This window comes from Kocuria subflava, from assembly GCF_012163155.1.
GTDB lineage: Bacteria > Actinomycetota > Actinomycetes > Actinomycetales > Micrococcaceae > Kocuria > Kocuria subflava.
In genome coordinates, this window is record NZ_JAAVUN010000004.1 from 1 (window position 1) to 57671 (window position 57671).

At 64.0% G+C, this 57671-nt stretch carries 49 protein-coding genes, 2 tRNA genes and 3 pseudogenes (1 of these 54 running past the window's edge); 29 read left to right on the forward strand and 25 right to left on the reverse strand.

Annotation, left to right across the window (positions count from 1 at the left end; genetic code table 11):
* Positions 1-292 precede the first annotated feature (292 nt).
* The 3 genes from GTW58_RS03260 to GTW58_RS03270 form a co-directional block, all read right to left on the reverse strand.
* A complete protein-coding gene (locus GTW58_RS03260) occupies positions 293-2029 on the reverse strand; it encodes an FAD-binding oxidoreductase (RefSeq protein ID WP_119932383.1) in 1737 nt (578 codons plus the stop codon).
* 93 nt (positions 2030-2122) lie between these two features.
* The gene (locus GTW58_RS03265; protein WP_119932382.1) at positions 2123-3040 is read right to left on the reverse strand and encodes a lysophospholipid acyltransferase family protein; all 918 of its coding nucleotides are present in this window, start codon (positions 3038-3040) and stop codon (positions 2123-2125) included.
* A 3-nt stretch (positions 3041-3043) separates the two neighbouring features.
* Positions 3044-3826, reverse strand: a complete 783-nt coding sequence (locus GTW58_RS03270) for an SDR family NAD(P)-dependent oxidoreductase (protein ID WP_119932381.1) — start codon at positions 3824-3826, stop codon at positions 3044-3046.
* A gap of 152 nt (positions 3827-3978) precedes the next feature.
* On the opposite strand from GTW58_RS03270, the gene GTW58_RS03275 reads away from it, so the two are divergent.
* Together GTW58_RS03275 and GTW58_RS03280 are read left to right on the forward strand one after the other, a co-directional pair.
* Entirely contained in the window at positions 3979-6222 is a 2244-nt protein-coding gene (locus tag GTW58_RS03275) for an SDR family oxidoreductase (protein ID WP_119932380.1), read from the forward strand.
* A gap of 60 nt (positions 6223-6282) precedes the next feature.
* Positions 6283-6867, forward strand: coding sequence for a TetR/AcrR family transcriptional regulator (locus tag GTW58_RS03280; RefSeq protein ID WP_119932379.1), 585 nt, complete (start codon positions 6283-6285; stop codon positions 6865-6867).
* An 18-nt stretch (positions 6868-6885) separates the two neighbouring features.
* On the opposite strand, the pseudogene GTW58_RS15080 reads toward GTW58_RS03280, so the two are convergent.
* Positions 6886-7517 (reverse strand): annotated as a pseudogene (locus tag GTW58_RS15080) (YoaK family protein).
* Positions 7518-7564: 47 nt separating this feature from the next.
* Positions 7565-8911, reverse strand: a complete 1347-nt coding sequence (locus GTW58_RS03290) for a DUF4032 domain-containing protein (protein ID WP_119932397.1) — start codon at positions 8909-8911, stop codon at positions 7565-7567.
* Positions 8912-9167: 256 nt separating this feature from the next.
* Between GTW58_RS03290 and GTW58_RS03295 the strand changes: the two genes are divergently transcribed.
* The 5 genes from GTW58_RS03295 (at position 9168) to GTW58_RS03315 (ending at position 13785) form a co-directional block, all read left to right on the forward strand.
* Complete coding sequence (locus GTW58_RS03295; RefSeq protein WP_197052107.1) at positions 9168-9392, forward strand: FitA-like ribbon-helix-helix domain-containing protein; 225 nt, start codon at positions 9168-9170, stop codon at positions 9390-9392.
* Positions 9389-9772: a type II toxin-antitoxin system VapC family toxin gene (locus tag GTW58_RS03300; protein WP_119932378.1), complete on the forward strand. Its 384-nt coding sequence runs from the start codon at positions 9389-9391 to the stop codon at positions 9770-9772. The genes GTW58_RS03295 and GTW58_RS03300 overlap by 4 nt, the downstream gene beginning before the upstream one ends.
* A gap of 325 nt (positions 9773-10097) precedes the next feature.
* Positions 10098-11231: a sugar ABC transporter substrate-binding protein gene (locus GTW58_RS03305; RefSeq protein ID WP_342453290.1), complete on the forward strand. Its 1134-nt coding sequence runs from the start codon at positions 10098-10100 to the stop codon at positions 11229-11231.
* Positions 11231-12883, forward strand: coding sequence for an ABC transporter permease subunit (locus GTW58_RS03310; protein ID WP_119932376.1), 1653 nt, complete (start codon positions 11231-11233; stop codon positions 12881-12883). Before GTW58_RS03305 ends, GTW58_RS03310 begins: the two co-directional genes overlap by 1 nt.
* Entirely contained in the window at positions 12883-13785 is a 903-nt protein-coding gene (locus GTW58_RS03315; protein ID WP_047688358.1) for a sugar ABC transporter permease, read from the forward strand. The genes GTW58_RS03310 and GTW58_RS03315 overlap by 1 nt, the downstream gene beginning before the upstream one ends.
* 1 nt (position 13786) lies before the next feature.
* Here GTW58_RS03315 and otsB read toward each other — a convergent pair whose 3' ends face one another.
* Positions 13787-14605 carry a trehalose-phosphatase gene (gene otsB, locus GTW58_RS03320; protein WP_119932375.1) on the reverse strand — a complete coding sequence of 273 codons (819 nt, stop codon included), beginning with the start codon at positions 14603-14605 and terminating at the stop codon, positions 13787-13789.
* On the reverse strand, positions 14602-16065 hold the full coding sequence (locus GTW58_RS03325; RefSeq protein ID WP_119932374.1) for an alpha,alpha-trehalose-phosphate synthase (UDP-forming): 1464 nt from the start codon (positions 16063-16065) through the stop codon (positions 14602-14604). The genes otsB and GTW58_RS03325 overlap by 4 nt, the downstream gene beginning before the upstream one ends.
* Before the next feature lie 265 nt (positions 16066-16330).
* Here GTW58_RS03325 and GTW58_RS03330 point away from each other — a divergent pair, with 265 nt between their 5' ends.
* Entirely contained in the window at positions 16331-17263 is a 933-nt protein-coding gene (locus GTW58_RS03330; RefSeq protein ID WP_168023452.1) for a DsbA family protein, read from the forward strand.
* Between the two features lie 80 nt (positions 17264-17343).
* Positions 17344-17416, forward strand: a tRNA-Thr gene (locus GTW58_RS03335).
* A 24-nt stretch (positions 17417-17440) separates the two neighbouring features.
* Here the strand turns inward: GTW58_RS03335 and GTW58_RS03340 are convergent.
* The 6 genes from GTW58_RS03340 to GTW58_RS03365 form a co-directional block, all read right to left on the reverse strand.
* The gene (locus GTW58_RS03340; RefSeq protein WP_119932372.1) at positions 17441-18808 is read right to left on the reverse strand and encodes an NtaA/DmoA family FMN-dependent monooxygenase; all 1368 of its coding nucleotides are present in this window, start codon (positions 18806-18808) and stop codon (positions 17441-17443) included.
* Positions 18809-18975: 167 nt separating this feature from the next.
* Complete coding sequence (locus GTW58_RS03345; protein ID WP_157980435.1) at positions 18976-19578, reverse strand: hypothetical protein; 603 nt, start codon at positions 19576-19578, stop codon at positions 18976-18978.
* A 175-nt stretch (positions 19579-19753) separates the two neighbouring features.
* On the reverse strand, positions 19754-20716 hold the full coding sequence (locus GTW58_RS03350; protein WP_157980434.1) for a hypothetical protein: 963 nt from the start codon (positions 20714-20716) through the stop codon (positions 19754-19756).
* A gap of 90 nt (positions 20717-20806) precedes the next feature.
* Positions 20807-21409: a TIGR03085 family metal-binding protein gene (locus tag GTW58_RS03355; RefSeq protein WP_119932369.1), complete on the reverse strand. Its 603-nt coding sequence runs from the start codon at positions 21407-21409 to the stop codon at positions 20807-20809.
* 145 nt (positions 21410-21554) lie between these two features.
* Positions 21555-23519 (reverse strand): ABC transporter ATP-binding protein, encoded by a 1965-nt coding sequence (locus GTW58_RS03360; RefSeq protein WP_119932368.1) that lies wholly within the window; start codon positions 23517-23519, stop codon positions 21555-21557.
* A 2-nt stretch (positions 23520-23521) separates the two neighbouring features.
* Positions 23522-25252 carry an ABC transporter ATP-binding protein gene (locus GTW58_RS03365; protein WP_119932367.1) on the reverse strand — a complete coding sequence of 577 codons (1731 nt, stop codon included), beginning with the start codon at positions 25250-25252 and terminating at the stop codon, positions 23522-23524.
* A gap of 352 nt (positions 25253-25604) precedes the next feature.
* Here GTW58_RS03365 and GTW58_RS03370 point away from each other — a divergent pair, with 352 nt between their 5' ends.
* Positions 25605-26393: a DeoR/GlpR family DNA-binding transcription regulator gene (locus tag GTW58_RS03370; RefSeq protein ID WP_119932366.1), complete on the forward strand. Its 789-nt coding sequence runs from the start codon at positions 25605-25607 to the stop codon at positions 26391-26393.
* Here the strand turns inward: GTW58_RS03370 and GTW58_RS03375 are convergent.
* On the reverse strand, positions 26380-26901 hold the full coding sequence (locus GTW58_RS03375; RefSeq protein WP_156125444.1) for a hypothetical protein: 522 nt from the start codon (positions 26899-26901) through the stop codon (positions 26380-26382). The two genes, GTW58_RS03370 and GTW58_RS03375, sit on opposite strands and share 14 nt — an antisense overlap.
* 511 nt (positions 26902-27412) lie before the next feature.
* On the opposite strand from GTW58_RS03375, the gene GTW58_RS03380 reads away from it, so the two are divergent.
* The 3 genes from GTW58_RS03380 (at position 27413) to GTW58_RS03390 (ending at position 31815) form a co-directional block, all read left to right on the forward strand.
* On the forward strand, positions 27413-28645 hold the full coding sequence (locus GTW58_RS03380) for a lipid II:glycine glycyltransferase FemX (RefSeq protein ID WP_168023453.1): 1233 nt from the start codon (positions 27413-27415) through the stop codon (positions 28643-28645).
* A gap of 86 nt (positions 28646-28731) precedes the next feature.
* The gene (locus GTW58_RS03385; RefSeq protein ID WP_119932364.1) at positions 28732-29817 is read left to right on the forward strand and encodes a lipid II:glycine glycyltransferase FemX; all 1086 of its coding nucleotides are present in this window, start codon (positions 28732-28734) and stop codon (positions 29815-29817) included.
* 48 nt (positions 29818-29865) lie between these two features.
* The gene (locus tag GTW58_RS03390; protein WP_119932363.1) at positions 29866-31815 is read left to right on the forward strand and encodes a threonine/serine exporter family protein; all 1950 of its coding nucleotides are present in this window, start codon (positions 29866-29868) and stop codon (positions 31813-31815) included.
* Between the two features lie 39 nt (positions 31816-31854).
* Here GTW58_RS03390 and GTW58_RS03395 read toward each other — a convergent pair whose 3' ends face one another.
* Together GTW58_RS03395 and GTW58_RS03400 are read right to left on the reverse strand one after the other, a co-directional pair.
* A complete protein-coding gene (locus GTW58_RS03395; RefSeq protein ID WP_047690484.1) occupies positions 31855-32727 on the reverse strand; it encodes a siderophore-interacting protein in 873 nt (290 codons plus the stop codon).
* A gap of 5 nt (positions 32728-32732) precedes the next feature.
* Positions 32733-33410, reverse strand: a complete 678-nt coding sequence (locus GTW58_RS03400) for a uracil-DNA glycosylase (RefSeq protein WP_047690500.1) — start codon at positions 33408-33410, stop codon at positions 32733-32735.
* A gap of 74 nt (positions 33411-33484) precedes the next feature.
* On the opposite strand from GTW58_RS03400, the gene GTW58_RS03405 reads away from it, so the two are divergent.
* The 6 genes from GTW58_RS03405 to GTW58_RS03430 all read left to right on the forward strand — a co-directional run bounded on the left by GTW58_RS03405 (position 33485) and on the right by GTW58_RS03430 (position 39100).
* Entirely contained in the window at positions 33485-34240 is a 756-nt protein-coding gene (locus tag GTW58_RS03405; RefSeq protein WP_119932362.1) for an SDR family oxidoreductase, read from the forward strand.
* 5 nt (positions 34241-34245) lie between these two features.
* Positions 34246-34497, forward strand: coding sequence for a DUF3263 domain-containing protein (locus GTW58_RS03410; protein WP_342453291.1), 252 nt, complete (start codon positions 34246-34248; stop codon positions 34495-34497).
* A gap of 96 nt (positions 34498-34593) precedes the next feature.
* Positions 34594-35427, forward strand: a complete 834-nt coding sequence (locus GTW58_RS03415) for a LytR C-terminal domain-containing protein (RefSeq protein WP_168023454.1) — start codon at positions 34594-34596, stop codon at positions 35425-35427.
* 2 nt (positions 35428-35429) lie between these two features.
* Entirely contained in the window at positions 35430-36101 is a 672-nt protein-coding gene (locus GTW58_RS03420) for a GNAT family N-acetyltransferase (protein ID WP_232817956.1), read from the forward strand.
* Between the two features lie 279 nt (positions 36102-36380).
* Positions 36381-38009, forward strand: a complete 1629-nt coding sequence (groL, locus tag GTW58_RS03425; RefSeq protein ID WP_047692508.1) for a chaperonin GroEL — start codon at positions 36381-36383, stop codon at positions 38007-38009.
* Between the two features lie 134 nt (positions 38010-38143).
* Positions 38144-39100, forward strand: a complete 957-nt coding sequence (locus GTW58_RS03430) for a ribonuclease H family protein (RefSeq protein ID WP_119932395.1) — start codon at positions 38144-38146, stop codon at positions 39098-39100.
* A 99-nt stretch (positions 39101-39199) separates the two neighbouring features.
* Here GTW58_RS03430 and GTW58_RS03435 read toward each other — a convergent pair whose 3' ends face one another.
* The 6 genes from GTW58_RS03435 to GTW58_RS03460 all read right to left on the reverse strand — a co-directional run bounded on the left by GTW58_RS03435 (position 39200) and on the right by GTW58_RS03460 (position 46535).
* Entirely contained in the window at positions 39200-41008 is a 1809-nt protein-coding gene (locus tag GTW58_RS03435; RefSeq protein WP_119932360.1) for a sensor histidine kinase, read from the reverse strand.
* 65 nt (positions 41009-41073) lie between these two features.
* Complete coding sequence (locus GTW58_RS03440; RefSeq protein WP_119932394.1) at positions 41074-41784, reverse strand: response regulator transcription factor; 711 nt, start codon at positions 41782-41784, stop codon at positions 41074-41076.
* A 103-nt stretch (positions 41785-41887) separates the two neighbouring features.
* On the reverse strand, positions 41888-42508 hold the full coding sequence (locus GTW58_RS03445) for a thymidine kinase (protein WP_119932359.1): 621 nt from the start codon (positions 42506-42508) through the stop codon (positions 41888-41890).
* A gap of 4 nt (positions 42509-42512) precedes the next feature.
* Entirely contained in the window at positions 42513-44216 is a 1704-nt protein-coding gene (locus GTW58_RS03450; RefSeq protein WP_119932358.1) for a DNA repair helicase XPB, read from the reverse strand.
* A complete protein-coding gene (locus tag GTW58_RS03455; protein WP_157980432.1) occupies positions 44209-46251 on the reverse strand; it encodes a helicase-associated domain-containing protein in 2043 nt (680 codons plus the stop codon). The genes GTW58_RS03450 and GTW58_RS03455 overlap by 8 nt, the downstream gene beginning before the upstream one ends.
* A gap of 2 nt (positions 46252-46253) precedes the next feature.
* A complete protein-coding gene (locus tag GTW58_RS03460; protein ID WP_157980431.1) occupies positions 46254-46535 on the reverse strand; it encodes a hypothetical protein in 282 nt (93 codons plus the stop codon).
* A 127-nt stretch (positions 46536-46662) separates the two neighbouring features.
* On the opposite strand from GTW58_RS03460, the gene GTW58_RS03465 reads away from it, so the two are divergent.
* Entirely contained in the window at positions 46663-47046 is a 384-nt protein-coding gene (locus GTW58_RS03465; protein ID WP_119932355.1) for a cold-shock protein, read from the forward strand.
* A gap of 284 nt (positions 47047-47330) precedes the next feature.
* Positions 47331-47597 (forward strand): annotated as a pseudogene (locus GTW58_RS14845) (DUF3027 domain-containing protein); the annotation flags it as partial.
* 12 nt (positions 47598-47609) lie between these two features.
* On the opposite strand, the gene GTW58_RS03470 reads toward GTW58_RS14845, so the two are convergent.
* Together GTW58_RS03470 and serC are read right to left on the reverse strand one after the other, a co-directional pair.
* Complete coding sequence (locus tag GTW58_RS03470; protein WP_119932393.1) at positions 47610-48416, reverse strand: sulfite exporter TauE/SafE family protein; 807 nt, start codon at positions 48414-48416, stop codon at positions 47610-47612.
* A gap of 39 nt (positions 48417-48455) precedes the next feature.
* On the reverse strand, positions 48456-49565 hold the full coding sequence (gene serC, locus GTW58_RS03475; RefSeq protein ID WP_232817960.1) for a phosphoserine transaminase: 1110 nt from the start codon (positions 49563-49565) through the stop codon (positions 48456-48458).
* 314 nt (positions 49566-49879) lie between these two features.
* Here serC and GTW58_RS03480 point away from each other — a divergent pair, with 314 nt between their 5' ends.
* From GTW58_RS03480 to GTW58_RS03490, 3 genes are all read left to right on the forward strand, one after another.
* The gene (locus tag GTW58_RS03480; protein WP_119932392.1) at positions 49880-50638 is read left to right on the forward strand and encodes a metal-dependent transcriptional regulator; all 759 of its coding nucleotides are present in this window, start codon (positions 49880-49882) and stop codon (positions 50636-50638) included.
* Positions 50639-50875: 237 nt separating this feature from the next.
* The gene (locus GTW58_RS14520; protein ID WP_232817955.1) at positions 50876-51844 is read left to right on the forward strand and encodes a C40 family peptidase; all 969 of its coding nucleotides are present in this window, start codon (positions 50876-50878) and stop codon (positions 51842-51844) included.
* Between the two features lie 20 nt (positions 51845-51864).
* On the forward strand, positions 51865-52125 hold the full coding sequence (locus GTW58_RS03490; RefSeq protein WP_047692457.1) for a hypothetical protein: 261 nt from the start codon (positions 51865-51867) through the stop codon (positions 52123-52125).
* An 18-nt stretch (positions 52126-52143) separates the two neighbouring features.
* On the opposite strand, the gene GTW58_RS14970 is transcribed toward GTW58_RS03490, so the two are convergent.
* A complete protein-coding gene (locus tag GTW58_RS14970; RefSeq protein WP_157980430.1) occupies positions 52144-53568 on the reverse strand; it encodes a DUF4031 domain-containing protein in 1425 nt (474 codons plus the stop codon).
* 74 nt (positions 53569-53642) lie between these two features.
* Here GTW58_RS14970 and GTW58_RS03505 point away from each other — a divergent pair.
* From GTW58_RS03505 to GTW58_RS03525, 5 genes and pseudogenes are all read left to right on the forward strand, one after another.
* A tRNA-Arg gene (locus tag GTW58_RS03505) sits at positions 53643-53715 on the forward strand.
* 76 nt (positions 53716-53791) lie between these two features.
* Positions 53792-54242 (forward strand): annotated as a pseudogene (locus GTW58_RS14525) (transposase); the annotation flags it as partial.
* A 189-nt stretch (positions 54243-54431) separates the two neighbouring features.
* Positions 54432-55304, forward strand: a complete 873-nt coding sequence (locus tag GTW58_RS03515; protein WP_119932352.1) for a serine hydrolase domain-containing protein — start codon at positions 54432-54434, stop codon at positions 55302-55304.
* Between the two features lie 367 nt (positions 55305-55671).
* Positions 55672-56199: a hypothetical protein gene (locus GTW58_RS03520; RefSeq protein WP_119932351.1), complete on the forward strand. Its 528-nt coding sequence runs from the start codon at positions 55672-55674 to the stop codon at positions 56197-56199.
* A gap of 369 nt (positions 56200-56568) precedes the next feature.
* On the forward strand, positions 56569-57671 hold the 5' portion of the coding sequence (locus tag GTW58_RS03525; RefSeq protein WP_119932350.1) for an ABC transporter substrate-binding protein. The gene runs 481 nt beyond the window's last position; the window shows 1103 of its 1584 coding nt (coding positions 1-1103); its start codon is at positions 56569-56571; the stop codon falls past the right edge of the window.

Sequence of the window (57671 nt, forward strand, 5' to 3'; positions counted from 1 at the left end):
GAAGACCCGACCATGCCTCAGACCCCGTCGACAGTCGCCCTAGCGGCTTGACGAAAACCATAGAGGCACCCCCCTTGGGGGTGGGGGTTTGTGGTGGGGTGTGCTGGTGCTGGTTGAGTGGTCGGTTTCCTGGCCCATCAGCGCTGATCGGCCAGGAAACTGACCACCCAATGGGAGTGATTAGGAACTCTGGTCCCGTAAGCGCCTGGGGGTTGAGGGTACGAAGCGGCTGTGGGTTTCTCGTTGGCAGAGGGTGGTGACTACTTGGACGAGTCACCACCCATTCAAGGCCTCAGGATTGCGCACCTGGGGCCGGCGGCTGGTCCTGGCCAAGAGCCCGGTAGAGGGTGTCCGGGGAGTCCAGGATCTTGCCGGGGTTGAAGTTCTGGCCGGGATCAGCGGTGGCGAACAACCCGCGCATCAGATCTGCGCCGGCGGGGGAGACGTCCTGCTCCATCCACGGGCTGTGCTCTGCGCCCACCCCGTGGTGGTGAGACAGGGTTGCGCCGGAGTCGATGAAGGACTGCTGGATGCGGGTCTTCACCAAGGCGTATTCGTGGTCCACGTTGTCTGAGATCTCAAAGGCGAACGTGAAGTAGAGGCATGCCCCCGCGTGGTACGAGTGGGACATGTGGCTCATGATCCAGCCGGTCTTGCCCAGCTCCTCAAAGGCGGACTGGGCGGCCGCGTAAGCGTTTTTGTGAACCGTGGTCAGCTGTGACCACGGAGCAGCAGTCTCAGACACATCTCCGATCACGCCCTGCTCCAGCAGGAAATCGCGGAGGTAGGGGGTGTCGAACTTCTTCTGATCGTAGAGAGCGCCAGGGCCGGAGCCCAGAATCAGTGCACCCTGGCCCTTGGCAATGCCAGCCACGGTCTTCTTCTTGCGGGCGACGTCGTCCTTGCTGCCCTCGTAGCAGACATAAGCGATGCACATGGCCTTGGTGTCCCAGCCGCGCTTGCGCATGACCGCCCACAGTGCGTCCTGCCCCTTGGCGGAGATGGTCTTCTTGAGGGAAGTAGGAGCCTTCTGCGTGGCCAGAGAAAACTCAGTTTCGTGAGCATCTGAGATCCGGGCGAAAGTGGTGTGCACTTCCGCCTCATGGATCTTGCGCATGGCTGTGAGTCCCTGTTGCCAGGTGGGGAACATGTAGGCGATGACCTCGCGCTGCTCAGCCTCCCGGTGCACCTGCACCCAGAGCTCCGTGATGATGCCCAGGCGGCCCTCAGAACCGATGAACATCTCCCGCAGGGACGGGCCAGTGGAGGTGGAGGGCAGTGGGCGCAACGTGACCAGACCGCCTTGACGGACCACGTTCATGCCGCGGATGATGTCCGCGATGTCCCCGTACTTGTCCGACTGCATGCCGGAGGAGCGTGTGGCGGCCCAACCACCCAGAGTCGAGTGGTTGAAGGAGTCCGGGAAGTGCCCCAGGGTCCATCCGCGGGAGTTCAGCTGCTCTTCCATGTCCGGTCCGAGCACACCGGCCTGGATGCGGGCCAGTCCGGAGGTTTCGTCGATCTCCAGGACCTTGTTCAATCGGCCCAGATCCACGGACACAACGGTCCGCTCCTCTTCCGGGCGCGGTTGCAGGCTGCGAGAGATGCTGGAGCCTCCGCCAAAGGGAATGAGCACCAGATCCAGTTCCACGGCGGCATCCACCAGGGCCTGGACCTCGTCCTCAGAACCGGGGTAGACCACGACGTCGGGAATGCGGTCAAAGCGGTTCTGCAGCGTCTTGAGGATGTCCGTGACGGCCTTGCCTGCCCAGTGGACCACGCGCGTGTGGTCCTCGGTCACGGCGTTGTCCGCACCGACAATCCCATTCAAGATCTCCAACTGCTCCGTGGAGATGCGGGTCTCGGGTACCTGAGCGGTGGCAAAGTCCACGGTGTCGCGCTGACGGGGCCGCAGATCAATGCCGATGGCGCGTTTGACCATGGGTGCGAATGCCGGCTTGTTCTGCCAGGTGAAGAAGACGTTCTCCTCGCCCCAGCCCCACCACTTCTGATGCTTGACGTTTGGCACTACTACCTCATTTCCGTGCGGATTCAGTGTTCGACTCTACGCGCCAATCCATCCACCACCGGAAACCGTGGCCCCGGGTTGCGCCGAACGCGGTCACTGATCGATCAGCGGACGGTACTCCCGGTAGAGAGAGCGCACCGTGGCCTGGATGCGCTCGTTGAAAGCGACGGTTGACTCGTTCTCTCTGACGGTGAGGGGCTCACCAATGGCGACGACGACCGGCGGGCGACCGCGTCTGGGCCAGGAGGTGTCCCGGGGCATGGCCTCGTGTGCACCGATCAGGGCCACGGGCAGGACCGGCACCTTGATGGAGGAGGCAAGTGCTGCAGCTCCCACCTTGAATTCGCGCATGCGGCCGTCCTTGGAGCGAGTTCCTTCAGGGAACACCAGGACGGGGATTCCGGCACTGAGCAACTTGCGGGACAGCCCGCGGTTTTCGCCGGCTCCCTTGCGGTCAATGGGGAAGGCGTTGAACACCAGCTGGGTGAACAGCTTCTTGTACCAGGTGGTGAAGAAGTAGTCAGCGGCAACACCCGTGGCCACGTGCTGACGCAGGTTCACGGGGAGGGAACTCATGATCAGCGGGGCATCCAGGTGGCTGGAGTGATTGGCCACCACCACGCAGGCACCGCTGAGGACCTCAGCACCCGGCTTGCGCTCCACCCGACGCGTGATGGTCCGATCCACCAGGCCGTTGAAGAAGATCTTGCGGGCGATGGCGCGCATACGACGACGCCCCGGATCCGTGAAATGTTCAAGACCGATCTGAGCAGATTCCGCCGGAGGCGCCACTGGTGTGGGTCCGTGGTCCTCAGGGGGAGCCCCGTGGGCATCGATGCTGTCCAGGACGTAGGGCGCAGGCTCCGAGGGCTCCCACGGGCGCCACTGGGAGATGACTTTCAGACGGTCGGTTGCGGGGTTCTTCTGCTGCTCGGCGCCTGCGGCGTCGTCGTCGTGACGTGAATGCGGTTCACCGGAGTGGGCGGTGGGCTCGCGGTCCTGGTCAGTCATGGCTCATGCTTTCTTTTCCCGGGCGCGTGCGCCGTTGAGCAATCCGGAAGCAGTGTGGATGATGGGCCGCGGTGCAACCTTGACCAGCCCCATGAGCACTTTGTACCTCAGGGTCGGTACGGAAATGACCTTGCCGCGGATCAGGTCCTCCAAGGCTTCCTCCACGAGCTTGTCCGCCCGCAGCCACAGCCAGTTGGGAATGGACGAGCCGCTGATGCCGGCGCGGGCGTGGAACTCGGTACGCACCCATCCGGGCAGCAGTGCTGTGACTTTCACGCCGGTTCCCTTGAGCTCCACGGCCAAGGATTCCGTGAATGTGGTGGTCCAGGCCTTGATGGCGGAGTAAGGGCCCATGGACACAGCACCCGCCACGGAGGAAACGTTGAGGATCCAGCCCTCGCCGCGTGCGGCCATGGTCCGGGCAGCAGCCGAGGAGAGCACCAGGACGGCGCGGCACATGACGTCGAATCCGGCGTCCTGAAGATCGTGGTCCGGGCCGGCAATGGGGCCCTTGACAGAGAATCCGGCATTGTTGATCAGCAGATCAACCCGGTGGTCAGCATCCTCAAGACGGGCGGCAACGCGGTCGACGTCGTCGCGGTCCGCCAGATCTGCGGTGATGGTCTCCACGTTGACGCGGTACCGGTCATGGAGTTCATGGGCGAACTGCTCCATGCGGGCGGTGTCTCGGGCAACCAGAACGAGGTCCAATCCACGGCTGGCCAGGGCAGTGGCAAATGCGGCCCCGATGCCGGAGGTTCCCCCCGTGATCAATGCGGTGAACATAGCGCCCACGGTACACTACGGGGGGCGTAGCGTAAGGGTGTCACTGTGGTTCGCGCAGCCCCTGAGACCCTGGAACGTGGCTAGCATGATTGATCACGGCCGTGGCCGTACCGCACACAGAATCACCTGCCTGCAAGGCATGAGGAGAACCGTTGTCTGAGAACACCACCAAGCGAGTCCTGCTCACGGGAGCCACCGGCTTCCTGGGGCAAGCCGTGATGGAACGCTTGCTGTCCTCCGAGGACAACATCCACATCACCGCCGTCATTCGCCCCAAGGGTGAGATCACCGCCCAGACCCGGCTGGAACAGCTGTTCCGCAAGCCGGTGTTCAAGCCGTGGCGTGAGCGTGTGGGGGATGACGAAGCCAAGCGGATCTTCCAGGAGCGCACGGACGTGCTGGAAGGGGATCTGTCTGCGCTGAAGGGCATTGAGCAGCCCTTTGACGTGGTGGTGCATTCGGCCTCCACAGTCTCATTCGACCCTCCGATCGACGAGGCCTTCAACACCAACGTGGGCGGTGCCCTGAGTCTGTACGAGGCCCTGCTGGCCTCCGGTCAGGACCCGCACGTGGTCCACGTGTCCACCTGCTACGTGGGTGGAATTGCCAAGGGTCTGCGCCCTGAGGCACCGATTGATCACGACGTCGACTGGCGCCGTGAATTCGATTACGCCGTTGCCGCCCGTGAAGAAGCCGAACTGGCTTCCAGGACGCCCGAGCAGCTGCATTCCTTCATCGACTCCGCCACCAAGTCCACGGGCAAGCGTGGCCCCAAGTCCGTGGCCGCCTCCGCTGAGGCATCCCGGACGGGGTGGATCACCCAGCGACTGGTGGACCTGGGCCGCACCCGCGCACAGTCCCTGGGGTGGACGGACATCTACACGTTCACCAAGGCCATGGGTGAGCGTGTTGCCGAGGACCTGTGGGGCGGCAACGGACACCGGCTGTCCGTGGTGCGCCCCGCCATCATCGAATCCGCGCTGCGTCACCCGCAGCCCGGGTGGATTGACGGTTACAAGGTGGCGGACCCCCTGATCATGGCCTACGCCAAGGGCGCGCTGCCGGAGTTCCCGGGGCTTCCGGACTCCGTGCTGGACGTGATCCCCGTGGACTTTGTGGTCAACGCCATCACGGCTCTGGTGGTCAACGGACACCGGGGCGAATCACATGGGGATCGTGAGCAGGCCGGCTACTACCAAATCTGTTCGGGTGCCTCCAACCCGCTGCCGTTCCACGAGATGTACGGTTCCGTGCGCGAGTACTTCCTGGAGAATCCCGTGGAGGGTCCTGACGGCAAACCCGTGGTGGTCCCGGAGTGGAGGTTCCCCGCCAACAACGCCGTGGTTCGTTCCCTGGCAGGCAAGGAGAAGCTGGCAGCCTGGGGCGGGCGCCTCAACGCACTGCTGCCCTCCACCAAGCGCACCCTGGAGTGGACCAACTCTCTGCACAAGATGCAGTCCGGCCTGGGTTCCCTGCGCACCTACGTGGACCTGTACCAGAACTACACCCGTACGGAGATGGTGTTCGACGACACCAACACCCGCGCGCTCAGCGCCTCCCTGCCGGAGGGCACCCCTGAGGACCGCACCTTTGACCCCCGGGACATCAACTGGAAGACCTACTGGCAGGAGATTCACCTGCCGGCCCTGACGGAGATGACCCGCGCCTACTCCCGGGCGTCGTCGGCCCGGGCGCGGCGTGCCCAGCGGCCCCGCAAGGAACTGAAGCCCGGTACTGACGTGCTGGCGATCTTTGATCTGGAGGGCACAGTGCTGGATTCCACCGTGGTGGGTCAGTACTTTGCCGTGCAGCGTCGGGTACTGCCTGCCGCCAAGCGTCCCGCAGACCTGATCGACGCCGTTCGCACCACTCCCACTTACGTCAAGGCCGAGCGCCGGGACCGTGGCGAGTTCGTGCGGGCGTTCATGCGCCGATACGAAGGCATGGAGTCCGCCAAGATCCGGGAAGCCGTGGACGGCAAGCTCGGTGAGGACATGCTCAAGGTGCTCAAGCCCGGTGCCCTGGCCCGGATCGAGGAACACCGTGCAGCCGGTCACCGCACCGTGCTGGTGACCGGTTCCCTGGACCTGTTGGTCTCCCCGGTTGCCGATCTGTTTGATGAAGTGATCGCCGGTTCCATGGTGGAGCGCGACGGTGTGCTGACGGGTTACCTGGCCACCCCGCCGCTGGTGGACGAGGCCCGTGCGCAGTGGCTCAAGAAGTACGCCGATGACAACGGGTACGACCTCACGCGCTCCTTCGGCTACGGCGATTCCGTGGCGGACTCCTCCTGGCTGGGGCTGGTGGGCCACGCCTATGCGGTCAACCCGGACATCCCGCTGTACCGGTTGGCCAAGCGCAACCACTGGCCGATCGAGGACTGGAAGAAGCACTGACTCAAACCATGGTTCACCTGCGCGCCCACGCCATCACCGCAGTCGATGCGTGGGTGAACCATGGCTGAAAATCACTCCGCACCCGATCCACGCACCGTCACCACGGATCGCAAGATCATGGCAGCGGTACTGGGGATCCTGACCCGGGAGGGCCCGGGGCGGCTGTCCATCGAGGCAGTGGCGGCGGAATCCGGGGTGGCCAAGACCTCCATCTACCGGCGCTACGCGAACTCAGATGCCATGGTGGACGATGTCCTGTCCCGAGCCCAGAAGCACCTGGCGCCCAAACCACTGGCGTTGGACCGGCAGAACTGGTCACAGGACGACTGGGTTCACGCCCTGGACACCGCACTGCGGGTGTTGATCGAGGACCTCGGAACCGGTATAGCCGTCACCCTGCTGACAGAACCGCATTCGGAGACGTCACGGATCCTACGCAGACACCTGGTGCGCCCGCGCATGGAACAGCTGCTGGAACTGCTGCAGTTGCAGATTGATGCCGGAAAGATGGATGCGGACGTGGACCTGGGCGTCGTTGTCGATTCCCTGCTGGGATCGGCCTATGCCCAGGTGGCACGCGAAGGGAGCCTGCCGGATGACTGGGCGCGCCGTATGCGTGACACCCTGATGCGCTCCGTCGGGTGAACAGACCAGTTAATGGCTTCAGACGTCTCGGCCATAGACATGGCCCACGACGGCGCCGGCGGCCACGATGCTGCCGGCCACCATCAAGCCGAACCCCAGCCCCAACCACAACAGCAGACCGGCACCCACTGCGGCTCCGGCCAGGATCAGGGCCACGGCCGCCACGCGTCGGGAATTGCCCTGCCCCGTTCCACCCGCCAGCCGTGACTCTGCAGCCAAGCCCGTGATGGTGGAGGTCACCACCACCGTGATGATGTCCTGGAGACCGATTTTGCGGGCAGTGGCAGCTTGAGCACCCATGGCCAGCCCCAGGAGTCCGGGAATCGCCTGGCGATAGGCCGGGATGTTGCCAGGCTCCAGAGCCAACCCGAGCCCCAAGGTGGCGGTGATGGCTCCCACCAGCAACATGATCACCGTGGTGCGTGGCCCCAGCCCTTGGGGATTCGGCGCAAAATGCGACCCGCCATGCCTGCACCTGTGAGAAAACCACCCAGAGCCAGCAGCGGCCCCAGCACAGGTAAGCCCTCGGCGCCCATCAGGCCCATGCCAAGGATCACCACGTTGCCGGTCATGTTGGCGGTGAACACACGGTCCAGCCCCAGATAACCCAAGGCATCGATCATGCCCGTGCAGAACGTGAAGGCGAGCATCAGGGCCAGGTGAGTAGCGGAGCGATCCGGTGACTCGGGCCTTGCGCTCACAGCATCACTTGCTCGTCCGGGCGTGACCGCAGCTGCGACTCCACGTAGTCCTCCACCGCCTGACTGGTGGGGACGTCCTGTCGGAGTCGTTCGGACAGGAACCAGCGGTGTTCCAGGACCTCATGCACGATCTCTGCGGGCTCACGTTTGGTGCGCAGGTCCGCGGGAACGGCGGACATGATCTTGGAGTAGACCTCCTGCATCCACAACGCCCCGGTCAGGTCATCCGGCAGGCCGGGGTAGAGGGCGCGTCCGAACTGGGCGATGTCCGTGAGGATCCGGCGGGCCTGGTTCTCACGGGCGTTCATGCCCGTGATGTTGTGCAGCTGCCGGGAATGGTGTCCCGGTTCCACCACGCGGGGGACCAGCTGAACGTAACCGTCGTCGTCGGTGTCCAGGGAGGCTTCTTCGACGTCGAACCCGAGGTCGTTGAGACGTTTGATCCGTTCGGCCACGCGCCAACGCTGCTCGTGCGGGAAGCGCTCCGCGCCCGTGAGTTCAGCCCACAACTTCTGGTAGGTCTCCACGATTCGCTCGGAGGTGATGAACGGGTCCACCGGCACTGGGGCGGAGGAGACGATTTGTGTCAGGGCGGTGGTGGCGGCCGCCGGCTCGTAATGAGCCTTCTCCCCGGTGGTCATGGACGGATCCAGCGGGGGACCTTCGTGGGAGTCGTCATGGAACCCGGCCAGGAGGTCCATCAATTCCCCGGCCACGTTGGTGCGTGCCAACTCGAGGTCGTAACTGCGTTGTCCCTTGGTTAGCTGCGGGTGGAGTTCACCAGTTTCGGCATCCACCAGATAAGCAGCAAATCGACCGGCGTCACGCAGGAACAAGGTGTTGGACAGGGAGACGTCTCCCCAGTAGAAACCGGCAAGGTGAAGCTGCACCAGCAGCAGTGCCAGCGCATCCACCAGCTTGTCCGCGATGTTGGCATCGGGGTGTTCGGAGAACAGCACCCGGTAGGGCAGGGAGAAATTCAGGTGCTCGGTCAGCAAGACGGCCGGCAGTTCCTCGCCATCGCGGCTGTGGCGCTCCGTCACCACGGCAACCGGCACCACGCACGGGGTGCCGAGCTGACGCAGTCGCCGCAGGAGGTCGTATTCGCGGGCGGCATTGCGTGCCGTGGTCTCCTTGGCCGCCAGAACCCGGTCACCCACCTGGGCAAAGCGCACCACGTGTCGGGAGATCCCGCGGGGATAGGCCACCAGGACGTCATCCGGCCACTCCGCCAAGGGCGTCGACCAGGGCAGATCAAGCAGCTCGGGCTGGGGAAAACCCGTTTGGATCTTGACCCTCCTGGCCGACGGCTTCAGATAGCGGCCAGGAGGCGGTCCACTCATGGTGGTGTCCGGGGGGAGTTTTTCCTGCCCGGGGCCCCCTCCCAGGGAGGGAGTGGATGACGGGGAGCCCGCGGTGGCAGAGGTGTCCCAGGGGGCTTGTGGGGAGGAACCCGATGAGGAACTTTGCATGATCATCGAGCCTACACGGGGCACCCGCAGCCGATCAGGGTGCCGAGCCCTTGTCTGTGCCGGTGGGCGGAGCGTCTGAGTTCGTGAGTCCAAAGCATGCATACCGCATGTTGGATATGCTCTGTGCATGACCACTATTCAGGTGCGCAATGTTTCGGAGGCAACCAGCCGTGCCCTCAAGGCCAAGGCCGCGCTGGAAGGGAGATCTTTGAGCGATTATCTGCTGATCGAGTTGGAGCAACTGGCCGCCCGCCCCAGCCGGGCGGAGCTGCTGGCTCGCATTGCTGATCGACCGCCAAAAAACCTGCCCGCGGCTGAGGATGTCCTGGTAGGGGTGCGACCGGCGTCGTGACGCTGGTGGTTGATGCTTCGGCAATCGCCGAGCTGCTGCTTGGAACGCAACGCGGACGTCGAGTGGCCCAAGCCGTTTCCCAGGAGGATCTGGTTGCTCCCCAGCACTTGACGGTGGAGGTGGTCTCCGTTCTCCGGGGCTGGTATCTGGGAGGGCACATCACGGACCAGGAGGCGCGCCAAGCCCTTCAGGAGTTCACACTGCTGGGTGTCAGGGAGTTGCCGGGGGTGGATCTTCTGGATGCAGTGTGGGATCTGCGCAACAACGTCAGTGTGTATGACGCCATGTACGTTGCCCTGGCACGAGAACTTGAGTGCAGGCTCCTGAGCCTGGACGCCAGGCTGATCAAGGCGGTGCCCGGCACCGTGATAGCCCCCTGAAGCACCGTCCCTGCCGCACCGCGTTCCAGGGCTGATTGACCCGACACCCGTTCACGTTTCAACGCGGGTGCGAAAGATGTGCGACACACCACCTCAGATGATCTGCATCACGTGGCGAGGCCCGTAGGTTGGTTCTACTTGCCGCAAGAGCAGCGGTGTACCACTCTCCAACCACGAGGTTCCTCCTGTGACGCCACCACCAGCACCACCGCCACATTCTGCGAACGGGCGGTTGACCCGCCGTCGTCTACTGGGTGCCGCCTCAGGGTTCGGATTGATCGCTGTACTCAGTGCGTGTGGGTCGGGCGGCCAGGGCGGCCTGCCGGTGGGCCCCGGCCAGCTGAGGATCCAGGCCGGTGACGATGAAATACCTGGTCTGCAGCAGATCGCCGAACGTTTCACGGACGCCACGGGGGTCACAGTGGAGTTCATTCAGCGGGAGATCAACGCGCAGTCCATCTCTGACTTCATTGCCCAGGCGCCCATGGGGCAAGCGCCGGACATTTTGATCTCCCCGCATGACAACTTGGGGCAGTTGGCCGCCAACGGGGTAATCGCTTCCGTGGAAATGGGGGACCGGGGCGAGGATTTCACGCAGAACGCGCTGACGGCGGTGACCTACGACGGCGTGAGCTACGGCGTTCCGTATGCCGTGGAATGTGTGGCCATGGTCCGTAATGACGACCTCACGCAGGACGAACCTGAGACTTTCGACGATCTGCGTGCCGTGGGGCGCCGTCTGATGGACGAGCAGGGGCTGCAGTACCCGTTCACCATCTCCCAGTCACCCACCAACGGGGACCCGTACCACCTGTACGCCCTCCAGACATCCTTCGGTGCCGAGGTCTTTGCCCGGGATGAGGACGGCGAATACCTCCCGGAACTAACCATGGGTGGCTCGGAGGGTGAGCAGTTCGCCAACTACCTGGCCGATCTGGGGGAGACAGGAGACCTGCGGACTTCCATGACGCCTGACATCGCCAAGGAAGCGTTCATCAACGGTGAGTCCGGTTTCCACCTGTGCGGTCCGTGGGACCTGGTGGACCTGGAGGCAGCGGAGATGAACTGCACCGTGTTCCCCATCCCGCCGGCAGGCCCCGAGGAGGCGCGTCCTTTTGCCGGCGTGCAAGCCTTTTTTGTCAACGCCAACGGGCGCAATCCCGTGGCAGCCCAAGACTTTGTGACCAACTGGATCACTCAGCCCGAATCTCAATTGGCGCTTTACAAGTCCACTGGGCGGCCACCGGCGTCGTCCACGGCTGTGGAGCAGATGCAGGACGATCCTTGGCGTACGCAGTACGCCGTCATTGCCGAAACTGCTCTTCCCATGCCCGCCATTCCCGCCATGGGTGCGGTCTGGAGCTTCTGGGGAACGGCTCAAAACGCCATTGTGGATGGCCGAGGCGAGCCGCAACAGCTGTGGGAGAACATGATTTCCAACATCGAGGGACAGATCTGATGGCTTCCACCACCCGTTCATCTGCGCCTGAGCCCGCCGGAAACTCAGCGGAGACCACCCTGCCGTGGGGTGCGGGGGACTCCGCGCCCGCCACTGAACCCAAGCGCGCACACTCGCGCGGGTTCGGTGTGGGATTCGTGGTCAAGTTGATCCTGATGGCGTTGATCAACGCCTTTGGCATTTACGGAATCGTTGCCGCATTCGGTGTGGGCAGCTGGGCCATTGCGGTGTTCCTGATTCTGGCGTTGATTGCCGCCAACCTGATCTATTTTCTACCCGGTAGGCGGATCCTTCCGGCCAAGTATCTTTTCCCCGGGCTGATCTTCCTGCTGGTGTTCCAGGTGTTCGTGATCCTTTACACGGGATACACGGCGTTCACCAACTACGGTGACGGCCACAACGGCACCAAAGAAGATGCCATTGCCCAGCTGGAGCAAACCTACGAACAACGGGTGGAGGGCTCACCCCAGTACCCGGTAACAGTGCTGAGCAGCGACGACGACGGTGCGCTTGCCCTGGCCACCCTCCAGGACGGCCAGGTGCTGGTGGGTTCCCAGGACACTGCCTTGGCGCCGGCTGCGAACGCGGAATCCTCCGACGGTTCAGTGACCGCAGTGGATGGTTACGAGGTCCTGGACTACGCAGAAACCGTGAACTCACCGGAGCAGCTTGCTGAGCTGCGAGTTCCGGTGTCCGATGACCCCGCAGACGGTGCCTTGCGGACTGCTGATGGGTCCACAGCGTTTGCCTACACACCCACACTGACCTACGACGACGGTCAGGACGCCATGGTTGATGCCGATGGCACCGTGTGGGCGGATCAGGGAACGGGTGCCTTTGTTTCTCCTGATGGGGAAGAACTGCGACCCGGCTGGCAGGTGTTCGTTGGATTCGACAACTTTGCTGCGGTGTTTGATCCAGAGGTCATTGGCGGTCCGTTCCTGTCCGTGACGTTGTGGACCTTTGCATTCGCGCTGATTTCCGTGGCTTCCACGTTCCTGCTGGGGTTATTGCTGGCGATTCTGCTCAACGACAAGAACCTCAAGGGCCGCAACATCTACCGGGCCATCATTTTCATGCCGTACGCCTTCCCCATGTTCCTCTCCGCCTTGATCTGGGCCGGGTTGCTGAACACGGATTACGGGTGGGTCAACCAGGTTCTTCTGAGCGGGGCCGGTGTTCCGTGGCTGGAGGATCCGTGGATGGCGCGGCTCTCCGTGCTCTTGGTGAACCTGTGGCTCGGATTTCCCTACATGTTCTTGATTTCCACGGGTGCTCTGCAGTCCATCCCGGAGGAACTCTACGAATCAGCTGCCATGGACGGGGCCGGCCCCGTCCGCCGGTTCCGCTCCATCACCTTGCCCATGCTCATGGTGGCGGTGGGACCTCTGCTGATCGCGTCCTTTGCCATGAACTTCAACAACTTCAACGTCATTTACCTGGTGACACAGGGTGGTCCGCAGGATCTGGACTCCACCACCGGGGTTGGCGCCACGGACATCTTGATTTCTTTTGTCTACAAGATCGCATTCTCCGGTGGCACCAATGACTACGGTTTGGCGGCAGCGCTGTCCATCTTGATCTTTGTGATGGTGGCCGTGGTGTCCCTGCTGACCTTCCGCCGCTCCAAGGCTCTTGAGGAGATCAACTGATGTCCAGCGCAACCACTCAGCCGCAGACACAGCGCGGGCGTAAGCGCAGAACCAAGGCCGGGCGTTCCAACGCGTGGTGGCGTCACGTGGTGGCGCTGATCATGTGCGTGTTCGCGCTGTTCCCCTTGGTCTACGCGCTGTCATCTTCCCTGTCAGAGGCAGGATCTTTGATGGGTTCCAACCAGCTGTTCGCCACGGTGACAGGGGCCAATTACCAGCAGTTGTTCTCCGATCCGCAGACGCCGTTCATGCGGTGGTTTGTGAACTCACTGGTGATTGCCGGTGCCACTGCCCTTGGCACCACTCTGATGGGCGCGGCAGCGGCTTACGCGTTCTCCCGTTTCCGTTTCAACGGGCGCCGCAAGGGCCTGATGTCCTTGCTGGTGATCCAGATGTTCCCGCAGCTGTTGGCGTTTGTGGCCATCTTCTTGCTGCTGTTCGCCATCTCCGGGGTCTATCCGTTCCTGGGGCTGAACTCCCGGATGGGCTTGATCGCCGTGTATCTGGGTGGTGCCTTGGGTGCCAACACGTTCCTGATGTACGGGTTCTTCAACACGATCCCGCGTGACATTGATGAAGCTGCCACGATCGATGGCGCCTCGCATGCGCAGATCTACTGGACCATGATCCTGCCGTTGGTGCGCCCCATCCTGGTGGTGGTGGCCATGCTGTCCTTCATCATGGCGTTCTCAGACTTCCTGCTGGCACAGATTGTGCTGCAGGACCCCTCCCAGTACACGCTGGCGGTTGGCCTCTACGAATTCGTCTCCGTGCAGTTCGGTGAGGACTGGGGAGTGTTCAGCGCAGGGGCCATCATTGCCGCACTGCCCGTGATGCTGCTGTTCCTTTTCCTGCAGCGCTACATCGTGGCGGGCCTGACGGGTGGTGCCGTCAAGGGGTGAGTCAGCCCTGGCGCAGTTCAGCCAACTGCGCCAGGACCGCCCCCATGGCATCCGGATCAGCCACACGGTACGGGGCAACGGTGTCCTTGGGCCCCACCTTGATGCCCAGGTCATCGGGTCCCAGCACGGCAAGCCCGTGTTCATCGGTGACGTCGTCACCGGCGAACAGCGTCACATCAGGCTGCACGGCATTGATCAAAGCGGTGACGGCCTGGCCCTTGTCTGAGGTCAGCACGGAGCACTCCATGACCATCTCACCCGGGGTGATGCGCAGTCCCTCCAACGCAGAGAACTCTGCGTGCATGGTGGCCAGGGCCTCATCTGAGTCACCAGGGTTCTCCAGGGTGCGGGTGTGGAAGGCCACCCCGCCGGGTTTGTACTCGGCCACAGCACCGGGGTGGCGATCAACCAGGTCTCGGGTGGCGCTCACCGCCTGATCCAGCAGGGTCTGCTGTGTGGAGCCGAGTTCGATGCCGCTGCTGGTGGCCTCCGGACCCAGGATGCTGAGGTCGTACTCCCCGCCGTGGGAACCGGAGAGCAGCATCCTGCGGTGCGGGTCCACTGCGGAATGCAGGAAGTCCATGGTCCGCCCGGAGATCACAGCCACCCAGGTGTTGGGCAGCCCGGCCAAGGTCTCCAGGGCGGCTTCAGCTGAGTCAACTGCTCGGGAGGCCGCAATGTCCTCCGTGAAGTAGGCCAGGGTGCCGTCAAAGTCCAGGGCCACCAGAAGACGCTCGGCGCCGGCCGCGCGCCGCAAGTGCTCCAGCAGGGCGTCGTCTTCCACTCGGGGTGCGGGCAACTCGTCGGTCGGGTTGGTCATGACGTCTCCGGGGTCTTGAGGTCAGTCAGGTCTTGAAGGAACTTGTCCTGCCAGTGGTTGACGTCGTGAGTCAGCACCTGCCTGCGCATGGCGCGCATTCGACGTCGGGCTTGATCTGCGGGCATGTCCTTGGCCAGCAGGATCAGTTCCTTGAGTTCATCAATGTCATGCGGGTTGACCAGAATGGCCTGTTTGAGCTGTTCGGCGGCCCCCGTGAACTCGGAGAGCACCAGTCTCCCAGACCCGTCCGACTTGGCAGCCACGTACTCCTTGGCCACCAGATTCATGCCGTCCCGCAAGGAGGTGACCAGCATGACGTCCGTGGCCAGGTAGAGCGCCACCATCTCCTGGAACGGGTAGCCGTGGTGGAGGTACCGGATGGCGGTGTGCTCCATGGTGTCGTACTGACCGTTGAGCCGGCCCACCATGCCTTCCACCTGTTCACGCAGCAGCTTGTAGGACTCCACACGCTCGCGGGACGGGGAGGCAACCTGGATCAGCACGTCCTCACCCACGGTGAGAGCACCGTCCTCCAGGAGCTCGCCGTAAGCCTTGATGCGGTGGCGGATGCCCTTGGTGTAGTCCAGGCGGTCAACCCCCAGGAAGACCGTGGTGGGATCTCCCAACTCGCGCCGAATCTCCTGCGCACGCTCCTGAGTCTCCGGCTTGGCAGCCATCTCACGGATGGCTGCCACATCAATGGAGATGGGGTAGGAGGCCACCTTGAGCGTCCAGGCGTCGTCGTCGTTCTCCGCACCCTCCGGGCTGATCCGTGCCTGCCCGTGCCGGAAGGTGACACCCAGGTAGCGGCGTACGCAACGCATGAAGTTCTGAGCGTCCCCGGGGCGCTGGAAGCCGATCAGATCCGCACCGGTGAGCCCCTCCAACACGGCACGGCGCCAGGGCAGCTGGGCAAAAATCTCCAGGGGAGGGAAGGGGATGTGGTCAAAGAACCCGATGGTCAGATCAGGGCGCAGCTCGCGCAGCATCCGGGGCACCAACTGCAACTGGTAGTCCTGGATCCACACGGTGGCCCCCTGCGCGGCAGTGGCGGCCGTGGCCTCTGCAAAGCGGCGGTTGACCTTCTTGTAAGCGTTCCACCAGGTGCGGTGGAACTCAGGCGGTGCAATGACGTCGTGATAGAGCGGCCACAGGGTGGCGTTGGAGAACCCTTCGTAGAACTGCCCCACCTCATCTGCGGAAAGGCGAACGGGAACCAGGTGGAACACATCGTGGTCGAACGGATCCAGGGATTCATCCGCGCCACCGGACCAACCGACCCAGGCGCCGTCGTTGGTGGCCATCACCGGGGCCAGTGCGGAGACCAAGCCGCCGGGGGAGCGGCGCCAGGTTGAATCACCGGTGTCATCCACCACGCGGTCCACGGGAAGCCGGTTGGAGACCACCACAAAGTCGTACTGGGCGCCCTCCGAGTTCGGGGATTCGGACACTGGGCACATGGCAAAAACTCCTCAGGCAGCTGTGGGGTTGTTCACTGATCAGTCTACTGGCCATCTGGCCACCGTCCCTTGTCCGCGGGCAACAGTGGCCGATCAGTGCAATGCAGCCAGCAGTCATGACCAGCACACACGAATCTGGGAAACAGCTGGATAACGAAGACCGTTATCCTTGGCAGCGAAACACAAAGGCCTGGTGCTCGGTCGGCCCACCCACTGCAGTGGGTGGCTGCGGCCGAGGCCACCCCCGGACGTCAGAAGAGGACCCATGGCCGGCAAGACAGATCAAAAGGACTTCAGGGCCCAGGCCCGTCAGATTGCGGACAAGCACGCCAAGTCCGATGCCCGTCAGCGCAAACTGTTGATTGGCGGCATCGCGGCCCTGGTGGTGGCCATCCTGGTGATCATCGGCCTGGTGTTCTGGCAGGTGCGCTCGCAGCAGGTGGCCGATTCCGGCCCCGTGCCCGCATCCTCCAACCAGTACGGCGGCATTGTGCTGACCGCCGACGGCGTGACCAAGGACAGCTCCGAGACCGATCAAGTTGATGTCAACGACGTCCCCGCACCACCGGAGACCCCGGCTGCGGAACCAGATGCGGAAGGCATTGTGGAGCCGGGGACGGCCAAGGATTCAGGGGATCCCGTTCAGATCGTGATCTGGCAGGACTTTGACTGCGTGCACTGCGCCGAGCTGGAAACCCAGTACGGGGACGACATCGCTGAGCTGGTGGAGAACGGCGATGCCACCGTGGAGTACCGCACGGTGAACTTCCTGGACAACGCCACGTACTACTCCTCCCGCGCAGCCAACGCCTACTACGCGGTGGCCGATCAGGTGGGCACCAAGGAGGCGCTGGAGTTCCAGAAGGAGATGTACAGCCACCAGGGCACCGGTGGCCTGGACAACCAGGAGATCATCGACATTGCCGCCAACCACGGCGCCGACGTGAGCGATGCAGTCAACGACGGCGAATGGCGCACCATGGTCAACTACACCACTGCCTTGGCGCAGGACAACGGTGTGACCGGTACCCCCACCGTGATCATTGACGGCACCGTCTGGGATCAGAGTGAGGGCATCAAGGAGACGGTCGAGTCGGCCAAGGGCTGGCCCACGTTTCACGTCGGGGGGCCCCCCCGCCCCCGTTTCACGACGGCGCCCCGCAGCACATGTGTTGCGGGGCGCCGTCGTTGTTTCTGAGTCTGTCCGGGTGTGGGGCAGGCCGATGTGAACCGCAGGCGGGCAGCCGCTATCATGGGCGGGTTCCGTTTTTGGAACGCGCCTCCTTAGCTCAGTTGGTAGAGCAGCTGCCTTGTAAACAGCAGGTCATCGGTTCGAATCCGGTAGGGGGCTCTCTTCATGCCCGCTGACCGCCGGTTACCGGCGGAACGCCGCAGCAGGGTGCGAATCGGCGGGGTGATCGGCTCCCGTCAGCCGCCCGCGCAGGGTGGAGCCCGCGCGTTCGGCCAACAAGCCACGACGACGCAGCTCCGGGCTCACGTGTTCGGCAAAGGCTGCCATGTCCACGGCGCGCACAGCGTAATCCACGTTGAAACCGTCCACCCCGGCCTCCCGGCACCAGCGTTCAAGTTCATCCGCCACCGTGGCTGCCGAACCCACCACCACGGGACCGCGGGCGCCGATGGCCATGTGCGCCGCCAGCTCACCCACGGTCCATCGCCGGTCGGGATCCAGGGTGGTGAAGGACTGCAGGGCCGAGCGGTTGCCTTGGATCTGCCCGTCCGCAGTCAGGGTGTCCAGAACCTCCTCCAACGTGGCTTCCGCAGGGAATTGGGCAAGATCCAGGCCGGTCCAGCCCGCGAACAGCGCAAGGGCTGCCTCCTGATCCACGTGTTCCAGGTACTCCTGGTGGCGCTGGCGGGCCTGCTCATCCGTTTCTGCTGCGATCACCGTCATGGACATGATCATCTGGGCGGCATCCCGGGGACGCCCTGCTTCCTCCAAGAGGTCGCGGGCATTGTCCGTGAGCTTGCGGACGGTCTGCGTGGAGGTACCGGAGAAGAACATGGCTTCCGCGTGCCTGGCGCCAAAGGCCAGGCCCCGTGGGGATGAGCCTGCTTGGAACAGAAACGGCACCCGCTGTGGCCCAGGCAGGGTCAGCGCGGGACCCGGCACCATGAAGTGTTCCCCGGAGTGGTTGGCCCCGTGGACCTTGTCCGGGTCCAGGTACACGCCCGTGCTGGGGTTGGCCTGCAGGGCGTCGGATTCAAACGTCCCCTCCCAGAGCTTGTAGACCACGTCCATGAACTCATCCGCGCGGTTGTACCGGGCGTGATGGGGCACCTGATCCGTGGCACCCAGGTTGCGCATGGCGGAGGCCTGATACCCGGTCACGATGTTCCACGCAATCCGCCCGTCCGTCAGGTGATCCAGGGTGGAGAAGCGCCTGGCCAGCAGATACGGCTGTTCATAGCTGACAGAGGCGGTCACTCCGAATCCCAGGGTGGTGGTGGCCGAAGCCATGGCGCTCACCGCCAGCAGCGGATCCAACATGGGGTACTGCATGCCGGAGCAAATGGCGCTGCGCCCGGAACCGTCAAAGACGTCGTACACACCGGCAACGTCAGCAAAAAACACGACGTCGAACCCGGCGGACTCCAGCAATTTGGCGTGCCCGGTCCAGAACCCCAGGTCCCGGTACTGCTCCGCATCCGCCAGCGGATGCCGCCACATGCCGGTGCTCTGGTGGGTGGGGACCATCATGTCCAACGCGCACAGGATCATGTCTTGATGCTGCCACAGAGGGGCCGACCGTGATGGGGGTGGCCATCACCGCCAGTCATCGTCCATCCTGCACACCGGGATCGACCTGGTGAACCCGTGGGAGGGGCCGGGTATCACTGTTCGGTGATGGTCACCGTGTTGGCGTTAGAGGCCCTGGTTCCACGTGATCAAGGGACACTGGCGATGTGTTCTTCGATAAGGGCTGCCAAGCGAGGCCTGTTGATGTCCCCTGGCACCTGAAATCCAGTGTGGATCTTGGTGAGCGAATCGGCCAACGGTTGAAGGATCCGGGCGGTGTCCAGTCGGTGCCCCTTGAGCGGGCTGGAATCCAGTGCCCAGGGGGAAAGGCCGTGTTCTTGACGGATCTCGAGCAGCGAGTTGAGGTCTGCGAGGTCTTTGGCCATTCGTCGACCGTGCCAGGCGTGGGCTTTCAGGACGACGGCGGATTCCAGGTCCGGTATGCGTGTTCTGTAATGAATGGTTTGGTCAAGACCAATCTCGGCGGCCACATCGATCATCAGCCCGGGCCTGTTGAGGGCGAACGTGAGTTCAGGCAGAGTGTTGACCTGTCCCACACCTGCCACCGTGGTTGCGCGTAGACCGGCGGTGGCTCCGCTTCGGGCCAGCAGGATGTTGATTTCCAGACGTTGCAGGTCGCCCGTCTCCATGACGAAGGCATTGCCGGCGGTCTTGTTGAAGCCCGCATCCACGAAGGCCTGAGTGGCCGGTGCAATGACCGAAACTTCATCGACGGCGGCGTCTGCATCCAACGTGGACCGAGCCGTGACCCTGCTGCAGGGATACAACTCGAGCAGAAGACGAACCATGTGGCCCCCGATGAGCCGGTAATCGATGCTGTCGCCCATGGCCGCTGCGACCGCCTGCTGGGCTCGATAACCCAGGGAGTCGGCGTTACTGGTGGACACAACTTTCAGCTGGTGGACCTCATCCACGGTCCACTCCCAACAGAAGCTCTGCGATCTGCGCAGCTGCCTCGAGGCTGTCGGGGTCTGCGCCACGATGAACGTCCCAGAACACCAGTGCAGGATCGGCCAAGACATGTGATCCAAGAATTGACTGATCTGGGGGCGCAGCAAGCTTCCAGACGGTCGGGTCCTGCGGTGTGCAGACCACCAGTGTTGCTTGGTCAAGTGGCGCGGGGACGAACCCCTCTCCGGTGAGGTCCATTGGCGATCGGGTGTACACGATCCCTTGTGTCGGTATCTTCCAAGGGGCCAAGTGATCGGCCGCCACGTCCCCGCTCAGAAGTGCGTCCTCATCGAGCAGCCGAGCCAGATCAAGCGCTTTGGTTGCCTGTTCTCGAACCGGGGCAAGGCTGTACCAACCGAACAGTTGACCTCCCGGTCCGGGATAGTCGGAGGTCCATTGCGTCAAGAGGCCCGGCCGGTCCCAAGCCGTGAGCCCGTCGCCGAGATCCCGGGCATACTGTCCCAGTGACCGTGCCGCGTTGGACACCGACTGCTGCGAGGTCCCCAGGGCGGCCGCGATCTCCCGATGGCGGGAGGGGTGACGTGTGACCAGCAAGTAGCGCATGACACCCCACCGGATCCAGGCCGGGCGGCGTCTGGCCGTGTGGGGTACATCTTGTGGCGAATCAGCCTTGCCGTAAGTGTTTCCACCGATGATCAGACGTGGTGGTTCTGATGTCAGGACGTCGATTTCACCTTGGGACGCTCGGGTCGTGACCCCCTCTGTGGCCGTGGTTCCGATGTGCAGTGGGCGCGAGCCTGTTTTCTGTGAGGTGCGTACTGAGTGTGCGTTCAGGCGCTTGACGTATTGCTGGGGCATGACTTGTCGCCAGCGGCCATCCGGGGTGCGCAGGCGCCATTCCTCGGACGTGGTGCCGCCTGCGATTTCAACATTCAGGTCGCGCAGGATCGCGGCCACGTCCATGTGCCTCGCTGGTTCAACAAGCATGAGCCCAATATACGGGGTTTGACTTGTTGGACAGGAAAACGATTATCTGGTAAAGGGTAGTCACTCCTCGGTGATGACCACCTCTGCGGCGTCGTGACGACCAAAGGCCCACAGCAGCAGCTCGGAGGGGTTGGCCCGTACCAGCTGCACACGCTTGGACTTGCCCTTGCCAGCGCTGACGGAGCCGTAGCCGGATGCCACCAGCAGAATCGAGTCCGACTCATTACGCAGCAGGGGCTTGGCCATCAGCTGGAGGGAACCCCAGAGGTCCTTCTCCTCGTCATGCAGCAGCTGACGGCGGTGCCAGGTTTCCTGCGCGCGGCGGACGTCCTCGTGATGCACAAAGAACTCAGCGGTGTTGATGCGCTTGTCCACAGGGCCGATGCGGGCGGGGGAGAGCAGGGACGGCTTCTCCACCTTGGCCACCAGCTCGTTCCACGGGAGGTCGTACAGAGCCGCATCCCCGGCTTCCGCGCGTTTGCCCAACACAGGCAGTTTGGGTGCGAACTTGCCCATCAGAATGTCCGGACGGGAGTCACGCTCCACCAGGTGCACGGCCAGGTCCCGGGTGTTCCAGCCTTCACAGTGCGTGGGCGCGTCCGGGCCCACACGACGCAGCAGGGCTGCCAGATGGCGACGTTCGACGACGGCGAAGTTGGTCACGGTGACTCCTCTGCCCGATCCGGGCCGATGGTGTTCCCCACTGCATGGTGATCATGCAGCGGGCTGATGATTCCACCGTAGCGCGATGCCACCGGTCAGGGAACTTGGGGTTTCCTCAAGGTCTCAACGGAAAACCGCCGGTGGCTCAGACCGTGCCCCCCTTGAACTGGCTGCGGTAGAGCTCCCAGTACGGGCCGCGAGCAGCCAGGAGGGATTCGTGGTCGCCTTGTTCCACGATCCGGCCTTGCTCCATCACCAGGATGGTGTCTGCATCCCGGATGGTGGAGAGTCGGTGGGCAATCACAAACGAGGTGCGTCCCTCACGCAGTGCGGCCATGGCCTTCTGCACGGCAACCTCCGTGCGGGTGTCCACGGAAGATGTGGCCTCGTCCAGGATCAGCAGGGCAGGAGCTGCCAAGAACGCGCGAGCAATCGTGATGAGCTGGCGCTCGCCGGCGGAGACGTTGCCGCCGTCGTCTTCGATCACGGTGTCGTAGCCCTCTGGCAAGGAGCGCACGAACCGGTCCACGGAGGTGGCCACTGCGGCAGCCTCAACCTCCTGATCGGTGGCATCCAAGCGGCCGTAGCGGATGTTCTCCCGAATGGTGCCCTCGAACAGCCAGGCGTCCTGCAGCACCATACCCACCCGGGAACGCAGCTGACCGCGCGTCATGGTGGTGATGTCCGTGTCGTCCAGGGTGATGCGGCCCGAGTTCAGCTCGTAGAACCGCATGACCAGGTTGACCAGCGTGGTCTTCCCGGCGCCGGTGGGGCCCACGATGGCCACGGTGTGACCCGGGTGTGCCTCAAAGGAGAGGTTCTGGATCAGCGGCTCATCGGCAGCGTAGGAGAAGCTGACGTCCTGGAACTCCACACGCCCTTCCGTGCGTTCGGGCAGGGTGGCTGTGGCGGGGTCAGGGTTCTGCTCATCAGCATCCAACAACTCGAAAACCCGCTCGGCTGAGGCCACGCCGGACTGCAGTTGGGTGGCCATACCGGCCACCTGGGACAGCGGTTGGGTGAACTCACGTGAGTACTGGATGAACGCGGTGGCAGCACCCAGTGTCATCTGGCCGGAGACCACGCGCAGACCACCCACCACGGCGATCCCCACGTAGGACAACCAGCTGATGAACTGCATGATCGGCATGATGGTGCCGGAGACGAACTGCGCCTTGAAAGCGGCGTCGTAGAGCTCGGCGTTACGCTCGTCGAACTGCTCGGCCATGGCTTCCTGCCTGCCGAAGATGGTGACCAGGCGGTGCCCGGAGAAGTCCTCTTCAATCTGACCGTTCAGTGCGCCGGTGGCTGCCCACTGCTGTCCGAAGTGCTTTTGGGCACGTGAGCCAACCACACCGGCTGCGACAGCGGACAGCGGCAGCGCCACCAATGCCACCAGTGCCAACTGCCAGGAAAGGATGAACATCATGATCACAATGCCGATCACCCGCATGGTGGATTCCAGCAGGGTGGAAAAAGTCTGTTGCAGGGTGGTCTGGACGTTGTCGACGTCGTTGGTCACCCGGGACATGACCTCTCCGCGGCGGCGGGTGTCAAAGTAGCTCAGCGGCAGGCGGTGGATCTTGTCCTCCACCTGTTTGCGTAGGTCACGGATGATCACCACGGAAATCTTGTTCAGCAGGTAACCCTGCGCCCACTGCAGCACGGAGGATCCGGCATACATGGCCAGCACCAGCAGAATGATCATGCCCAGGCGCTGGAAGTCGATGCCCGCACCAGGCACCAGATCCATGGTGGAGAACACGTCCGCCAGAGAGTTCTGGCCCTGATCGCGGAGGTCATTGACCACCTGCTCCTGGGTGGAATCCGCGGGGAGGTCGCGTTGCAGGACTCCGGCAAAAACGACGTCGGTGGCCCGTCCCAGGTACTGAGGGGCCAGAACGGCCAGGACCACGGAACCGGTGATGAACGCGGTGACCAGAATCATCCGGGAGCGGTGACCGCGGAACAGCCCTGCGATCCGGCCCACCGTGGGCCAGAAGTGCCTGGCCTTCTTGCCCGGGGGCACCCCTTCACCCAGGACCTCGATGTCATCGCTGGGCTCGGCAGCCTCCGTGTTCAGCTCCGGAGAGTTTTCAGTGCTGCTCATGCTCAGGCCTCCTCTGCCGTCAGCTGGGACTCCACGATTTCGCGGTACGTGCTGGAGGTCTCCAGCAACTCCTGGTGGGTGCCACGGTCCTGGATGCGTCCGTGTTCCAGGACCAGGATCTGGTCCGCGTCCACCACCGTGGACACGCGTTGGGCCACCACCAGAACTGTTTTGTCTCGGGCGACGGGGGCCAGAGCCTTGCGCAGCCGCGCATCCGTGCTGACATCCAGCGCGGAGAAGGAATCGTCGAACAGGTAGATCAGCGGATCGGCCACCAGGGCGCGCGCAATGCACAGACGTTGGCGCTGACCACCGGAAACGGAGGTGCCGCCCTGGGCGGTGTTGGTGTTCAGGCCGTCCGGCATACGCTGCACAAAATCTGCAGCCTGCGCCACCTCCAAGGCTGCCCACAGTTGCTCGTCCGTGGCAGCGGGGTTGCCGAAACGCAGATTGGAGGCCACGGTTCCTGCAAACAAGTACGGGTTCTGGGGGACGGCAGCCACTCGACTGACAATCTGCTCGCGCGCCAGATCAGGCACCGCCACGCCGTCCAACAGCACAGCACCTCCCGTGGGGTCCACCAGACGTGGAATCAGCTTCAGCAACGTGGACTTGCCGGATCCGGTGGAGCCGATGATCGCCGTCGTTGTTCCCGGGGTGGCCGTGAAGGTGAGGTCCTGGAGGACCGGCTGTTCGGCACCCGGGTAGCAGAACGTGACGTCGCGGAATTCGACGACGCCGGACGCTGCCCCCGGGGTGATGGGGTTAGTGGGCGCGTGCAAGGTGGTGCGGGTCTCAAGAACCTCGCCGATGCGCTCGGCGGAGACCATGGCGCGCGGGGCCATCATGAGCATGAAAGTGCCCATCATGACCGCCATCAGAATCTGCAGCAGGTACTGGATGAAAGCGGTCATCCCGCCCACCTCCAGCTGCCCGGCGTCAATGCGTTGAGCGCCGAACCACACCACGGCGGCGGTGGCCACGTGCAGGATCATCATGATCAGCGGGAACATCAGCACAAAGAGCTCGCCGATACGCAGGGAAATGGCGGCCAAGGCGTTGTTGGTGGTGGCAAAACGGTCACGTTCGTAGTCCTCGCGGACAAAGGCACGGACCACACGCAGACCAACCACCTGCTCGCGCAGCACCCCGTTGATGTCATCGATCCGGGACTGCATGGTGCGGAACATGGGCATCAGGCGCACCACGATCACACCGATCACCGCACCCAACAGCGGCACCGAAACCCACACCAGCCAGGACAACCCGGGGTCCTCACGGACCGCCATGATGATCCCGCCAATGCTCATCAGAGGTGCTGCCACCATCATGTTCAGCCCCATGAGCACCAGCATCTGCACCTGCTGGACATCATTGGTCCCGCGGGTGATCAACGACGGCGCCCCGAAGCGCTCCACCTCCATGTCAGAGAACCCCGCCACGGCGCGCTGAACCGCTTGTCGCAGGTCCCGTCCGGTGCCCATGGCTGCCTTGGCCCCGCAGTACACCGCACTGATGGCGGCAATGGCCTGAACCAGGGTGACCGCCAGCATGATGGCGCCGTTGTTGGCTATCACCTGCGTGTCGCCCTGGGCGATGCCCTGGTCAATGATCCGGGCGTTGAGTGCTGGAAGCACCAGGATGGCCAGGGAAGTGATCAGTTGCAGCACTACCACGCCAACCACCCAGGGCAGGTAGCGGCCGGTGTAACGGCGAATCAAACGAAGGAGCACGGGGCCTCCGGGGACAGTTGCAACACCACGCTCAGATTGACGTGGTGGCGTGAAGGGCAAACGGAATCTCAGCGCAAAAGACTGCAAACGTGGCTGGTCCGGGCGCTGATTCTTAGGATGTTGAAGTGCTGCGCGGCATCGGGCAGCACGTGCACTCTACTCCGGCGTGTCAACCGTGAGGCTCTGCCGTTTCCACCGTGAGGCTCTGCCGTTTCCACCATGAGACTGCGCCGTGTCAACCAAGGAGGTGGGCTGTAGAGGCGGGGTGGCTGGAGCGATTCAGGTGACTGTGGCGCAGGTCCCCTGCAGTGGGTAGAGAATATGGACCATGCAAGAACGGGAACGAGGCTCAATGTTTGCCGAAGAACGTCAGGCGGAGATTGCAAGACTGGTGGGAGTCACCCGCCGAGTCAGTGGTGCGGACCTGGCACGGCGCTTTGCGGTCACCATGGAAACCATCCGGCGTGACCTGGCAGCACTGGAATCTGCTGGGGTGTTGCGCCGAGTACACGGTGGTGCGGTGTCCGTGGACCGCACCGATTCCGTGGAGCAGTCCCTGGACAGCCGCGAGACCTTGAAGACCCCTGCCAAACGGCGTATGGCCGCAGCGGCTCTGGAGCTGTTGGAGTCCACGGAAGCCACCAGCGTGGTGTTGGATGCCGGATCCACGGTGGAAACCGTGGCAGATGCCTTGGCCTCACGCCGTACCGGTTCCACGGAGAACCCGCTGCTGGTGATGACTCACGCACTGCACGTGGCCGGCCGGTTGGCCGATCAGCCAGAGGTCTTCCTGGAACTGGTGGGGGGCCGGGTGCGTACCCTGACCTGGGCTGCTTCCGGGATGACCACTGCTGAGCAGTATTCGCGTTACAGAACGGACATCGCCTTCCTGGGGTGCAACGGAGTGGCTGCCGGATTCGGTTTCTCCACCCCGGAACTTCCTGAGGCAGCGGTCAAGACCGCCATCCTGAACTCTGCTCGCACGGTTGTGGTGCTGTGCGACGCTGAGAAGCACAATCATGAGAACCTGGCCCGGTTCGCCACGTTCTCCCAGGTGGATGTCCTGATCACGGACGCCGCCCCCATGGGTGACCTGGCGCAGGCCTTGGCCGAGGCGGGTGTCCAGGTCATCGTGGCTTGACCACGACGCCGTCCGGGGAGTGGGTCACCTGCACGGATGACAGTGGTGCGGTAACCAGCAGGCATGCACCCAGCATTTCGAGTAGCTCCTCCGCGTGGTAGATCACGTGGAACAGGTGCGGGTTGTGTGCGTCTGTTTGGTCGCTGAGGCGAACCAGAATGTCATTGGCGGCTTCCAATCCAACGGCACCGGTGAACAGCACGAGCAGCCCAGCCAGTAGCAAGCGGCGGGGGACCACCGCCAGAGATCGTGTGACAAACACGGTGCCGGTCAGCAATGCCAGGGCCATGGGAATGCCCACAGCCAGCCACGCGTACGTGAAACCGTGACCTGGAAGGGCGGCATCGGCAAGTCGGCCCAATCGTTCGTGCAGGCTGGCAACTTCATCCAAGCTCAGTGCTGCCAGCAGCAGGCCGATCAGCCACCAAACGGCGGTACCCGGCGATTTTGCGCGCCGTCCGTTCCAGCTCACACAGGCCACGACGCTTGCCAGGGCTGCGGCAACCATCAGAAGTGCCGCATTCCACCAGGTCGGCAGGTTGTTTTCGTTCCCAACGTCAAACCACGCCCGGCCCGGTGCGGCCCATGCGTCAAGAGGAACCCTCAGAACGTGCGGCATCACAAACGACACTGCAACCACAACAGCACTGAGCGTCATCAACACACAACACACCGGGGTCCACGGCAACACCCGAAAATCCGAAGTCTGTGCGCGGTGTCGGCGACGAGTCCCTTTGTGGTGGTCCGACTTTGAGCTGGTCATGTTGTCTTTTCCATTCAAATGCGACGGTGTAGGGAGAATTTTCGGTTCCCACGCCTGCCATCCCTGCTCCTCGGGCTCGAGTGAGGCGGTGATTACGCGTCAATCCCTGCAGTCCGCCACCGCGGACGGGGCAAACGTAAGGGGCCTGCATGAGGCCACCGTGAGAAGCCGCTCAGTGGTTGTGACGGTCTCTGCCGCACCGGACCGGATACGGTTAGCATCAGAGATTCGATCGACCTACAAGGTGAAATCTGCAATGCCACTGCCCAAGATCCCGCGTGTCCTGTTCCAAGGGCACACACCCTCACAACGTCCCGCGTCCGCCCGCACGGATGCCGGCAGCGCCACGGCGCGCGTGGTGGAGGCAACCGTACAGGAGTGGGCTGAGCGACTCACACACAATCCTGATGGCGGCAACGTTTTCCAGGGGCCTGCGTTTGCCGAGCACAAGGGGGCCTTCGGCTGGACCCCGCTGTACGTCGTCGTCGATCTGGATGGCACCCAGGTGGCGGTGACGGTGCTGACCCGCTCCGTGCCCGGATTCGGGGCGGTCTGGTACGCACCCAAAGGCCCAGGTACCACCACCGCCGCGCAGACTGCCGATGCCGTACAGGCAATGGGTGAGCTGGCCAAGTCACGGGGGGCATTCCTGCTCAAGGTGGAACCGGAATTGTTGGACACCGTGGTCAACCGCACCACACTGGCCCACGCAGGGTTGGAGGAGACTTGGAACGTCCAGCCCAACGGATCCACCGTGATCCTGGACATCACCCCGGACCTGGAGGCCATTGAAGCCGGATTCTCCCGCGGTACCCGGTACAACATCCGCAAGGCCCGCAAAGGTGGGGCTGTGGCCAAGGTGGTTCCGGTCACGGACGAGAACTGCGAAATCCTCCTGGACCTGTTCGACCAAACCGCTGAAGGCCGCTTCAGCATGCGCAACCGCGACTACTACAAGTCCATGTGGAAGCGTCACGAACAAGCGGGCCAGGGTTGCTTTGTGTTCGGCTACGCACCGGATCCGGAGGCCGCACAGTCCGCGGTCGGTGCGGGCAGCAACGACGACGGCGAATCGACGCGCGACGGCGAACCTGCATGGGATGGCGAACCTGCAATGACCGTGGTGTGCTGTGACTTTGTGATGCTGCTGGGGAACAAGGGTTCGCGTAAGGATGCCGCGTCCCTGCGCAAACAACCCGTCCGCGGCGTACCGGCCCTGTCCGTGGTGGAAAGCATCCGGTGGTTGAAGGAACACGGGGCCACGGAGTATGACCTCTGCGCATCCCCGCCTGCGGACAGGATCAAGGACGCTGAACATGCCCTCTACGGCGTGGGGCAGTTCAAGACCGGTTTCAATGACCACGTCACGGACTTTGTGGGCTGCTGGGACCTGCCGCTGAACAAGGCCAAGTACAAGGCCTGGACTGCAGGCGGTGAAGGTGCTCTGTTGCGCGTGCACCTCAAACGCACCGGTGAGAACTGGTACTGATCAGTTTCCACGCTGGCCCAGCCACGCACCCAGACGTGGTGACCACACTTTCTTGTTGACCAAACCTTGTGACCGGGAGAGAGACCTTGCGAGAGTTCACAGCACGCTTTGCCACCGCCCAGGAGGTGTCCGACTGGGACACCCACGTGATCGCCAACCCCCACGGCGGCGACATGCTGCAGTCGGCTTCCTTTGCCGATGTCAAGAAGCATCACGGCTGGAAGCCGGTGCACCTGGTGCACGAACCCGCGGACGGTTCGCAGCCCGTCTACACACTGGTACTGGAGAAGTCCGTGCCGGGTCTGGGCAGGCTCTGGTACATGGTCAAGGGCCCGGCTGTGGAGACAGTCGAGGATCTGAAGGGCTTCACGAACGCCACCCGCAACCTGGTGAAGCAACATGCCAAGAACGTGTTCCTGGTCAAGGTGGAGCCCGTGATCCCGGACTCCGGTGAGGCTCGTGCAGCACTGGAGCAGGCTGGGCTGAAGAAGACCCTGATCATCCAGCCCAATGACCACACCGCCGTGCTGGACACGGACCGGGACCCGGAAGAAATCATGAAGGGCATGCAGTCCAACGGCCGCAACAAGCTGCGCCGCGCCATTCGTGAGGAAGCTCCCGTGGAGCGGGTGGAGGTCAACGAGGAGAACATGCGGGCCATGTACGCCCTCATGCAGACCGCCCGTCAGGGTCAACTCAATGTGACCTTGCGGCCCTTCTCCTACTACAGCCGGTTCTGGGGCAACTTTGCCAAGTCCGGCCAGGGCCGCCTGTACTTTGCCTACGAGGACGGCGAACCGTCCGTGGGGGCGTTTGTGGTCAACTACGGTCCGCATGCCACCTACAAGGACGGCGGGTCCAAGCCGCGCCGCAAGCAGCGCGGAGACGCCCACCTGGTGCAGTGGACCGCCATCAACGATTTGATCTCCGAGCACGGAATCAAGGACTACGACCTCTGCGGCACCCCGCCCTCCGATGAGCTCAAGAACGAGGAGCACCAGTTCCACGGCATGGGCATGTTCAAGACCTCCTTCACCAAGGGAACCGTTGTGGACTACGTGGGCGTGTGGGACCAGGAGATCAACCCCACCAAGGTGGCCATCTGGAACCGCATTGGTGAAAAGGTCGCCCGTCAGCTCTGGGTCCGTTCCCGCAACGAACCCTTCTACTGAGCCGACACTCCCACATCGCAACAGCCTGCAGTTGTGTGAGACCAGCTGATGACCGTGGATGAGCGGGACACCACCGCCGCTGATCTTCCGCCCGGAGACCTGGGCGCCCTGGTGCTGTCCCTGGACGGGCAGCGCCGCTACCCGGTCTCCGGGTGGTCACGGGCGCAGGACGTGGCCGTCGAACCCTTTGGTCCGGACACCCATCTCAACTTGGCGCCCACCTACGCTGGCGGGCTGCTCACCCCTGCCGTGGCCACGGAGTCCCAGGCCGAACGGGCTCGTGCCCGCCAGGACGGCGCCCGCACGGAGGTTCTGACTGCTGCCGCAGCCCCCATACCTGTGCTCACTGAGGAGGAGGTGGAGCGGGACCGGCGTCGTCGTCAGTCTCCGGCGCTCACCCAACCGGTCAGTGTCAGTGGCCGTAGGCGGGCCACCACGGAAACCGCGGCGGTGGCCCGTCCGGACACCTCCATGGTGGAGGCTGCACCTGCAATCGCGGGGCCGTCGACGACGATCCTGCCGGCCGCCTACCCGTCCTCTGAATCCACCACCACCCAGCCGCGATCCAAGAGGGTGCTGCGCTCGCTGATGAAGCGGGACACCGGGATGACTGCGCCCATGGGACTGGTGGACCGGTTGGCCGCCAGCCCCTTTGCGCACCTGCGCCGCCACACCGATGCCGGGCAGAAGGAGGCACGGCGGACCCTGAACTTTGCACTGCGCCTGGCGGAGACCATGTTCCATTACGGGGCGGATGCTCTGGAGGTGGAGAACGCGATTGTGGCGGTGTGCGCCACCTACGGCGTGGAGAACCTGGAGGTGGACATCACCAATCAGGCGGTGACCATCAACTACGTTCCGGAGACCCCGGCCACCGCCACCATGACCCGTGAGGACATCTTCAATGACAACAACATGACCAGCCACACGGTCATGCGTGTGGTCAGGTCATGGACGGACAATTACGCGGGTTTGGCGGACTCCCACCGGTTGGTCACGGAAATCATCGAGGGGGAGATGTCCCGGGCGGAGGCCAGCGCCAGGCTGGAGGCCATCAACTCCCGGCCCAAGACCTTCCCCAACTGGGTGGTCACGGCAGCCATGATTGCCGCGGCCTTCACCCTGACCCTCGGTATTGGCGGTGGTGTGGCGGGGGCAGGGATTTCCGCGCTGTCCGGGTTGATTGTCTCCCGCATCGGGATCTGGATGGGGCGGCGGCGCTACCCGGAGTTCTTCACCATGACGGTCTCCGGGTTTGTGCTCACCGGTCTGGCCATGATCTTTGCCCAGACCGATCTGGAGATCTCACCGCCACGCATGATCGCTGCCGGTCTGATCATGCTCATGCCCACCACCCGGTTCATGTCCACCATGCACGATGCCATCAGTGGTTTCCCCGTGACGGCTGCCGGGCGCCTGGTGTCCACGGGCATGGCCTTTGCCGGAATCGTGGCGGGGATCTACGCCGGCATTGTGGTGGCCGGGCTGTTCGGGCTCACGGCCTTGGACCCGTCCCAGAGCCATTTTGAGCCACCGGGCGTGCTGATGAACATTGTGTTCATGTCCGTGGCTGCCGTGTTCATCGCCATCACCTTGCAGGCCTCCACACGCTTCCTGCTGCCCGTGCTCCTCTCCGCCTTTGGGGGGCTGCTGCTCTACCACGCAGCGGGCTACATCGGCCTGGACGTACGCCTGCAGGCTGTGTTCGGGGCCGTAACCGCTGGCGCCATTGCTGCTGCTGCCGCCGGCCGCATGCGCATCCCGTCCCTGGTGATTGCGGTGCCCGCCATGACGTTCCTGCTGCCGGGGCTCTCGATCTTCCGCGGCATGTACGCGGTGTTCATTCAGGAGCAGACCACGGGCGACGGCGTGGTGGCGCTGTTCACGGCCATGTCAACGCTGGTGACCATGGCCGCGGGGCTGGTATTGGGGCAGTACCTGATGCGCCCGTTCAACAAACAAGACCGCTTGGGTGTGGGACGCAACCGCCGCCGCTGAGCGCCGGCCCGGAACGCTGTGGCAGCCCACGGTCGCCCATCAGACCTTCCCGATCGGTGTGCGCTTCTCCGCCTGGAAGACCTCTTCCGTGCGCCCGGCAGCCCAGTACCCGGAGATGGAGACCTGATCGCGGCTCAAGCCGTGGTGTTCGAACAACAAGGGCCGCAGCATCTTCATGGCCTCGCGCTCACCGTGGGCAAAGACCTGAACGCCGTCCGTGGACTGTGGCCAGTTGGTGGTCTTGACCGCTTCCACCAGGGCGCGGGTGTCCTGCTCCTGGGAGTTCCGGTGGCACCAGCGCAGTTTCAGGCCCTCAGGGAGTGAAAGATCCTGTTCATTTTCGGCTCCGTCAACTTCCAGGATCACCTCACCCCGGGCGCCTGCCGGCAGCGCTTCCACGTTGGCCATGATGGCGGGAATGGCGGTGTCATCTCCCACCAACAGCGTCCATGTGGCGGCAGGGTCCGGGATCCATTTGCCACCGGGGCCAACGGCCACCATCGTGTCCCCGGGTTGGGCATGCATGGCCCAGGGGCCGGCGTAGCCAGAATCCCCGTGGGTGGCGACGTCGATCCACACCTCTGAGCGGTCAGCTGCCACTTTGCGCAGGGTCATGTGCCGCGTCACGGGCTGCTGATCAGCGGGCAGGGAATCCTTCAAGGACCAGTAATCAGGGAAGGCGTCCAGGCCAAGCGCGGGGTTGAAGAACACCAACTTGACGTACTTCTCCGGCGGCTCGATGTCCTGGAACAGCTCAGGTTGTTGGACCTCAGCCACCACGCGAATCATGGTGGGCGAAAGCTGCAAGGTCTCACGCACCGTCAAATTGATCTGTGCTTTGCGCGGCTTGGCGGGGCCGGCGGCGTCGTTCGGCTGCGGGGAAGGCGCTGAATTAGGTGCTGTTGATGTCACCTAATTCAGCCTACGCGCCAATCAACGGGTTCGGCACCCTGCTGCTCCAGAAGCTGGTTGACGCGGGAGAACGGGTGCGATCCAAAGAATCCGCGGGAGGCGGACAATGGAGAGGGGTGTGCGGATTCCACCCGGGGTGTTTGGCCCAGCCAGGCAGCGGTGGTGCGCGCCGGGCGACCCCAGAGCAGCCCCACCAGGGGCTCGCGGCGTGCGGCCAGCGCCTTGATGGCACACTCTGTCACGGCCTCCCAGCCTTTGTTGTGATGGGAGGCCGGAGCACCCTCCCGTACGGTCAAGCACCTGTTGAGCAACATGACACCCTGCTGGGTCCAGGCACTCAGATCGCCGTGCGTGGCTGGTGATATACCCAGATCGTCCTGGAGTTCCTTGTAAATGTTCTGCAGCGAACGCGGCAGCGGACGAACATCCGGACGCACGGAGAAGGACAGGCCCATGGCGTGACCGGGGGTGGGGTAGGGATCCTGTCCCACGATCAGCACCCGGACCTCCGCCATGGGCTCCTGGAACGACCGGAAAATTTCTGGACCCGGAGGGAAAGTGCGGAAGCCCTGCTGGTGTTCGTGACGCAGGAAATCGCCCATCTCACGAATGGTGGCCTCCACCGGCCGCAGGGCTTGGGCCCAGTCAGGGGCCATGATTTCTGAGAGATCCGCCTTGGTCATGATCATCACTGTAGGTCGTGGACGCCTGGCTGACTCACCGGTGTGCTGTCCGAGTCCCGCTCTACAGTGGATCCATGACGACGACGCCCCCGCCCACTCCGTCCGCCTCCAACTCACCGGGGGAGGCCGGCCAACAACAGTTGCCCGTCTGCCTGGTCACTGGGGCCACCGGTGGAATCGGCCGTGCCGTGGTGGAGGAAATGGCAGCGGATCACCACGTGATTGCTGTGGGGCGTAACCAAGACCGGTTGGCTCAGCTGGCTGACTTCAGTGACCGCGTCCGTGCCGTCCCTGCAGATCTGACAGATGTTGAATCACTGCCGGAGTTGGTGGACGGCTTGGACCGTTTGGACGTGGTGGTGCATGCCGCAGCGGTGTCCCACCGGTTGGACTTTGCGGAGGCCACGCCAAAGGACTGGCGGGAGCATCTGGAACTCAACGTGGTGGTGCCGGCGGAATTGACCCGCGCCGCATTGCCCTTGTTGAAGGCTTCCCGGGGCACGGTGGTGTTGATCAACTCCGGGGCAGGATTCACCGCCACGGCGGGCAACTCCGTGTATGCAGCCTCCAAGTTCGCGTTGCGCGCCCTGGGGGATGCGCTGCGGCAGGAGGTGAAACCGGACGGCATCCGTGTGTCCTCCGTTCACCCCGGCCCCGTGGACACTGAGATGCTGCGCGGGATCTACACCACCATGGACAAGCCCTACCGCCCGGAGGAGTACATTCGACCGGCTTCCGTGGCCCAAGCGATTCGCACGGTGGTGGATGCCGGGGAGGATGTTCAACTCACCACGGTCTCCGTGCGCCCGCGGGTAGAGCAGAAGGGCTGATGGTGGTGACTGCCCAGTCCAGCTCACCGGAAGGCCCTGCTGCGTTGAACAGCCTGGAGAGCGCGATTCTGGACATGGAGTCCCGGCGCTTCAAATACCAGGGAGCCAAGGAGCGCGCCATCCGTAGCCAGATCCAGATCCCTGTGACCACCTACTACCAACACCTCAACGTGCTGATCGACAACCCCGTTGCGTGGGCTGCTCAACCTGCCTTGATGCGACGCCTGAGGGATCACCGTGATGCCGGCCTGGACTGATCCGCGGTCCATGGATGCAGACACGGTCCGCCGTAAGCGGTGTTTGCAGAGGACACAGAACCGCCGGTGTGCCGCGTCAGTGGGAAGATGGGTGCCATGACCTCGCCCAGTCAGCCGGAGAACACAGAGCCCAACCCGCAGACCCAGCACCACCCTGCCGGGCAACCGTGGGATGAGCGTGACATTTTCGACGACGTCCCGGAGGACGGAGCCCGCGCCGGAACCCACCGGGCGTTGGATGCACCCACGCCACGGGCCACCAAGGAGATCCTGGTGCTGTTGGCCGCCGGTGCAGCAGCGTTGGCTGTGGGCGTGGTGGCCTACCTGGTGGGGGTTGACCCGGACACCCGAATCAACAACGCCGCCAGTGCCACCACCAGTCCCACCGCCCAGACCACCACGGCCTCACCTGATGCCACCGTGGAACCGGACAGCTCCGTCCAGGTGGGCGTCTACAACGCTGCATCCGTGGATGGGGCCGCCGGTAATGCAGCCCAGCAGTTGAGCAGCGCGGGATGGTCCGTGGCCTCGATCGACAACTGGGGAGTTTCTGTCAACGACAGCGTGGTCTACTACGCCGACGACGAGCAGGAGCAGGCCCAGGCCATTGCCGATGAACTGGGTATTGCCGCCGTTGTGGAGGACGATGCCGTCTCCTATCCCGTGGTGGTGGTTGTGGGCACAGACATAGCAGGAGGGCCCAGCGCGCAGCCCGTGCAGTCGGCACCGGCGGAGCAGGAGTCCGCCCAGCAGGCGCCTGCTGAACAAGCCCCGGAAGAACAAGCGCCAGTGGAACAGCCACCCGCGCAGGATGCACCTGTGGAGCAGGCCCCCGTTGAACAAGCACCTTTGGAGCAGGCCCCTGTGGAACAACCTCCGGTTCAGGACTATGTGGAGCCGGCTGCGGAACCGTTCGGGACGGGGGTCTGAGCGTGGGCACCCACCAACAATCAGAGCCTCAGGGCATTTCCGATCACTGGCCTGTGACCGGTCAGCGCGTGCGTTTGCGCGACTGGCGGGCAGAAGATCTCCCGGTCTACGAGTCCTGGATCATGCCTCCGGAGGGGGGAGGGGAACATGACTGGCAGAAGTTCGATGGACCCTTCTACCCCAACTTCACCGCTGAGGGTGCCCAGAGGTGGCTGTCCACGCTGCGCGAGCAGGTGGAGGCCGGAACCTGGCCGGATCTGCGCACCACGGCTGTGATTGCAGACGCTGCAGATGGCTCCTTCATCGGCCAGGTTTCCTGGTACCACTGGGAAAAACCGTCCCAAGACGACGGCCAGGGCAGCCATGTGATGCCCCTGCGTTCCCTGGGAGTCTCCATCTACCCGCCCCGGTACTGGTCCGGGGGATACGGTACGGAGGCCATGAAGCTGTGGGTGGATCACCTGTTCACGTCCTCGGACTCCCACCGGCTGGACTTGGAAACGTGGAGTGGGAACGTGGGCATGTGCAAGGTCGCCCAAAAGCTCGGTTTCACGGAAGAAGCTCGGATCCGCCAGGCCCGGAAAGTCCGCGGTGAACTCCACGACCGCATGATCTACGGGATTCTGCGCACCGAGTGGGAAGCCATACGGGAGGCCGGCGCGTCGTCGTCGTAGGGGCGGGGCTGCGTGAGCCCACCGCGAACACCTGAGCCGAACCGGCGCAAGGGGTTTGCACTCACCTGCTCCGAGTGCCAATAATGGCTCTAGCACTCAGTTGAGTTGACTGCTAAGCGGCCATGCTGCGGCCGCTGGTACAACTCAGCACAGTGAGTGAACTTCAGCTGAATCCGGTGAGGAACAGTGCTGTGCGGGCCATCCCGCGGGGCTGTTCCGTCCGTCGCGGGCGCCGGATCCGGCGCACAGTCTGTTGACCGTCCAGGAGGGACGAAACACATGGCAAAGTTGATCGCATTCGATGAAGAGGCCCGTCGCGGTCTCGAGCGCGGCCTGAACACCCTGGCCGACGCCGTCAAGGTCACTCTGGGCCCGCGCGGCCGCAACGTGGTGCTGGAGAAGTCCTGGGGCGCCCCCACCATCACCAACGACGGTGTCTCCATCGCCAAGGAAATCGAGCTGGAGGACCCCTACGAGAAGATCGGCGCCGAGCTGGTCAAGGAGGTCGCCAAGAAGACCGATGACGTCGCAGGCGATGGCACCACCACCGCAACCGTCCTGGCCCAGGCGCTGGTCCGTGAGGGCCTGCGCAACGTGGCCGCCGGTGCGGACCCGCTGTCCCTGAAGCGCGGCATCGAGAAGGCCGTGGCTGCCGTCACCGAGGAACTGCTCTCCTCCGCCAAGGAGATCGAGACCGAGGAAGAGATCGCCGCCACCGCGTCCATCTCTGCCGCCGATCCCGAGATCGGCAAGCTCATTGCCGAGGCCATGGAGAAGGTCGGCAAGGAAGGCGTCATCACGGTCGAGGAGTCCAACACCTTTGGGCTGGACCTGGAACTGACCGAGGGCATGCGCTTTGACAAGGGCTACCTCTCCGGTTACTTCGTCACTGACACCGACCGCCAGGAAGCTGTCCTGGAGGATCCCTACATCCTGATCGTCAACTCCAAGATCTCCGCCGTGAAGGATCTGGTCCCCGTGCTGGAGAAGGTCATGCAGGGCGGCAAGCCGCTGCTGATCATCGCCGAGGACGTCGAGGGTGAAGCACTGGCCATGCTGGTGCTGAACAAGATCCGCGGTGCCGTGAAGTCCGTGGCCGTCAAGGCCCCCGGCTTCGGCGACCGCCGCAAGGCTCAGCTGGCTGACATCGCCATCCTGACCGGCGGCCAGGTCATCACCGAGGAGGTCGGCCTCTCCCTGGAGACCGCAACCCTGGACGAGCTGGGCACCGCCCGCAAGGTGGTTGTCACCAAGGACGAGACCACCATCGTCGACGGCGCCGGCACCCAGGAAGAGATCGAAGGCCGTGTGGCCCAGATCCGTGCCGAGATCGAGAACTCCGATTCCGATTACGACCGTGAGAAGCTGCAGGAGCGCCTGGCCAAGCTGGCCGGCGGCGTGGCAGTGCTCAAGGCCGGTGCCGCAACGGAGGTTGAGCTCAAGGAGCGCAAGCACCGCATCGAGGATGCCGTGCGCAACGCCAAGGCCGCTGTGGAAGAGGGCATCGTCGCCGGTGGTGGCGTGGCTCTGATTCAGGCAGGCAAGACCGCGTTCGAGAAGCTGGCTCTGGACGGTGACGAGGCCACTGGTGCCAACATCGTCAAGGTCGCCATTGACGCACCGCTCAAGCAGATCGCCCTCAACGCAGGCCTGGAGCCCGGCGTTGTGGTGGACAAGGTTCGTGGCCTGGAGAAGGGCTACGGCCTGAACGCTGCAACCGGCGAGTACGAGGACCTGATGGCTGCGGGCATCAACGACCCCGTCAAGGTGACCCGTTCCGCCCTGCAGAACGCCGGTTCCATTGCCGGTCTGTTCCTGACCACCGAGGCCGTTGTGGCCGACAAGCCCGAGCCTGCCGCCGCCGGCGGTGGCGAGGACCCCATGGGTGGCATGGGCGGCATGATGTGATCTGAGCCTTTGAGCTCGATCATCAGCTGATCGCTGATCGAAAGGGGCCATTCGTCCGAGAGGGCGAGTGGCCCCTTTCGCCGTCGTTCTGGAGGCGCACTGTGTTGTCCGCGCGGCATGACAAAGTTGTGCCCATGACAATCACCGCAGCAGCTGACGGTTCCGCACTGGGCAATCCGGGTCCCGCGGGGTGGGCCTGGTACATCGACGACGCCACTTGGCGGGCCGGTGGTTGGCCCCACGGCACCAACAACATGGGGGAACTCAAGGCAGTCCTGGACCTGCTGGAATCCACCGCCGACCTGGGTGAACCGTTGCGAGTGCTGTGTGACAGCCAGTACGTGATCAACTCGATCACCAAGTGGATGCCCGGGTGGAAGAAGAAGGGCTGGAAGAAGAAGGACGGCAAGCCGGTCCTGAACGTGGAGCTCATGAAGGCACTGGACGCAGCCATGGAGGGGCGCGATGTCACCTTTGAGTGGGTCAAGGGCCACGCCGGGCATGAACTCAACGAGGCCGCCGATGCCCGTGCCAACGCCGCGGCCCGCGCCTTCCAAGCGGGCCAGGACCACGACGCCGGTCCCGGCCTGGACAGCGCCCGTTCAGGTGGCTCCGGGGTGGGCAACAATGGCTCAGGTGCTGGCGGCGGCGTGGGTGCTGTCTCCGATGAGGCCTACAGCCCTCAGGAGGAGGCCGAGGACCAGGACCCGGATCTGCTGGTGGCATTGGATGCCCAGTTGGACTCTCTGGCCGCCGGGGCCACGGTGGAGCAGGAAGTTCTGGGGCTGGAACTGCAGCGTCTGCGCAACGGCCTGTCTGCGGCAGCGATCCACCCGGATGCTGTGCTGATCGACTCCGACGGCCGCCCCGTTGAGGCAGCGGAGCTGGGTTCAGGCGATGCAGATGCTGACATCCACGTGATCGAGTCCCTGCCGTTGGGCCGCAATGCCGTGATGGTGTCCACGCACGTCGTCGGGAGTTCGGATGCTGCCGGTGTGAGTGTGCATGCCTCGCTGTGGACCCGCGAGGACTCCCGCAACGAACTCGGCGACTGGCTGCTGCGTCACCACCAGGTCACCCCGGAATCCTGACCCACCCCCACCCACATCACCTAGCGAGTTTCCGAGTTTGGACGGATTCAGCCACCCGCAACAACCAAGCTCGGACAGCCGGCAGTGGGGGCGCGGGAGTCAGAGGCGGGGGGAGGGGCCGGTGTCGTCGATGATGTCGGGGTCGTCGTCATCAATCTCTGGGATGGGCGGGAGATCGTCCTCCGTGGGCGGCCCTGAATCCCACTCAGGTTCGGGAGCGAACGTGTGGGTCCGGGACTCGTCCGTGTCCTCCACGGGCACGGATGCGGTGGATGTGGAGCCGGTGCTTTCCGGAACCGGTGACGGTTCGTCGGACGCGGCCTCCCACATCGCGGGCGTAGGAGACGCTGAAACCTGGGCGGGAGCACCAACAGCGATCGGCATGTCGTCGTGAGTCTCCGGAGGAGGCTCAGGGGCGTGAACGCTGGGCAGTGACACCACAAAGGTGGCGCCACCACCGGGGGTGTCTTCCAAGGTGACGGTGCCACCGTGCTGCTCAATCACTGCGGACACGATGGACAGACCCAGGCCCGTACCCCCCGTCTCCCGTGTCCGGGAGGTGTCAGCCCGGTAGAACCGCTCAAAGACCTTGGCCCGATCCGCGCCCTTGATGCCGGGGCCGTGATCGCGAATCTTGATCTGTGCCAAATGCTCAGGGCCCGGGCCGGATTCCGGCATGGTGGGCCGCTGGTCGTGCGGGACACCGGCCACGGGCACGGACCCGATCAAGATCTGGAGGTCGCTGCCCTTGGGTGTGTAGCGCACGGCGTTGGTCATCAGATTGGCCACCACCTGCCGCAGCTTGGCCTCCTCGGCCCGGGTCCACACGGGCGTGGCGGGGGCGTCATCCAGATTGGTCACCGTGATCTTGCGGTCGGGGCTGGAGGCCGCAAAGTCGGCGGCGGCGTCGTGGGCCAGGACCAGGAGGTCGACGTCGGAGGTGGCCAGCTCGCGTTTGTTGTCCAACCGGGCCAGGGACAGGAGGTCCTCCACCAGTTGGGTCATGCGGGTGGACTCGGCCTCGATCCGGCCCATGGCCTGACCCACCTGGTCCTCGGTGCGCAGCGCTCCGTGGCGGTAGAGCTCCGAGTAACCGCGGATGGAAACCAGCGGGGTCCGCAGCTCATGAGAGGCATCCGCCACGAACTGCCGGAGCCTGGATTCCGAACTCTTGCGGGCGTCAAAGGCGTCCTCGATGTGCCCGAGCATCCTGTTCAGGGACATGGACAACTGGCCGACTTCAGTTTCCGAGTTGTAACCCACCATGCGGCGGGAAAGGTCGCCTTCGGCAATCTTGGCGGCGGTCTGTTCCACCTTCTTCAACGGTTGGAACGCGCGGGTGATCAGCACCCACCCCACCACCAGGGCGGCAATCAAGGTGGCCGCGCCAAAGCTCAGGGTCAGCAGCGTGATGGCAGAAACCAACCCGTTGGTGTCACCCAGCGGTTCGGCCACCACCACGGTGTAGGTGGTGCGTGCTTGCGGTGCGGCCACCACCCGCCAAGAGCCTTCCGCACCGTCAGCGGAGGGAACGGTCATACCGATCTGCCCGGATTGTTCCGCCATGTCACGGGTGAAGCGGGACAGATCCGGTTGCGTGGTCACATCCGTGGTGCTGCGCCCCGTGGCATCCACCTGAGCCATGACCTCACCATCTGATGAGAGCAGGTAACCCCGGTGTGGAACGGTCTCCGTGGGGCTGCCGGTCATCTCAGACATCAAGGCCGTGGACACGGAATGCAGGGACCCCTGGAGGTTCTCGTCAATGGAATTGATCAAGGAATCCCGCAGCACGGAGATGGCCACAAAGCTGGTGACCACAATGCTCACGGCCAACAGCATGCCGGTGAGCGCCATCAGCTGCGTTCGCAGTGATGACGCTCGCCAGCGGGCAGCCAGAGTCTCCATGGGCGGTCACCGTCCCCTCAATGCGACGCCGGCATGTAAACAGGCCGGGTCACTCACGCGGGAACTCAGTGCTTGTTGGCCGTGCGCAGCAGGTAGCCCACACCGCGCTTGGTGTGGATCAGCGGCGGCAGCTCGGGATCGTTGTCGATCTTGCGGCGCAGGTAGGAGATGTAGGACTCCACAATGGAAGCATCCCCGTTGAAGTCGTACTCCCACACGTGGTCCAGGATCTGTGCCTTGGACAGCACCCGGTTGGGGTTGAGCATCAGGTAGCGCAGCAACTTGAACTCGGTGGGGGAGAGGTCGATTTCACGTTCACCACGGAAGACCTCATGGGCGTCGTCGTCCAGGACCAGGTCATCCACGCGCAGGCGGGAGTCGTCGTCCTCGGCGGGCTGGGTGCGGCGCAGCACGGCGCGGATACGTGCCACCACCTCATCCAGGCTGAACGGCTTGGTGACATAGTCATCCCCGCCCACGGTCAGGCCCTGGACTTTGTCGTCAGTGTCGTCCTTGGCGGTCAGGAACACGATGGGGAACGTGCGGCCCTCCGCGCGCAGCTTGCGGGTCACCGCAAAGCCGTCCAGGTCAGGCAGCATGACATCCAGAACAGCCAGGTCCGGGTTCTCCTGCTCAGCCTTGGTGATGGCGTCACGGCCGTTGGCAGCCGTCACGACGTCAAACCCGGCAAAGCGCAGGGAGGTGGCCAGCAATTCGAGGATGTTGGGTTCATCATCAACAACCAGCAGTTTTGCTTCAGGAGTCTTGGTATTCACGTGTTTGATTCTCTCCACGTTTTCTGTGAGCCAACTGTGACGGTCTCATGCGCCGTCTGTGTGTCGACTGCGCGGTGCGCGGTGATGGCCAGCAGGGTCAGGCTCAGCCCAGGACCCCATCCGAGAAGCGCAAATAGCAGGCCCCACACAGGGATTCGTAGTTCACTTCACCATCAATCGCCACCTGATCACCGGCGAACACGAACTGGCCATCCACCTTACGGGCATTGAACATGGCCTTGCGTCCGCACCGGCAGATGGTCTTCAACTCCTCCAGGGAGTGAGCCAGTTCCAGCAGCCGGGCCGATCCCGGGAAGGAGTGGGTGCGGAAATCGGTGCGGATCCCGTAGGCCAGCACGGGCACACCGTCCAGCACCGCAATCCGCAGCAGGTCCTCCACCTGTTCAGGCGTCAGGAACTGTGCCTCGTCCACCAGCAGACACGCCACCGGCGGTAGTTCAACGTTGCCCACCAGTGCCTCGGGCTCCGTTCCGGTGGCCAACGCCTGGAAGCGTGCGCGAACGTCGTCGTCCGGGGCGATCAGCAGATCCACCGCACGGGAAATGCCCAGGCGGGAGAGCACTTGGGCGTCCCCTTTGGTGTCCACCTGCGCTTTGGCCAGCAGTACGCGCTGCCCGCGTTCTTCGTAATTGAAGGCGGCCTGCAGCAGTGCCGTGGATTTCCCGGAGTTCATGGCTCCGTGGCGGAAGTACAGCTTGGCCACTGGTTCAGTTCTCCTCTGACGGTGCGGTGGGGGTTTCGGGATCGACGACGACGGCCGGCAGCGCCCCAGCGTCAAGGATCCGATAGGCGTAGCCCTGTTCCGCCAGGAAGCGTTGGCGTTTGGCGGCGAAAGATGTGTCCACGGTGTCCCGGGCCACCACGGTGTAGAAGGTGGCCTGGCGTCCGTTCGGGTCCGGCCTCAGCAATCGACCCAGCCGTTGGGCCTCCTCCTGCCGAGAACCGAAAGTACCGGAGACCTGGACCGCCACGGTGGCTGAGGGCAGGTCCAGGGAAAAATTGGCCACCTTGGAGACCACCAACACCGGTAATTCACCGGCCCGGAATTGGTCATACAGGGCCTGGCGCCGTTTGGCGGGAGTCTTGCCGGTCAGCACGGGGGCATTCAATGCCTCTCCGAGTTCCTCCAGCTGTTCCACGAACTGCCCGATCACCAGTGCTTGCTCCCCAGGGTGTTGGTGCAGGATCCGGCGGACCACCCCGGTTTTCAAGGGGGAGGAGGCTGCCAGGCGGTAGCGGTCGGTGTCCTCAGCGGTGGCGTAGACCAGACGGTCGGATTCGGGCAGGTCCACGCGGACCTCCACGCATTCAGCCGGGGCGATCCACCCCTGGTTCTCCATGTCCTTCCAGGAGGCCTCATACCGCTTGGGGCCGATCAGGGAGAAGACCTCACCTTCCTTGCCGTCCTCCCGCACCAAGGTGGCCGTCAACCCCAACCGGCGCCGAGCCTGGATGTCAGCCGTACGCCGGAACACGGGTGCCGGCAGCAGATGAACCTCGTCGTAGATGATCAGCCCCCAGTCCTGCCCGTCCAGCAGTTCCAGGTGGGGCCAGAACTCGCTCCGGCGGGTGGCCAGCATCTGATAGGTGGCGATGGTGACGGGACGGACCTTCTTGGAGCGGGAGGTGTATTCGCCGACTTCGTCTTCTGTCAGGGAGGTCCGGGCCAGCAGCTCATCACGCCACTGCCGGGCGGCCACGGCGGATGTGCACAGGATCAGCGCCGTGGTGGAGGATGCAGCCACGACGGCGGCGCCCACCATGGTTTTGCCCGCTCCGCATGGCAGCACCACAGTTCCGGCCCCGGTGGCCCAGAAGGCGTCTGCGGCAGCCTGCTGGTAGGGGCGCAGTGCCCAGGGTTGCCCTGTTCGGTGATCCGTGTCTGACAAGGCCACCGGGTGAGGTGTGCCGTCCACGTAACCGGCTCGGTCCTCTGCCGGCCACCCCAGTTCGAGCAGCTGTTGTTTGAGTTCACCGCGGGCGTGTCCGTGCACCACGGTGGTGCGGGGATCTATGCGGGGTCCCAGCAGCGGTTGGACCTTCTTGGCGCGGGAGATCTCCTCATAGACAGGGGTGTCATCACAACGCAGCACCAGTCCGTGGATCGGATCCTTTTCCAGGACCAACAACCCCCAGCGGGTCATGGTTTGGTCAATGTCCACCAGCAGGGCGTGCGGAACGGGGTAGCGCGAATACTCCAACAAGGTGTTGATCACGGATTCGGCATCAACCCCTGCGGCCCGGGCATTCCACAGCCCCAAGGGCGTGAGCCGGTAGGTGTGGATGTGTTCCGGTGCCCGTTCCAGTTCGGCAAACACGGCCAGCTCACGGCGGGCGGCCTCCGCCTGCGGGTGGTCCACTTCCAGCAGAACGGTGCGGTCCGACTGCACCACCATGGGTCCATCAGCCATCGGTGCCCTCCTGTTCAGCCTGCGCCAAACGAGTGGCCACCGTACGCAGATGGTCGGGGTCCAACACCTCGGCCGCTGGTGCTGCCGGGGTGAACAGCATGAGCAGCTCCCCAAGGTCGCCGGTGATGCCTGTGACCGGTGTGCGGGCGGTGGTGCTGCCCACCGTTGGCTGGACGCCGGCCCGTTCAGCTGCGCTCAGAAGTGCTGTCCGCAACGGGTCACGCTTCAGCGGAACATGGCGTGGACTTTCCGGCGTTTTGAGAATCAGGACTTCCGGGCTGGGGCGCAGGATCTGGTAGCGGTCCAACTCCGGGGCGTGGGCCAAAGCTTCCACCAGGTCGGCGCGTCCGGTGACCACCTGTTGGGCGTCTTGGATCCGTAGTGCGCCGTGTGTTCGCAGTGCCTCATCCACCAGGTGCACCAGAGACTGCGGGATCGCCCCGCCCAATCGGTGTTCCAAAAGCTGGGTGAGGGCGGCGGCGTCGTACCCGTGCTCCAACGCGCGCTGCAGGGAGGTGACGCTGAAGCGGAAGGTGTCCGCCGCACCGCGTCCCTCAGGATCGGCCACCAGAGCAAGCTCGGCTGCCGCGGACGGGGACAACGGACCTGCAGCCACGGCGGTGTGGTCGTTCTGCACCGTCACGGTCTCCACTGCCGCGGGCACATGCTGCGCGATCACAGCGGAGGCAGCATGGGGGCCGCTGTGCACGAGCTCACCCAGGGCCGGGGCGGCAGCCCCTGCCCCGGTCAGACCCAGGTCAGCCAATTCCGTCAGCAGACCGGATGTGTACCGAGTCAGCACCGGTGCCAGTCGTGGGCGCATCCAGGTGGCGGTGGCAACGGCCCATGCTGCCTCCGGGGACACCTGATCCGCGTGGACCACGGCCAGGGAAACCGCCAGACGAATCCCCGGGGCCTCCGGTGTTTCCACGGCTCGGGTCAAGGGAGCCACCACGGCACCGTCCGCGCCGTGGGTCCCCACAGCACTGGGCAACACTTGTGAGTTCCACCAGGCAGCGAGCACAACCCCGTGGGCATCGGCCACGTGCAGTGACTCGAACGGTGCCGAGCTGGACGTCCAGTTGCCCGTGCGCTCCTGCGCCTCCACCAGTCCGGCTGCGTAGGCGTGGCCCAACAGACGGTCCACTCGATCCTGGGGAAGATCCAAGGCTGCGGCCAGGCGACGCCGCTCGCGCACCCCCACACCGCCGGATTGCAGAACGGTCAGCGGGCGCAGGCTCAACTCCGCACGCAGCCGTTTGAGGTCCCGTACCAGTTCCAGAACAGCCGACTGGGCGGCATTGTCCCGGATGCGTGGGTTCACGGCCCGTCCCTCAGGTGCCACGGGCATGCCGGGGTCCGAATCCCAAAGGTCACCACCGCGCAGGGCCAGCCCCACTTCACGCGGCATCTCCACATGGTGCGGGTCAATGGGCACCAGCAGCTTCCGCGCCAGCAGCCAGTCGATGGGACGCTGCAGAGGATCGTCCTGCACAGGACTCCGGTGGGCCTCCCGCACGGTTCCCACCGGATGGGTGCGGAAATTCGCCAGGATCTCCGCAGTGCGTCCCGGGAGGTGGTCCAGGTCCAGGTCAGATGGTGTGATCTGCTCGGTGCTGTCTGCGCGTAAGGCCGAGAGTTCGCTCAACGGGCGCCCCAGGCCAGCCGGGTAGCGTCCCAAGGCATCCGCAACTGCGGGGGAGAGCACCCACGGGGCAGATGGGTCGGTGGGCACGGGGTGAATCAAGGCCATGGCGTGCAGGACGTCATGGACGGTGGACCGGAGGCGGTCGTCGTCGCTGGCTGGAACCAATGTGTGGTTGCCCAGCACAGCGGCGCGTTCAAGGACGTCCAGTTGCGGGCGGTTGAGGCTCTGCAGTGCTGAGTGGAGGGACGCGCGGCTGCTGAGCAGGCGGGCCAGCTGATCCAGGTCAACGGGGGTGGCAGCGGCAACGTCCGGGCGCAGCTCCAGCAACTGTGTCAGCTGGTCAGCGCAACGCCGCCCAAGGTCCTCACGGAATGCGGTTTCCCGCATGGTCAGTGACGACGGCGCTGGAGCAAGGTCTGGACCAGAGCCAACACCAGGCACAGGAAAGCGGCGGGGAAGGCGAAAAAGGCGTAGCGGGTGAACCATGGCCACACCTCGTCACCACCGTTGATCCACTTGAGAATCAGCATGGCCGTCATGGCCACACCGGAGGTCACAAACAGCACCACGGCCAACCAACCCCACAGGTTCATGCCGCTGCCCGGGGTTTCACGGGGCGTCCGGGCAGCAGGGGACTGCTGGGCAGGCGTGGGGGAGTTGGTGGCAGACATGACCATCAGAATACCGTTCGCCGTCAGCGTCCTGTTCATCTGACGGAGGACCCATCCAGAGGTCACCACCGGACTAAACTAGGCTGTTCTGCAACATCCCACCGCAGCAAGAACAGAGGTCAACACAGTGCCTACTGGCAAGGTCAAGTGGTTCGACGCCGACAAAGGGTTCGGCTTCCTGGCAAGCGACGACGGCGGAGAGGTCTTCCTCCATGCCAGTGCTCTGCCTGCCGGTCTGGAGACCGTGAGCCCGGGTACTCGCATGGAATTCGGTGTTGCTGACGGCCGCCGCGGCCCCTCCGCACTGTCCGCCACCGTGATTGAGCGGACCCCGTCCGTGGCCAAGAACACCCGGATGCCGGCCGAGCGCATGGCGGTGATCAACGAGGACCTGATCAAGCTCCTGGATGACATCTCCGGCGGGTTGCAGCGCGGCAAGTACCCGGACCGTGCGCACGGCAAGAAGATCGCCACCATCCTGCGCACCGTCGCGGACAACCTGGACGTCTGAGGCAGGCCACCGTGTCCCCGGAACAGCAAGTACCAGAGCCGGTTCAGCAAGTACCAGAACCTGAGCAGCAAGCATCGGCACCGGTCGAGCCAGCTCCCAGTCTGGTGTCACCGGACCAAGCTCAGCTGAAGCAGGCGCCGGCCGAAGCCGCTGAGCCTCAGGCCCGGCCGGAGGCGCGGCGGCGCAAGCCTGCCCTGGACCAGAAGTTGGCCCAGGCCAAGGAGTTTGCGCTGACTGCCCTGAAGGAGCTGGTGCCGGCTGAGGAGATCGGGGACGGCCACCGGGTGGCTGCCGACGACGACCGTTTGGTCACCCACTACTTCACCTCCACCAAACGCGGTTACCGCGCATGGGAGTGGTACGTCACGATCGCACGGGCTCCGCGGCAGGCTGAACCCACCGTGTGTGAAACCGGGATCCTGCCCTCGGATGACGCCCTGTTGGCACCGGAATGGGTGCCGTGGTCGGAGCGCCTCAGCGATGAGGAGAAGGAATCGGAATCTGATGATTCGGCCGAGGACCAGGACGTGACGGAGGACGCAGAAAGTCCTGACCAGCAGGACTCAGCCGAGCAGGGGAGCCAGGTTCTCCACCCAGACGTCGTAACCGACCTTGATGATCAAAGCGGTGACCACCACCAGGAAAGCGATTCGGATGAATCTGTTGCCCCGGGCAACAGCCATGCGTGATCCGGTGTAACCACCCACAATGTTGGCCAGCCCCATGGCCAGGCCCAACGCCCACAAGGTGTGACCTTGCGGGATGAAGAATGCCAGGGCGCCAATGTTGGTGGCCACGTTCACGATCTTGGCGGTGGAACTGGCCATCAGGAAGTCGTAACCCGCTGCGGTGATCAGGGCCATGATCAAGAAGGTCCCCGTGCCGGGGCCGATCAGACCGTCATAAAAGCCAATGCCCAGTCCAATCATGGCTGCTGTCATGTAGTGCTTGCGGCTGGGGCCCTCGAATCTCAACACTGCGCCCATGCTGGGCCGGGCCACCGTGACCACTGCCACCACGGTCAGTGCCACCACAATGATCGGTTTGAAAATGGAGGCCGGCAGCAGAGCGGCCAAATTGGCCCCGCCGTAGCTGCCGATCATGGCAATCACTGCCATGGGCAGGGCTGTTCTCAGATCGGGTCTGACCCGTCTGAACCAGGTGATGGCGCTGGTGGTGGTACCGAACACGGAGCCCAGTTTGTTGGTGGCCAGCGCCTGGACCGGGGTGATTCCTGGAACCAGCAGCAGGGCGGGCAGCTGCAGCAACCCGCCACCACCCACCACGGCGTCGATCCACCCGGCCGCCAGCGCAGCCAGCAGGACCAAGGCGATGATGGTCAGGGGAATCTCCCCGAACAGTGCCGTCAATTCCACGGTCTTGCGCCTCTGATCAGATCCGCAGTGGGATCAGAGCTGTTCCACAATCAGATCGACGCAGGCCAGCAGGGCGGAGACGTCGTCGGGCTCCACGGCGGTGAAGGTGGCGATCCGCAGTTGGTTGCGGCCCAACTTTCGGTAAGGCTCAACGTCCACCACGCCGTGGGCGCGCAAGGTGGCGGCAATGGCGGCGGCGTCCACGGCGTCGTCGAAGTCCACGGTGGCCACCACGGTGGAGCGGTCCTCCGGGCGGGCCACAAACGGTGTGGCGAACTCGCTGGCCTCAGCCCATGCGTAGACAAGGTCGGAGGACTGCTTGGTGCGGGCTGCGGCCCATGCCATGCCACCTTGCTCGTTGAGCCAACGCACCTGGTCCTCCAACATGACCAGACCGGCCAAGCCAGGGGTGTTGAGGGTCTGGTTCTTGCGGGAGTTCTCCACGGCAGCGGTCAAGGCCAGCGATTCCGGGATCCAGCGATCGGAGGCACCGATCTGCTCAATGCGCTCGATGGCTGCCGGGGAGAAGGCGCCCAGCCACAGGCCACCGTCGGAGGCAAAGTTCTTCTGGGGGGAGAAGTAGTAGACGTCGGTTTCACTCAGATCCACAGCAGCGCCGCCGGCTGCGGAGGTGGCATCCACCAGGATCAGTGCACCGTTGGTACCCACCTGGGCCCGGTCCACACCGTCCGGCCGCTTGACCGGAGCCATCACGCCGGTGGAGGTCTCATTGTGGGGCCAGGCGTAAACGTCCACGCCGTCCTCAGCAACCACCTCTGCCCGGGTGCCAGGCTCAGAACTGTGAATGGTGGAGGGAGCCAGGAACGGGGCCTTGTTGGTGGCTGAAGCGAACTTGGCGCCGAACTCACCGAAGGTGGCGTGCTGGGCCTTTTCCTGGACCAGCCCGAACGCGGCGGCATCCCAGAACGTGGTGGCACCACCCAGGCCCAACAGGATTTCGTAACCGTCAGGGGCTTGCAGGAACTCAGCCAAACCGGTCCGTATGCGGCCCACCATGTCCTTGATCGGGGCCTGCCGGTGCGAGGTGCCCAGCAGGTTGCGGCCCTGCCGCGCCAAAGCCCCCACCTGGTCCTCGCGGACCTTGGACGGTCCGGAGCCAAAGCGCCCGTCAGCCGGGAGCATGTGGTCGGGGATGGAGATGGGACGCGACAAAGGAGGCCTCCGGACTGGTGGGCGCGACGGGTTTGGTGGGGCGCACTGTGCGGCGTGCCCCGTTGGCCATTGTGCCCCACCTGCCATCTTGGGCCGCGATCAGAGCAGGAGGTTGTCACGGGTGGGCGTCACAGGTCTTCATCCGCGCCGGGTGGCGGCCAGATACACTTGCCAGGCAACGCTCATGGACTCGGTCAGTGAGCATCAGCGGCCACAACCTGGCCCGCGTCCTGGTGGGTGAACCGGCCCCCAATCCCACCCCGATCCGTGCAGGAGATGTTTTTGTGACTGATCTGATCGACACAACAGAGATGTACTTGCGCACCGTTCTGGAGCTCGAGGAAGAGGGCGTGCCCCCCATGCGAGCCCGCATTGTGGAGCGTTTGGAGCACTCCGGTCCCACGGTCTCCCAGACGGTGTCCCGCATGGAACGTGACGGGCTGTTGAAGGTCTTGCCGGACCGTCGGATCGCTCTGACCGACGACGGCCGGGAAACCGCGGTCAAGGTCATGCGCAAGCACCGGTTGGCCGAGCGCCTGTTGGCGGATGTGATTGGGCTGGAGCTCTCCCAGGTGCATGACGAGGCGTGCCGGTGGGAGCACGTGATGAGCGAAGACGTGGAGCGTCGTCTGATGGTGCTCCTGGACGCACCGGAGGCCTCTCCCTACGGCATGCCCATTCCGGGTCTGGATGGTCTCAGTGCCGGGGATGAGCAAGCGGCCATCAACGCGCTGCTGGCCTCACCCTCGGGTGCTTTGGCTCATCTGCCGCGGCTCTTCACCCTCCTGCAGAAGGGTTCCTCGGGTCCGTTCGCCGTGGTGGGCGTGCCAGAAGTTGTGCAGGCCGACGGCGTTTCCGTGCCCGCCTTGGCTGAGGCCGGAGTGCTCTCCGGTGCCGCATTCACCGCCCAGATCGACTTCGACGAATGGGTGCTCATTCAGCCCACTGCATCCGGTGAGGGTGCTGAATCCGGTGCTGACGGTGGTGCTGAGGTGCGGATTTCCCACAAGGTGGCGCAAGCCCTCTGTGTGGCTGAAATCTGAAATCCCTGGCTTGGCTCGATCGCGCACAAGTCCTCCACAGGTTCGGCAGCCGCAATGATTGATGTGTGAGCTGCGCCTGATGTAGCTCCAAACACCGGCGGAGCCATATCAATCAGGGCCTTGGGTGGCGCCACGGCCTCTTGAGGCTCGGACCGCGGTCCTACCGTGTGAGGTGTTCACCTGCACTGCCTGACACAAGGCTTGTGCGGCAACCGCCACCACGTTGAGGACACCACCATGCCGCCCTGCACACTGCGCAATGACCCAGCCCCATCCATCCAGACACCGACCATCCACACCAGCTGGTGTTTTTCCGCCCCGGTCACGCAGACGGAGTACGCCTCCACCGCCGTCCTCGCAACCGATTCGCCTGGGCGCACGCGGTCTCCTCGGCTGATCAAGCACGCGTGGACGGTGGGCGGCGTCGTCGGTTTTGGTGCCGTGGGCGCCGCGGCGCTGAGTGCAGCACCAGCCCAAGCAGCGCCCGTGGAGTTCCCGGACTGGGCCACGGTCACGGGCACGATTCCTGATGATGCAGGATTCAACCGTGCCGCTGCCGATGCCAATGACTGGACGTTCTCCTGGTCCACGGATGCCAACGGTGTGGTGACCTTTGCCTACGCAGATGGCACCACCAGCAGTTCGGCCGATGTTTCTGCGGTACCAGAGGTGTCAGCGGTGCCCACAGTGGCGGTCCAATCCACTCCCACGGCGTTCTGGGCGCCTCAGTCGGTTGAGACAACCTCTGCACCGTCAGGTGCCCCGGTGGGTATGGGGGACTTGGCGGCCGTGGCAGCCGACCCATTGGGCGCACAGGTGTCAGCCCCGGCATCTGCTGAGCCGCAGGTCCAGGCCAGCACGGTCTCCGGATCGGACCAGGCCATTGTGGACACCGCATACCAGGGACTGGGTGGTGCCTACGTGTGGGGCGGAACGGACTTCATGGCCTGGGACTGCTCCGGGTACGTCCAATGGGTCTACGCGCAGAACGGCCTGACCATTCCACGGGTCACCTGGGACCAGTTTGCAGCAGGTGCGCCCACGTCACAGCCTCGGGTGGGGGATCTGGTCTCCCAGAACAATGGTTCGCACGTGGGGATCTACTTGGGCGGAGACCAGATGATCTCCGCGCTGAATCCGCAGGAGGGAACCGTGGTGCACTCCATCCATGCCATGCCGCTGGACGGCTTTTTCACCTACCGCTGAGCGCTCGATAGGCTGGCGGCATGGCCTCCAACAACCGACCGAACTCTCAACCACCCCGCGACTACAGCGCCTCCGCGCGGACTGGCGCGGATCAGGAATACACCTACCTGGCCATCGGCATGGTGGCAGGTGCCATTCCCGGTGTGATCATCGGTCTGCTCATGGCCATCCCCTTGGGTCATGCGGCCATGTGGGTTTCGGTCACAGGCGGCATAGGCATTCTGGTGGGTCTGCTGGCCGGTGCCGTGATCTACCGGCGCAAGCGCAAGCGCAGCCTGTAGATCTAAAGCCTGTAGACGTCAGCCCTGGGGCTCCTGCGCCAACCGGTACGGCGAGTCCGCACGGACATGGGCTGACCAGAACCGGGAATCCCTGCGCCGCAGCATGGGCAGCACCTGGCGGCGGATCAACGGAGCCAACGTGTCTTCAGCCGCTGACACGGCATCCGGGTACAGGTCCAGGTGCCGCAGTTCCTCGATCTCCGCCTGGGCGGAGGGATCCGGGGTGGTGGGGGCGTCGTCGTCGTTCATGAGCTGAACCGGTGTGGTGACCACGAATACTGTGGAGTCGATCCAGGTGGCGGACTCATTGGCGGCCGGTGCATCGAATTCGCCCAGGAGCTCAAGGTGCTCGGGCGCAACAACCAGTCCGACTTCCTCGGTGATCTCCCGTACGCCTGCGGCCAGTGCTGTCTCGCCGTCCTCGATCTTGCCGCCCACCAGCATGAACATCTCCGTGTCCCGTTTCCGCACGGTCAGCAGATGTCCGTCGCGGACAAAACACACTCCCACGATCGGCAGCACCTTGCACCATTCCGGAACCTGGATGCGGGCCAGTGAGCCCAGGCGCAGCTCGTCGATCTCCACGGCAAGGTTCAGACGTGCCTGCTCGCCCCACAGGGCTCGGCCGCGCTCGGTCTTGTAGAGAGCGGCGGGATCCAGGCGATCCAGGATCAGCAGGCGCGCGTGCACGAACTCATACTCCGGAACCTGTGGATACTCCGCACGGACCCGCTGCACATAATCCGCATAGCGCTCCGGTGTGCCACCCAGCACGGCCAGATCGGCATCCGAGAGCAACGCCCCGTGGGTGTCTTGCGGGTCCGGGTTGTGGTGGGTGGTCATTCGTACCAGCCGCGCCACCTCATCAGCGGTGTCCTGGTCCATGCCCACCTGGGGCAGCGTGGCCAATGCGAACTGCGCGGAGGCTTCCTCATCGGCACCGGCTTGGCCCTCGTACACGACGTCGTGGAACCACGCCGCCAACACCACCTCCAGTGGCGGGCTCCCGTCCGTGAGTTCGTCCAGTGTCGCAAGGACCGCCAGCAGGTGTGTGCGGTCGTGGTAGTGCCGGTGCTCCTCACCCCACCCGGCCAACAGGGTTTCCCGCAACCGTTGCAGCGGCTCCGTGACGCCCACAGCGCCGTCCCAACGACGACGCAGCGCCGTCAACACCTTGTTGTTGCGCCGTGCCGCAGGAATCCGCAGCCCGGATGCCACCAGGATCCGCACCAGCTGTTTGCCATCGACTTCCACGGCACCGGCGGCCACGGCGTCGTCGTACCGCTGGCGGGGGACGTCGTAGTGGTCGCGGTCAAAGGCGCGCGGGGAGAGGCCGATGTGTTCGGCTGCCGCGTGCAGCTCCTCCAGGGAGGTGTCCGAGATCAGGTGGGAGAACTCGGTGCCATGGGCAGGCCAGCGCGGGGGATCGATGTAGACGGGCATGGTTGCCAATCTATCCGCCCGCGCGCCGCTGGTGACTTGGGCAAGGTCAAGAGGGCCGTATGATGGTCCGCGTTGCCCCCGTAGCTCAGGGGATAGAGCACGGCTCTCCTAAAGCCGGTGTCGATGGTTCGAATCCATTCGGGGGCACTCTTCCGACCCATATCAGGGGCGTGTCAGATGGTCTGTGTAAGCCGTACCGAGAGGAACGGTAAGAATCGTGACCATGACCGACGAGAAGGATCAAGGTGGGCCGACGGGGCAGGAACTGGTCGAGCAGCTGAGGGCAGCTGGAGGCGTTGTTCGCCCAGATCGACGCGGGTCAGGTCGAGCTAACCGGTGATTGCGGGTTCGTCCCGCGCTGGTCAAGGCAGCCCAGGAGCGGGGCCTACAGGCCGCGTCTGGTCCCCAAGGGCCAGCGGCGGCTCGGGGGCCGGGATGACATGAACATCAGCCTCTACGCGGGCGGGATGACGATCCGGGACATCCAGCATCACCTGGCTTCCACGCTCGGCACGGACCTGGCCCACGAGACGATCTCAAACATCACCGACGCCGTGCTCGAGGAGGTCGCCGCGTGGCAGGCGAGGCCGCTGGAGGAGTTCTATCCGGTGATCTACCTCGACGCGATCCGCATCAAGATCCGGGAGAGCAGCCAGGTCATCAGCCGCGCCGCCGACCGTGCCTGGGACTGCGGCAAGCCCGCCAGCCAGCGAAAAGCCCAGGGTCGGCTCATCGAGGGCCAAATCGTCACGTACTGGAAACAAGCCCTCGCCCAACTCGCCGCCGCATACCCCGGCCGAATCACCCCCTACCTGTGAACGCCCCGCGTACACAGACAAGTTGACAGGCCCTAGGCTGGCGATATGAGTTGGTTGGTGCCTCTGAAGAGCCAGGCGTACCGACTCCGCGATGCTGGCACCATTACAGCTGAACGGTTCGGATCGCTGCATCAGGGTGCCCCGATGCTCGAATGGGGATCGATCACCAAGACCGTGACCGCCCGCCTCGCCCAACAACTCGACCAAGCAGGCACGCTCGACCTGTCCGCGCCCGTCAGCGTCTATCTCCCGGAGGCGAAGCTGCCACGAGAGGTCGATGTGCGTTCACTCGTCACGCACACCTCTGGGCTGCCACGACTGCCCCAAGGCATCATCACGGGCGCGGTCGAAGCGCGCGATCCCTACGCGAAGTACACCACCGCCTACTTTGACGCGGAGGTTCTACCCACGCTCGCTGCGCAACACAGCGGCACCGTGGGATCGTTCGACTACTCGAACCTGGGATACGCGGTGCTGACCCGGCTGCTTGAAGCCATCACCGAACAAGACTGGTGGACACTGGCCACCGAAAACGTCTTCGATCCACTCGGGATCACCGACGTCTCGATAGACCCTGCCCCCGAGCGCGTACCGGTCATACGCACCTGGACGGGCGGTATCCGTAAGCAGTGGAAGGATACTGGCCCATTCATCGGCGCAGGCGGTGTGCAGGGCACGTTCGACGCTCTCGAACAGTACGCCACAGCCATCGCCCGGCAGAGTCCTGGAGTGAAGCCCCTGGGATGGATGGACGATCCCACGCTGTGGTGGCACAACGGCCACAACAAGGATCACGGAGCACTCATCGGCGTCTCGCGCGACGGGTCACGGATCCTGACCATACACACCCTCGGATACAACGCTGGTCGAGCCGACAAGCTTGCCGCCAGGCTCGAACGCCAACACCCTCACGGTTGAAAGCTGAGCAATACGCCAGGGCTTCGGCTCGGCATCCCTTGCCGCCACTAGAGCCGCATCTCCCCGACATAGAACTCCGGCTACTAGATCAAATCGTGCTCGGATTGGGCGACGACTATGAGCCTCTGACCAGAACCGGACACCATCGTCCGCGCTTGACGGACCGCGGCGGAACTGAGTAATTGCTCAAAGCGTTGTAGAGTCGCACCAGAGTCATTTCCTTCAGTCCAGCAAAACTACACGGTGGAATCCGAGTCAACATGCGGCACTGACAATGACAGCCATTTTGACCGTAGCTTAGATAGACTCGGGTAGCTTCCTTGGCTAAAGACCTCGATGATGCCAGAGGGTTGAGAAGGATATCGGTATGCGCCTTGTTCATTTCACTGACCTGGCGCATCGATGTCGCGAGAGTGGTTACGGCTTCGCAGAGTTCCAACGACAAGACATAGTCGTCGACCTGCGCTGGCCGGCCGATGTCATCGAGCAGTGGATCTACGAACACGCAGGCAATGCTTCCTTCCTCCGAGATTACGAAAACGTCGATCTCGCACAGGTCGGCTGGCAAGTTGAAGCGCTGCCAGTTGAGACCTTCATGACGATGCAAACTGGACGATCGGACCGGAATGTTATTGAGGAATTCGCGGTCGATCCGGATCATTGGATCTCCGTGCGTAACCAAGGCAAGCACCTGGGCGTGGGACTCGCCTGGGAGGTTCACGGCACTTGGAAGCGTTGGCCGATTGTCATAGATCAGACGCTGCTTCACCCCGCATCGAGCGGCGTTCAACTTGTGGAAGGACGCACTCGCGTCGGCATCCTGCGCGGTCGTCAGCGGCAAGGAAAGCTCGTCGCCAACCGGCATCTGGCTTGGGTCGGTCGCCAACGTGGATGACATCGTCCCTCTCCGAACTTGACTAGAGAGACGGACGTCGGCCACGTTGGCGAATCGTCCCGCTAGAAGTGACGACCGCAGAGCGCACCGTCTCGTCACCGATGCCTAACTTGGCAGCGATCTCTTCGAGCGGCAGTCCATCATGAGGGGCTTGCGCGGGATTGAGAACCACCCAACGAAGGGCACTCCTGCACCACGCGGTGCGCAGCACGGCGAACCCCTAGGTGCGCGTCATGTTTGCCATCCACGCCCCTCCGCTGTTAGATGCATCACAAGGGTGCTGTGATCCGCGCGGATCGCCGCGTCCTGCCGCGCAGACGATGCCAGGGTCTGCGCGGCTGGCACATTGACTCAACGGGGAGTCCCAACATGAGTGACAGATCCACCGGCGGGCGATGGCTGCAGCAGCCGCTCGCTCGCCGTCAGATACTCACCGGCGCGGTGGCGTTCGGGTCGGTGGGGGTACTGTCAGCCTGCTCAGGGCCCGCGGCTTTCGAGGTGAACACCGACGCCCCGCCGTCGAGCGGTGGAACGCTGCGGGTGGGCCTCACCGGCGGCTCCACCGCCGACACCCTGGATGCGCACATCCCGGTCAACACCGGAGATTCGGCGCGCGTGATCAACCTGTTCGAACCCCTCTTGGAGCGCGACGGCGATTACCAGATCGCCTATCGACTGGCCGAGTCCCTGGAACCCAACGACGACGGCACCGTGTGGACCCTTCGTCTGCGCGAAAACCTCAAGTTCTCCGACGGCTCCGATCTGACGGCCGAGGATGTGGTCTTCACCTTTGAACGCGTCACGGATCCCGAGGACCCGAAAACCAACGCGTCCAATCTGGCCGACTTCCAAAGTGCCACGGCGGTGGATGAGCGCACCGTGGAGATTCAGCTGACCGCACCCAGCGCGGTGTTGGACGATGCCCTGGCGCAGTATTCGATGGGTGTGGTGCCCAGAGATTTCGACCCCGCCAACCCTATCGGCGCTGGACCCTTCCGGCTCAAGGATTTCTCCGCGGGCATGTCCACCACGCTGGAACGCAACCCCCACTACTGGGACAGCGAACCGTATCTGGATGAAGTACAGATCCTGAACTTCAACGACACCGACGCCCTGATCAACGCGCTGCTCTCCAGCCAGGTGGACTGCGTGGGGCAGATCCCGTTGGCCTTGGTGGAGGTGTTGGAATCCGATGAACGCATGGCAGTGCTGAACTCGGAAACCGGAATGTGGCTGCCGTTCACCATGCGCGTGGACGTGGAACCGTTCAACGATGTCCGAGTTCGTCAGGCCTTCCGCCTGGTGGTGGACCGTCAGCAGATGATCGACCAAGTGCTCTCCGGCTACGGGCAGTTGGGTAATGACATGTATTCCCCCTTCGACCCCTCCTACCCGGACTTGGACCAACGGACCCAGAACATCCAACAGGCCAAGAACCTCCTGGCCCAGGCCGGTCACCCCGACGGCATCAC

Bases quoted from the DNA above. Each gene is read 5' to 3' on its own strand.
- GTW58_RS03265 (WP_119932382.1), bottom strand. From the start codon at position 3,040: ATGACTGACCAGGACCGCGAGCCCACCGCCCACTCCGGTGAACCGCAT.
- GTW58_RS03270 (WP_119932381.1), bottom strand. From the start codon at position 3,826: ATGTTCACCGCATTGATCACGGGGGGAACCTCCGGCATCGGGGCCGCA.
- GTW58_RS03280 (WP_119932379.1), top strand. From the start codon at position 6,283: ATGGCTGAAAATCACTCCGCACCCGATCCACGCACCGTCACCACGGAT.
- GTW58_RS03290 (WP_119932397.1), bottom strand. From the start codon at position 8,911: ATGAGTGGACCGCCTCCTGGCCGCTATCTGAAGCCGTCGGCCAGGAGG.
- GTW58_RS03295 (WP_197052107.1), top strand. From the start codon at position 9,168: ATGACCACTATTCAGGTGCGCAATGTTTCGGAGGCAACCAGCCGTGCC.
- GTW58_RS03310 (WP_119932376.1), top strand. From the start codon at position 11,231: ATGGCTTCCACCACCCGTTCATCTGCGCCTGAGCCCGCCGGAAACTCA.
- GTW58_RS03315 (WP_047688358.1), top strand. From the start codon at position 12,883: ATGTCCAGCGCAACCACTCAGCCGCAGACACAGCGCGGGCGTAAGCGC.
- otsB (WP_119932375.1), bottom strand. From the start codon at position 14,605: ATGACCAACCCGACCGACGAGTTGCCCGCACCCCGAGTGGAAGACGAC.
- GTW58_RS03325 (WP_119932374.1), bottom strand. From the start codon at position 16,065: ATGTGCCCAGTGTCCGAATCCCCGAACTCGGAGGGCGCCCAGTACGAC.
- GTW58_RS03330 (WP_168023452.1), top strand. From the start codon at position 16,331: ATGGCCGGCAAGACAGATCAAAAGGACTTCAGGGCCCAGGCCCGTCAG.
- GTW58_RS03340 (WP_119932372.1), bottom strand. From the start codon at position 18,808: ATGATCCTGTGCGCGTTGGACATGATGGTCCCCACCCACCAGAGCACC.
- GTW58_RS03360 (WP_119932368.1), bottom strand. From the start codon at position 23,519: ATGAGCAGCACTGAAAACTCTCCGGAGCTGAACACGGAGGCTGCCGAG.
- GTW58_RS03370 (WP_119932366.1), top strand. From the start codon at position 25,605: ATGTTTGCCGAAGAACGTCAGGCGGAGATTGCAAGACTGGTGGGAGTC.
- GTW58_RS03375 (WP_156125444.1), bottom strand. From the start codon at position 26,901: ATGGTTGCCGCAGCCCTGGCAAGCGTCGTGGCCTGTGTGAGCTGGAAC.
- GTW58_RS03380 (WP_168023453.1), top strand. From the start codon at position 27,413: ATGCCACTGCCCAAGATCCCGCGTGTCCTGTTCCAAGGGCACACACCC.
- GTW58_RS03390 (WP_119932363.1), top strand. From the start codon at position 29,866: ATGACCGTGGATGAGCGGGACACCACCGCCGCTGATCTTCCGCCCGGA.
- GTW58_RS03400 (WP_047690500.1), bottom strand. From the start codon at position 33,410: ATGACCAAGGCGGATCTCTCAGAAATCATGGCCCCTGACTGGGCCCAA.
- GTW58_RS03405 (WP_119932362.1), top strand. From the start codon at position 33,485: ATGACGACGACGCCCCCGCCCACTCCGTCCGCCTCCAACTCACCGGGG.
- GTW58_RS03415 (WP_168023454.1), top strand. From the start codon at position 34,594: ATGACCTCGCCCAGTCAGCCGGAGAACACAGAGCCCAACCCGCAGACC.
- groL (WP_047692508.1), top strand. From the start codon at position 36,381: ATGGCAAAGTTGATCGCATTCGATGAAGAGGCCCGTCGCGGTCTCGAG.
- GTW58_RS03430 (WP_119932395.1), top strand. From the start codon at position 38,144: ATGACAATCACCGCAGCAGCTGACGGTTCCGCACTGGGCAATCCGGGT.
- GTW58_RS03435 (WP_119932360.1), bottom strand. From the start codon at position 41,008: ATGGAGACTCTGGCTGCCCGCTGGCGAGCGTCATCACTGCGAACGCAG.
- GTW58_RS03450 (WP_119932358.1), bottom strand. From the start codon at position 44,216: ATGGCTGATGGACCCATGGTGGTGCAGTCGGACCGCACCGTTCTGCTG.
- GTW58_RS03455 (WP_157980432.1), bottom strand. From the start codon at position 46,251: ATGCGGGAAACCGCATTCCGTGAGGACCTTGGGCGGCGTTGCGCTGAC.
- GTW58_RS03460 (WP_157980431.1), bottom strand. From the start codon at position 46,535: ATGTCTGCCACCAACTCCCCCACGCCTGCCCAGCAGTCCCCTGCTGCC.
- serC (WP_232817960.1), bottom strand. From the start codon at position 49,565: ATGCTCCCGGCTGACGGGCGCTTTGGCTCCGGACCGTCCAAGGTCCGC.
- GTW58_RS14520 (WP_232817955.1), top strand. From the start codon at position 50,876: ATGCCGCCCTGCACACTGCGCAATGACCCAGCCCCATCCATCCAGACA.
- GTW58_RS03490 (WP_047692457.1), top strand. From the start codon at position 51,865: ATGGCCTCCAACAACCGACCGAACTCTCAACCACCCCGCGACTACAGC.
- GTW58_RS14970 (WP_157980430.1), bottom strand. From the start codon at position 53,568: ATGCCCGTCTACATCGATCCCCCGCGCTGGCCTGCCCATGGCACCGAG.
- GTW58_RS03515 (WP_119932352.1), top strand. From the start codon at position 54,432: ATGAGTTGGTTGGTGCCTCTGAAGAGCCAGGCGTACCGACTCCGCGAT.
- GTW58_RS03520 (WP_119932351.1), top strand. From the start codon at position 55,672: ATGCGCCTTGTTCATTTCACTGACCTGGCGCATCGATGTCGCGAGAGT.